Annotated in this window: 58 protein-coding genes (2 of these 58 running past the window's edge); 27 read left to right on the top strand and 31 right to left on the bottom strand. The window is 69.9% G+C overall.

Translation table 11 applies throughout. From position 1 onward, the window contains the following. Together PUT80_RS07775 and PUT80_RS07780 are read left to right on the top strand one after the other, a co-directional pair. Positions 1–1,092: the 3' portion of an alpha/beta hydrolase gene (locus tag PUT80_RS07775; RefSeq protein ID WP_275291530.1), read on the top strand. It extends 186 nt beyond the left edge of the window; only the last 1,092 of its 1,278 coding nucleotides appear in the window; its start codon lies beyond the left edge, outside the window; it ends in the stop codon at positions 1,090–1,092. Then, entirely contained in the window at positions 1,089–1,466 is a 378-nt protein-coding gene (locus PUT80_RS07780; RefSeq protein ID WP_275291531.1) for a hypothetical protein, read from the top strand. The genes PUT80_RS07775 and PUT80_RS07780 overlap by 4 nt, the downstream gene beginning before the upstream one ends. 61 nt (positions 1,467–1,527) lie before the next feature. Here the strand turns inward: PUT80_RS07780 and PUT80_RS07785 are convergent, their stop codons facing one another. The 4 genes from PUT80_RS07785 to nadA form a co-directional block, all read right to left on the bottom strand. Continuing rightward, positions 1,528–2,700 carry a S8 family serine peptidase gene (locus PUT80_RS07785; protein ID WP_275291532.1) on the bottom strand — a complete coding sequence of 391 codons (1,173 nt, stop codon included), beginning with the start codon at positions 2,698–2,700 and terminating at the stop codon, positions 1,528–1,530. A gap of 62 nt (positions 2,701–2,762) precedes the next feature. After that, complete coding sequence (gene nadC / locus PUT80_RS07790; protein ID WP_043828856.1) at positions 2,763–3,656, bottom strand: carboxylating nicotinate-nucleotide diphosphorylase; 894 nt, start codon at positions 3,654–3,656, stop codon at positions 2,763–2,765. Further along, positions 3,653–5,302, bottom strand: a complete 1,650-nt coding sequence (locus PUT80_RS07795; RefSeq protein ID WP_275291533.1) for an L-aspartate oxidase — start codon at positions 5,300–5,302, stop codon at positions 3,653–3,655. Before PUT80_RS07795 ends, nadC begins: the two co-directional genes overlap by 4 nt. Beyond that, positions 5,299–6,309, bottom strand: coding sequence for a quinolinate synthase NadA (gene nadA / locus PUT80_RS07800; RefSeq protein ID WP_037809568.1), 1,011 nt, complete (start codon positions 6,307–6,309; stop codon positions 5,299–5,301). The genes PUT80_RS07795 and nadA overlap by 4 nt, the downstream gene beginning before the upstream one ends. A gap of 134 nt (positions 6,310–6,443) precedes the next feature. On the opposite strand from nadA, the gene PUT80_RS07805 reads away from it, so the two are divergent. Further along, positions 6,444–7,097, top strand: a complete 654-nt coding sequence (locus PUT80_RS07805) for an NUDIX domain-containing protein (RefSeq protein WP_240015912.1) — start codon at positions 6,444–6,446, stop codon at positions 7,095–7,097. Between the two features lie 43 nt (positions 7,098–7,140). Then, positions 7,141–7,857: an LON peptidase substrate-binding domain-containing protein gene (locus tag PUT80_RS07810; RefSeq protein ID WP_275291534.1), complete on the top strand. Its 717-nt coding sequence runs from the start codon at positions 7,141–7,143 to the stop codon at positions 7,855–7,857. 554 nt (positions 7,858–8,411) lie between these two features. On the opposite strand, the gene PUT80_RS07815 is transcribed toward PUT80_RS07810, so the two are convergent. The 6 genes from PUT80_RS07815 to PUT80_RS07840 form a co-directional block, all read right to left on the bottom strand. Then, entirely contained in the window at positions 8,412–9,026 is a 615-nt protein-coding gene (locus PUT80_RS07815; RefSeq protein WP_134665739.1) for a DUF2567 domain-containing protein, read from the bottom strand. 152 nt (positions 9,027–9,178) lie between these two features. Next, the gene (bioD, locus tag PUT80_RS07820; protein WP_134733525.1) at positions 9,179–9,904 is read right to left on the bottom strand and encodes a dethiobiotin synthase; all 726 of its coding nucleotides are present in this window, start codon (positions 9,902–9,904) and stop codon (positions 9,179–9,181) included. Positions 9,905–9,989: 85 nt separating this feature from the next. Further along, positions 9,990–12,164 (bottom strand): bifunctional SulP family inorganic anion transporter/carbonic anhydrase, encoded by a 2,175-nt coding sequence (locus PUT80_RS07825; protein ID WP_275291536.1) that lies wholly within the window; start codon positions 12,162–12,164, stop codon positions 9,990–9,992. Between the two features lie 140 nt (positions 12,165–12,304). Next, positions 12,305–13,591 (bottom strand): adenosylmethionine--8-amino-7-oxononanoate transaminase, encoded by a 1,287-nt coding sequence (locus PUT80_RS07830; RefSeq protein WP_275291537.1) that lies wholly within the window; start codon positions 13,589–13,591, stop codon positions 12,305–12,307. 45 nt (positions 13,592–13,636) lie between these two features. After that, positions 13,637–14,866: a cytochrome P450 gene (locus tag PUT80_RS07835; RefSeq protein ID WP_134733529.1), complete on the bottom strand. Its 1,230-nt coding sequence runs from the start codon at positions 14,864–14,866 to the stop codon at positions 13,637–13,639. A gap of 25 nt (positions 14,867–14,891) precedes the next feature. Continuing rightward, positions 14,892–15,299 carry an SRPBCC domain-containing protein gene (locus PUT80_RS07840; protein WP_078870303.1) on the bottom strand — a complete coding sequence of 136 codons (408 nt, stop codon included), beginning with the start codon at positions 15,297–15,299 and terminating at the stop codon, positions 14,892–14,894. Positions 15,300–15,352: 53 nt separating this feature from the next. On the opposite strand from PUT80_RS07840, the gene PUT80_RS07845 reads away from it, so the two are divergent. After that, on the top strand, positions 15,353–15,967 hold the full coding sequence (locus PUT80_RS07845) for a uridine kinase (RefSeq protein WP_037810047.1): 615 nt from the start codon (positions 15,353–15,355) through the stop codon (positions 15,965–15,967). Between the two features lie 7 nt (positions 15,968–15,974). On the opposite strand, the gene PUT80_RS07850 is transcribed toward PUT80_RS07845, so the two are convergent. The 4 genes from PUT80_RS07850 to PUT80_RS07865 all read right to left on the bottom strand — a co-directional run bounded on the left by PUT80_RS07850 (position 15,975) and on the right by PUT80_RS07865 (position 21,403). Beyond that, complete coding sequence (locus tag PUT80_RS07850; RefSeq protein WP_275291539.1) at positions 15,975–17,132, bottom strand: glycosyltransferase family 4 protein; 1,158 nt, start codon at positions 17,130–17,132, stop codon at positions 15,975–15,977. Positions 17,133–17,425: 293 nt separating this feature from the next. Next, a complete protein-coding gene (locus PUT80_RS07855) occupies positions 17,426–18,487 on the bottom strand; it encodes a C40 family peptidase (RefSeq protein ID WP_037809557.1) in 1,062 nt (353 codons plus the stop codon). A 429-nt stretch (positions 18,488–18,916) separates the two neighbouring features. Beyond that, positions 18,917–19,138 (bottom strand): hypothetical protein, encoded by a 222-nt coding sequence (locus tag PUT80_RS07860; RefSeq protein ID WP_037358162.1) that lies wholly within the window; start codon positions 19,136–19,138, stop codon positions 18,917–18,919. Between the two features lie 867 nt (positions 19,139–20,005). Continuing rightward, positions 20,006–21,403, bottom strand: a complete 1,398-nt coding sequence (locus tag PUT80_RS07865; RefSeq protein ID WP_037809553.1) for an NYN domain-containing protein — start codon at positions 21,401–21,403, stop codon at positions 20,006–20,008. Positions 21,404–21,523: 120 nt separating this feature from the next. On the opposite strand from PUT80_RS07865, the gene PUT80_RS07870 reads away from it, so the two are divergent. The 4 genes from PUT80_RS07870 (at position 21,524) to PUT80_RS07885 (ending at position 24,577) form a co-directional block, all read left to right on the top strand. Continuing rightward, positions 21,524–23,242 (top strand): DEDD exonuclease domain-containing protein, encoded by a 1,719-nt coding sequence (locus PUT80_RS07870; protein ID WP_275291541.1) that lies wholly within the window; start codon positions 21,524–21,526, stop codon positions 23,240–23,242. A gap of 82 nt (positions 23,243–23,324) precedes the next feature. Next, the gene (locus tag PUT80_RS07875; RefSeq protein ID WP_009074830.1) at positions 23,325–23,609 is read left to right on the top strand and encodes an Lrp/AsnC ligand binding domain-containing protein; all 285 of its coding nucleotides are present in this window, start codon (positions 23,325–23,327) and stop codon (positions 23,607–23,609) included. A gap of 33 nt (positions 23,610–23,642) precedes the next feature. Then, positions 23,643–24,095, top strand: coding sequence for a GNAT family N-acetyltransferase (locus tag PUT80_RS07880; RefSeq protein WP_275291542.1), 453 nt, complete (start codon positions 23,643–23,645; stop codon positions 24,093–24,095). Between the two features lie 29 nt (positions 24,096–24,124). Then, complete coding sequence (locus tag PUT80_RS07885; RefSeq protein ID WP_037809548.1) at positions 24,125–24,577, top strand: GNAT family N-acetyltransferase; 453 nt, start codon at positions 24,125–24,127, stop codon at positions 24,575–24,577. A 58-nt stretch (positions 24,578–24,635) separates the two neighbouring features. On the opposite strand, the gene PUT80_RS07890 is transcribed toward PUT80_RS07885, so the two are convergent. Genes PUT80_RS07890 through PUT80_RS07905 form a run of 4 tightly spaced genes read right to left on the bottom strand, consistent with a single transcriptional unit; the run spans position 24,636 to position 28,939 of the window. Beyond that, on the bottom strand, positions 24,636–26,294 hold the full coding sequence (locus tag PUT80_RS07890; RefSeq protein WP_275291543.1) for a cytochrome bc complex cytochrome b subunit: 1,659 nt from the start codon (positions 26,292–26,294) through the stop codon (positions 24,636–24,638). Then, positions 26,291–27,442, bottom strand: a complete 1,152-nt coding sequence (locus tag PUT80_RS07895; protein ID WP_134665720.1) for a ubiquinol-cytochrome c reductase iron-sulfur subunit — start codon at positions 27,440–27,442, stop codon at positions 26,291–26,293. The genes PUT80_RS07890 and PUT80_RS07895 overlap by 4 nt, the downstream gene beginning before the upstream one ends. Further along, positions 27,439–28,257, bottom strand: coding sequence for a c-type cytochrome (locus PUT80_RS07900; protein ID WP_037809539.1), 819 nt, complete (start codon positions 28,255–28,257; stop codon positions 27,439–27,441). Before PUT80_RS07900 ends, PUT80_RS07895 begins: the two co-directional genes overlap by 4 nt. A gap of 55 nt (positions 28,258–28,312) precedes the next feature. Next, positions 28,313–28,939 (bottom strand): heme-copper oxidase subunit III, encoded by a 627-nt coding sequence (locus PUT80_RS07905; protein WP_009074819.1) that lies wholly within the window; start codon positions 28,937–28,939, stop codon positions 28,313–28,315. A gap of 107 nt (positions 28,940–29,046) precedes the next feature. Between PUT80_RS07905 and PUT80_RS07910 the strand changes: the two genes are divergently transcribed. The 3 genes from PUT80_RS07910 (at position 29,047) to trpD (ending at position 30,996) form a co-directional block, all read left to right on the top strand. Beyond that, positions 29,047–29,472: a ribonuclease E inhibitor RraB gene (locus PUT80_RS07910; protein WP_037809537.1), complete on the top strand. Its 426-nt coding sequence runs from the start codon at positions 29,047–29,049 to the stop codon at positions 29,470–29,472. Between the two features lie 61 nt (positions 29,473–29,533). Beyond that, positions 29,534–29,947 (top strand): hypothetical protein, encoded by a 414-nt coding sequence (locus PUT80_RS07915; RefSeq protein ID WP_009074814.1) that lies wholly within the window; start codon positions 29,534–29,536, stop codon positions 29,945–29,947. A 5-nt stretch (positions 29,948–29,952) separates the two neighbouring features. Beyond that, positions 29,953–30,996 carry an anthranilate phosphoribosyltransferase gene (trpD, locus tag PUT80_RS07920; protein ID WP_199817463.1) on the top strand — a complete coding sequence of 348 codons (1,044 nt, stop codon included), beginning with the start codon at positions 29,953–29,955 and terminating at the stop codon, positions 30,994–30,996. A gap of 159 nt (positions 30,997–31,155) precedes the next feature. On the opposite strand, the gene PUT80_RS07925 is transcribed toward trpD, so the two are convergent. Beyond that, positions 31,156–32,115, bottom strand: coding sequence for a helix-turn-helix domain-containing protein (locus tag PUT80_RS07925; RefSeq protein WP_037810044.1), 960 nt, complete (start codon positions 32,113–32,115; stop codon positions 31,156–31,158). Positions 32,116–32,198: 83 nt separating this feature from the next. Here PUT80_RS07925 and PUT80_RS07930 point away from each other — a divergent pair, with 83 nt between their 5' ends. Next, positions 32,199–33,107 (top strand): DMT family transporter, encoded by a 909-nt coding sequence (locus PUT80_RS07930; protein ID WP_275291546.1) that lies wholly within the window; start codon positions 32,199–32,201, stop codon positions 33,105–33,107. An 11-nt stretch (positions 33,108–33,118) separates the two neighbouring features. On the opposite strand, the gene PUT80_RS07935 is transcribed toward PUT80_RS07930, so the two are convergent. Then, complete coding sequence (locus PUT80_RS07935) at positions 33,119–33,541, bottom strand: cytochrome c oxidase subunit 4 (RefSeq protein WP_037809532.1); 423 nt, start codon at positions 33,539–33,541, stop codon at positions 33,119–33,121. A 32-nt stretch (positions 33,542–33,573) separates the two neighbouring features. Continuing rightward, positions 33,574–34,521, bottom strand: a complete 948-nt coding sequence (locus PUT80_RS07940; protein ID WP_051728682.1) for a cytochrome c oxidase subunit II — start codon at positions 34,519–34,521, stop codon at positions 33,574–33,576. A 212-nt stretch (positions 34,522–34,733) separates the two neighbouring features. Between PUT80_RS07940 and asnB the strand changes: the two genes are divergently transcribed. After that, complete coding sequence (gene asnB, locus PUT80_RS07945; protein WP_134665713.1) at positions 34,734–36,668, top strand: asparagine synthase (glutamine-hydrolyzing); 1,935 nt, start codon at positions 34,734–34,736, stop codon at positions 36,666–36,668. Between the two features lie 264 nt (positions 36,669–36,932). Here asnB and PUT80_RS07950 read toward each other — a convergent pair whose 3' ends face one another. Then, complete coding sequence (locus PUT80_RS07950) at positions 36,933–37,922, bottom strand: carbohydrate kinase family protein (RefSeq protein WP_037809531.1); 990 nt, start codon at positions 37,920–37,922, stop codon at positions 36,933–36,935. A gap of 155 nt (positions 37,923–38,077) precedes the next feature. On the opposite strand from PUT80_RS07950, the gene PUT80_RS07955 reads away from it, so the two are divergent. Next, positions 38,078–38,263 (top strand): hypothetical protein, encoded by a 186-nt coding sequence (locus tag PUT80_RS07955; RefSeq protein WP_037810040.1) that lies wholly within the window; start codon positions 38,078–38,080, stop codon positions 38,261–38,263. 73 nt (positions 38,264–38,336) lie between these two features. Here the strand turns inward: PUT80_RS07955 and PUT80_RS07960 are convergent, their stop codons facing one another. Next, positions 38,337–38,714, bottom strand: a complete 378-nt coding sequence (locus PUT80_RS07960) for an iron-sulfur cluster assembly accessory protein (RefSeq protein WP_037809530.1) — start codon at positions 38,712–38,714, stop codon at positions 38,337–38,339. Between the two features lie 143 nt (positions 38,715–38,857). On the opposite strand from PUT80_RS07960, the gene PUT80_RS07965 reads away from it, so the two are divergent. Continuing rightward, positions 38,858–39,517: a DUF3043 domain-containing protein gene (locus tag PUT80_RS07965; RefSeq protein ID WP_037809528.1), complete on the top strand. Its 660-nt coding sequence runs from the start codon at positions 38,858–38,860 to the stop codon at positions 39,515–39,517. A 54-nt stretch (positions 39,518–39,571) separates the two neighbouring features. Then, a complete protein-coding gene (locus PUT80_RS07970; protein ID WP_037809525.1) occupies positions 39,572–40,561 on the top strand; it encodes an aldo/keto reductase family protein in 990 nt (329 codons plus the stop codon). Here the strand turns inward: PUT80_RS07970 and PUT80_RS07975 are convergent, their stop codons facing one another. After that, entirely contained in the window at positions 40,562–41,254 is a 693-nt protein-coding gene (locus PUT80_RS07975; RefSeq protein ID WP_037809523.1) for an IspD/TarI family cytidylyltransferase, read from the bottom strand. Positions 41,255–41,333: 79 nt separating this feature from the next. Here PUT80_RS07975 and cobT point away from each other — a divergent pair, with 79 nt between their 5' ends. Continuing rightward, complete coding sequence (cobT, locus tag PUT80_RS07980) at positions 41,334–42,404, top strand: nicotinate-nucleotide--dimethylbenzimidazole phosphoribosyltransferase (RefSeq protein WP_037809521.1); 1,071 nt, start codon at positions 41,334–41,336, stop codon at positions 42,402–42,404. 66 nt (positions 42,405–42,470) lie between these two features. Here the strand turns inward: cobT and PUT80_RS07985 are convergent, their stop codons facing one another. Further along, the gene (locus PUT80_RS07985) at positions 42,471–43,574 is read right to left on the bottom strand and encodes a branched-chain amino acid aminotransferase (RefSeq protein WP_037809520.1); all 1,104 of its coding nucleotides are present in this window, start codon (positions 43,572–43,574) and stop codon (positions 42,471–42,473) included. A gap of 96 nt (positions 43,575–43,670) precedes the next feature. Between PUT80_RS07985 and PUT80_RS07990 the strand changes: the two genes are divergently transcribed. Then, positions 43,671–43,973, top strand: coding sequence for a hypothetical protein (locus tag PUT80_RS07990; RefSeq protein ID WP_037809519.1), 303 nt, complete (start codon positions 43,671–43,673; stop codon positions 43,971–43,973). A 10-nt stretch (positions 43,974–43,983) separates the two neighbouring features. Here the strand turns inward: PUT80_RS07990 and PUT80_RS07995 are convergent, their stop codons facing one another. Both PUT80_RS07995 and PUT80_RS08000 read right to left on the bottom strand, forming a co-directional pair. Further along, complete coding sequence (locus tag PUT80_RS07995) at positions 43,984–44,610, bottom strand: DUF402 domain-containing protein (RefSeq protein ID WP_134733547.1); 627 nt, start codon at positions 44,608–44,610, stop codon at positions 43,984–43,986. Next, a complete protein-coding gene (locus PUT80_RS08000) occupies positions 44,603–45,460 on the bottom strand; it encodes a sulfatase (protein WP_134733549.1) in 858 nt (285 codons plus the stop codon). Before PUT80_RS08000 ends, PUT80_RS07995 begins: the two co-directional genes overlap by 8 nt. Positions 45,461–45,562: 102 nt before the next feature. Between PUT80_RS08000 and PUT80_RS08005 the strand changes: the two genes are divergently transcribed. Together PUT80_RS08005 and PUT80_RS08010 are read left to right on the top strand one after the other, a co-directional pair. Beyond that, complete coding sequence (locus PUT80_RS08005) at positions 45,563–47,065, top strand: leucyl aminopeptidase (RefSeq protein ID WP_275291547.1); 1,503 nt, start codon at positions 45,563–45,565, stop codon at positions 47,063–47,065. 85 nt (positions 47,066–47,150) lie between these two features. Beyond that, a complete protein-coding gene (locus PUT80_RS08010; RefSeq protein WP_275291548.1) occupies positions 47,151–48,134 on the top strand; it encodes an SMI1/KNR4 family protein in 984 nt (327 codons plus the stop codon). A gap of 490 nt (positions 48,135–48,624) precedes the next feature. Here the strand turns inward: PUT80_RS08010 and PUT80_RS08015 are convergent, their stop codons facing one another. Beyond that, on the bottom strand, positions 48,625–49,221 hold the full coding sequence (locus PUT80_RS08015; protein WP_043839820.1) for a TetR/AcrR family transcriptional regulator: 597 nt from the start codon (positions 49,219–49,221) through the stop codon (positions 48,625–48,627). 9 nt (positions 49,222–49,230) lie between these two features. Beyond that, a complete protein-coding gene (locus tag PUT80_RS08020) occupies positions 49,231–49,989 on the bottom strand; it encodes a creatininase family protein (protein ID WP_275291549.1) in 759 nt (252 codons plus the stop codon). A 117-nt stretch (positions 49,990–50,106) separates the two neighbouring features. On the opposite strand from PUT80_RS08020, the gene PUT80_RS08025 reads away from it, so the two are divergent. From PUT80_RS08025 to PUT80_RS08045, 5 genes are read left to right on the top strand one after another with little or no spacing between them, the layout of a single operon-like run. Next, positions 50,107–51,279 carry an LLM class flavin-dependent oxidoreductase gene (locus PUT80_RS08025; protein WP_275291550.1) on the top strand — a complete coding sequence of 391 codons (1,173 nt, stop codon included), beginning with the start codon at positions 50,107–50,109 and terminating at the stop codon, positions 51,277–51,279. Then, positions 51,276–52,088, top strand: coding sequence for an enoyl-CoA hydratase/isomerase family protein (locus PUT80_RS08030; protein ID WP_134669284.1), 813 nt, complete (start codon positions 51,276–51,278; stop codon positions 52,086–52,088). The genes PUT80_RS08025 and PUT80_RS08030 overlap by 4 nt, the downstream gene beginning before the upstream one ends. Beyond that, positions 52,085–52,852, top strand: a complete 768-nt coding sequence (locus PUT80_RS08035; RefSeq protein WP_275291551.1) for an enoyl-CoA hydratase/isomerase family protein — start codon at positions 52,085–52,087, stop codon at positions 52,850–52,852. Before PUT80_RS08030 ends, PUT80_RS08035 begins: the two co-directional genes overlap by 4 nt. After that, positions 52,845–53,345, top strand: coding sequence for a flavin reductase family protein (locus PUT80_RS08040; RefSeq protein ID WP_275291552.1), 501 nt, complete (start codon positions 52,845–52,847; stop codon positions 53,343–53,345). The genes PUT80_RS08035 and PUT80_RS08040 overlap by 8 nt, the downstream gene beginning before the upstream one ends. Further along, positions 53,311–55,185 (top strand): AMP-binding protein, encoded by a 1,875-nt coding sequence (locus PUT80_RS08045; protein WP_275291553.1) that lies wholly within the window; start codon positions 53,311–53,313, stop codon positions 55,183–55,185. Before PUT80_RS08040 ends, PUT80_RS08045 begins: the two co-directional genes overlap by 35 nt. Before the next feature lie 37 nt (positions 55,186–55,222). On the opposite strand, the gene PUT80_RS08050 is transcribed toward PUT80_RS08045, so the two are convergent. Continuing rightward, complete coding sequence (locus PUT80_RS08050) at positions 55,223–55,582, bottom strand: VOC family protein (protein WP_051173257.1); 360 nt, start codon at positions 55,580–55,582, stop codon at positions 55,223–55,225. Between the two features lie 18 nt (positions 55,583–55,600). Here PUT80_RS08050 and PUT80_RS08055 point away from each other — a divergent pair, with 18 nt between their 5' ends. After that, positions 55,601–55,846, top strand: a complete 246-nt coding sequence (locus tag PUT80_RS08055) for a DUF2795 domain-containing protein (protein WP_275291554.1) — start codon at positions 55,601–55,603, stop codon at positions 55,844–55,846. 8 nt (positions 55,847–55,854) lie between these two features. Here PUT80_RS08055 and PUT80_RS08060 read toward each other — a convergent pair whose 3' ends face one another. Further along, positions 55,855–55,931, bottom strand: partial view of a hypothetical protein gene (locus PUT80_RS08060; protein WP_275291555.1) — the 3' end only. Its footprint extends 94 nt past the window's final position; 77 of the gene's 171 nt are visible here — the last part of the coding sequence; its start codon lies off the right edge, out of view — the gene reads right to left on this strand; its stop codon occupies positions 55,855–55,857.

Genomic DNA, 55,931 nt, shown 5'->3' on the forward strand with positions numbered 1-55,931 from the left:
CTCGCCGCGGACGTCGACCAGCGCGTCGTCCGCGCCCAGGTCCTTCGCGACGGCCTCACGGCTTCGTCCGCGGGCTACCGGCGCGCCGACGAGCAGGTGGCGGCGATGTACCGTTCGCTGCTGCCCGAAGACCCGGTGCCGGCAGCCGGGAAATCGGCCGCGAGCGGCGGCTGGGCCGGGACCATCGCGGCCAACCGGATGAAGGTGTCCGACGCGCTCGCCGCCGAACGGACCCGCCTGGCCGGACTGTCCGATCCGGACGCCATCGCCCGCTCGAAGCGGCGGATCGCGTTGTACCAAAGCATTATCGACGACCACCGGCAGATCCTGCGGTTCGATCCGTCCGGCAACGGCCGGATCGCCGAACTGGTCGGCACGATCCAGCCGGGCACGCGCAACGTCGGGCTGTTCGTGCCCGGCGTGCACACCCGGATGGACACCTTCCAGTCCTACGCCGACCTCGGCCGCAGCCTCGTCGCCGCCGACCCGAGCGGCCGGACCGCGATGGTCGTCTGGGCCGACGGCGTGTTCCCGCAGAACGTGACCACCGAGGGCGCCGAAGCCAGTTACGCACAGACAATGGCCCCGAACCTCAAGGCGTTCGGCGACGAACTGCGCGGCCAGGTCGACTCCCGGACCGGCGGCGCGGCCACGATCACCGCGATCGGCCACAGCTACGGCGGCGCCACCGTCGGGCTCGCTGACCAGCAAGGCTTGCCAGTGGACCGGGTGCTGCACGTAGAGTCGGCGGGCATGGGACACGGCGTATGGAGCCCAGCAGACCTGCCGCCGAGCCAAGCCGGCGTGCAGCGGTACTCGATGACCGCCCCGCTGGACCCGATCATCCTCGCCCAGGGCAACGCCGGGGCACTGGAATGGACCGGCATCGGCCACGGCGCCGACCCGGATACCTTCCCTGGCGTCACTGATCTGACCACCGGCCGCGACGCCGCCGGAAACGTGCAGTGGGGCCTGTCCTCGCACAGCGGCGTGCTCAAGCCGGGTTCGGATTCGTGGGAGAACATCTACGGCGTGCTGACCGGCGACCACGTCACCGAAGCGCCCGTGCCGGTTCCGGCGGTGCTGCCGTGATCACGCGCGAGTTGAAGGATCTGGCTGCTGAGCTGACGAACGTCATCGACAGCGTCGCCGCCGCGTTCGGCTCGCGCGCACTGCCCACAGTGGACGGTGAGCTGGACTGCGATCCCGCGCAGCCGGGGCATTTGGTGTGCTGGCAATACGGGGTTCGATTGGAGGACAGCCCCGCCGCTCTGCGAGTGCTGACCGAAGCGGTGCGGCCGACGCTGGAAAAGGCGGGCTGGGAATCCTACGACCGCAGCACCTATCGGGAAGTCATCGCACGGTTTTCCCGGGACGGTGCGGATTTCAGCGTGCACATCGCCCGCGACGGACGCGGGGTGGCGATCATCGGCTCGACGCGTCTCGTGACTGTCGATCCCGATTAGAACCGCGACCCCGCCCAACCGCCTCGTGAGTGCCTATGCCGGTTAGAACCGGCACCGCCGCTCACGACGCCCGAAACCGCGACGGCCGCCACCCACGCCGCCGCCCCCGCCGGAACGCCGCCACACCAATCCCCGCCCCAGCAGCCACCACAACCCCACCCACCGCAACAACTCCAGCCGCCACATCAGACCTCGGCCGAACCTGCGCCGCAGCCGGAACCACCGCAGGCAATTCAGACCGCACCGCAGCCGCACTCGGACCAGGCGCGTTGGCGGGCAACGTGGAAGACACCGCAGCGTAAGCGTCGAGCATTCCCCAACCGCGGCGCGGATCGTGCGCCCCGGACGGCGGACGGGAAGCGGTGAGCATCAACCGGTTCACCACTTCCTCGCCTTTCAGCTCCGGATGCGCCGAACGAACCAGCGCCGCCACCCCGGCGACATACGCCGCGGCGAGGCTCGGGTCGGTGATCGGCCAGCGATGCGCGACCGCGCCCCCGCCGCCGGCCGACGTGCTCACCAAATTCGCGCCAGGCGCGGCGATTCCGAGGTAATCCCCGGCTTCGGACTGCACCGGCGCGCCGGATTCGTCCGTCGAACCGACCGCGAGGACGCCCTTCGAAGCAGTCGGATAAGTGTGCGCCCCTTGCTGAGTCGCCGCCGCGGCCGAAATCACCACGGCCCCGCGCGACTTCGCGTGGTCGAGCGCCGCACCGAGCGCTGGGCTGTCCGAACCCGCCGGGACCGCCACGAGAATCACTCCCGCGCCGCGGTCGACCGCCGTGTCGATCGCGCCCGCCAAAGCACCCGGATCACCGCCGCCGTCCGACGATGAACCGTTGCTTTCGGTGTAGCGCAAGGGAAGCAGCTTCACCCCCGGTGCGACACCGGTGAAAGTGGTCTCGTTCGCCGGCTGCGCACCGACGATGCCCGCGGCGATCGTGCCCCGACCGTCGCAATCGGAATCCGCGGTGCCGGCGCCGCCGAGCACCTGTCCGGGCCCGAATTGCGCGTTCTGCTTGTCGACCCCGGTGCCGATCACCGCGACGGTCTGGCCCTCACCCCTGGTCAGCGCCCACAGCCGCGGCGGGTTGACCAGCCGCTGCCCCCAGGACACCGCCCCGGTGTACGGACCGGACGGATTCGCGCACGAAGCCGCTCCGGCCGAGGCGGCCGTGACGGGCAGGCCGAGCGCCACGAGCGCGGCCACCGCTCCGGCGGCAATTCCCCGCACCGCGGCCCCCTCCCCTTGTCGGACAAGGAGATTCTAGTGGAGAGCGGGCCGCGGCGACAGGGTTACCGCAGGTCCATCCCGAGGTCGAGAGCCGGCGAGGAATGCGTGAGCCCGCCGACGGACAGGTAGTCCACTCCGGACTCGGCGTACGGTCGCGCACGGTCGAGCGTCAGCCCGCCGGAGGACTCCAGCCGCGTCTTCGGCGACACTTCATTCCGCCGCGCGACCGCCTTCACGCACTCCTCCGGCGTGAAGTTGTCGAGCAGCACCTCGTCCGCCTCGGCGGCCAATGCCTCGTCCAACTGGGCCAGATCGTCCACCTCGACCTCGCACGCCAGCTGCGGCGCGAGTTCCCGGGCCGCCGCCAGCGCCGCGGTGACCGAACCGGCCGCGACCACGTGGTTGTCCTTGATCAGCACCGCGTCGCCGAGACCCATCCGGTGGTTCACGCCGCCGCCGCATCGCACCGCGTACTTCTGCAGCAGCCGCAACCCCGGGATCGTCTTGCGCGAATCCCTTACCGCAGCACCGGTTCCCTCGATCGCGGACACCCATGCCGCGGTCGCCGTCGCCACTCCGGACAGCAGGCACAACAGGTTCAGCGCCGTGCGCTCCGCCGTCAGCAGCCCGCGCACCGGACCGCGCAGCACGAGCACCGGCTCCCCCGCGACGGCGGGCGAACCGTCCTCGCGGATCGAGACCACCTCGTAGTCGGAGCCGAGCACCTCGTCGAAAACCGCCAGCGCCACCGGAATCCCGGCCACGACCCCGGCGACGCGCGGCGTCAGCTCGGCCACCGCGCGGGCGTCCGCCGGGACCGTGGACGCCGTCGTCGCGTCCGGCCCGTACCGCAAATCCTCTTCCAGCGCGGTGGTCACGACCCGCCGGACGTCGGCGACGTCCAGCCCGTCCACCACCAATGCCCGCACGACTGCTTCCGAGAATTCCCCGCTCATGCCACCCCTTCCAACGACGCCGCCTCGACCAGCACCGGCTGTCCCGACGGGCTCAGCCGGATCAGCTGGCTCCGCCGCAACCCTTCGACCCGCTCCGGGAAGTCCGTCCGCACGTGACATCCCCGCGATTCCGTCCGCCGCTCCGCCGCCGCGAGCAACGCCTGTGCCGCCACGGTGAGCGCCGCGTCCTCCACTGCGGAATGCGTCCACAGCGGACTGTCCTTTGTCGACAAGTCGAGCGCCGAGCCCGCCGCGGCGAGGCCGTCCGCGTCCCGGCCGATCGCCGCGTACCGGCTCATCACCCGTTGCAGCACATCGCGTTCCGCCGCCGGCGCGGTGGTCCGTTCCGGAATCCGGCCGCGTGAAGGATCCGGCAGCAGCCCAGCGGCCAGATCCGCAGCAACCGCCTCCGCCGCCCGCTGCCCGACGACCAACCCTTCGAGAAGACTGTTGGACGCCAACCGGTTCGCCCCGTGCAGCCCGGTGCGAGCCACCTCGCCCGCCGCGTACAGCCCGCGCACCGTCGATCGTCCGTCCACAGTGGCCACCACGCCGCCGCACGCGAAGTGCGCCGCGGGGGTCACCGGAATCGCGTCCACCGCCGGGTCGATTCCCAGCACCGCGCACGCCGCGTGCACCGTCGGGAACCGCTTCGCGAACCCGGGAATGCCGGTGGCGTCAAGGAAAACGTGATCGTCGATGCCGCCGGGAGCCAACGCCTGCCGCCGGGTGATCGCCGCCGCCACGACGTCGCGCGGAGCCAGATCGCCGAGCGGATGCACCCCGGCCATCACCGACGCGCCCGCGCCGTCCACGAGCGTCGCCCCCTCGCCGCGCACTGCCTCCGTGACGAGCGGACACCGCCCGCGCGCACCCGGCGTGTACAGCACCGTCGGGTGGAACTGCACGAACTCGATGTCGGCCACCGCCGCACCGGCGCGCAATGCGAGCGCCAGCCCGTCACCGGTCGCGATTTCGGGATTGGAGGTCGCCTGGTACAGCTGCCCGTACCCGCCGCTGGCCAGCACGACCGCGGACGCGCGCACCACCCCGGGCACGCCGTTGCGGTCGAGCACCGTCACCCCGGCCACCTCACCCGCGGACGTGCGCAGCGCGTCGACCGCGATGTGGTGCTCCAGCACCGGAATCCGCCGTTCGCCGGCCTGCACGACGAGCGCGCGCTCGACCTCCGCACCGGTCGCGTCGCCACCCGCGTGGATGACCCGGAACGCGCTGTGCCCACCCTCGCGTGCCCTTGCCAGTGCACCCGCGCTGTGGTCGAACACCGCGCCGTTCTGCCGCAACTCGGTGACCGCCGCCGGACCACCGCCGACGATCGACCGCACCGCGTCCTCGTCGCAGAGCCCGGCTCCAGCGGTGAGCGTGTCCGCCGTGTGCTTCTCGACCGTGTCGCCCTCGTCGCGCTCGCCGTCCAGCACCACGGCCACGCCGCCCTGCGCCCACCGGGTGTTGCCGTCGGCGACCGCCGCCTTCGTCACGATCAGTACGTGCAGCCCGAGTTCGCGGGCCCGCAGCGCCGCCGACAACCCGGCGACGCCGCTGCCGATCACGACTACATCGGCCCGGGCTTCCCACCGCGGATTTGGTGAGGTTTTCGCCTCATCGGCGTTAACTAGGCCGCTCATTCCCCACCGCCAGGCTGCCCGATTTCGATCATCCGCTGCACCGAGGCGCGGGCCCGCGAGGCCGTCTCCGGGTCGACGTGGACCTCGTCCGCGCCCTCGGTGAGGCTCCGCAGCAGCGCGGCCGGGGTGATCATCTTCATGTACCGGCACGACGCCCGGTCGTTCACCGCGCGGAAGTCGATCTCCGGCGCGGCCTTGCGCAGCTGGTGGATCATGCCGATCTCGGTGGCCACGAGCACCGAGGTCGCCTTGGTGTCGCGCGCCGCGTGCACCATGTCGCCGGTGGACAGGATCTTGACCCGCTCCGGGGCCACCGCACCCTCTCCGGCCAGGTAAAGCGCCGAGGTCGCGCAGCCGCATTCGGGGTGGATGAACAGGTCGGCGTCCGGGTTCTCCTCGGCGCGCGCGGCCAGCTCGGCCCCGTTGATGCCGGCGTGCACGTGGCATTCCCCAGCCCAGACGTGCATGTTCTCGCGCCCGGTCACGCGCTTGACGTGCGCGCCGAGGAACTGGTCCGGCAGGAAGAGAACTTCCTGGTCAGCCGGGATGGAAGCGACCACGTCGACCGCGTTCGACGACGTGCAGCAGATGTCCGTCTCGGCCTTGACCTCGGCCGTCGTGTTCACGTACGACACGACCACCGCGCCCGGGTGCTCGGCCTTCCATTCGCGCAGCTGAGCGCCGGTGATGGAGTCGGCGAGCGAGCAGCCTGCCCGCGCGTCCGGGATCAGCACCGTCTTCTCCGGGGCCAGGATCTTCGCGGTCTCGGCCATGAAGTGCACGCCGCAGAAGACGATCGTGGACGCGTCGCTGCTGGCCGCGATGCGGCTGAGCGCCAGAGAGTCGCCGGTGAAGTCCGCGATGTCCTGGATCTCCGGGACCTGGTAGTTGTGCGCGAGCAGCACCGCGTCGCGCTTGCGGGCGAGCTCCCGCACGCGGGCGGCCCAGTCGGCGTCCGCCTCGACCCCGCCGTAAGGGGTCAGATCCTGGTCAAGCGTGGTGGTCATGTGTTCGGCCCTCTCGAGAATCGCCGGCCTCGGAACCGGATCGACCCCGGTTCCTCCCCAACCCGGTTTTCGCCTTATAATCGAAAACCGTGCGAAGCCATCTTAACACCCGAGCCCCCCTCGCCCACGAGGTTCTGGCGGCAGTCCTTCAAGTGCGCTCGGACACACTGCGCGTGCTTCTGTGGCGCCGAGCGCTCGATCCGCACCTGGGCCGCTGGTCGCTCCCCGGCGGCCGATTGCGCCCCGACGAGGACGTCGAAACCTCCATCCGGCGGCAGCTCGCGGAGAAGGTGGACGTCCGCCAGCTGAAGCACGTCGAGCAGCTCGCCGTGTTCAGCGCCCCCGACCGCGTCCCCGGCCCCCGCGTCGTAGCCACCGCGTTTCTCGGGCTGGTCCCCTCCGACGTCGACCCGGCCGTCCCCGAAGACACCGAGTGGCACGACGTGAACGCCCTGCCCCGCACCGCCTTCGACCACGAGGCGATCGTCCTGCGCGCCCGCGACCGCCTGCGCTCGAAACTGAGCTACACCAACCTCGGTTTCGCGCTGGCCCCAGAGGAATTCACCATCTCGGCGCTACGAGGCCTGTACTCCGCCGCACTCGGCTACAAAGTGTCCGCGACGAACCTGCAACGCGTGCTCCAACGGCGTGGCCTGCTGGTCCCCACGGGCCACACCGCGGCCCCCGGCCGGACCGGCGGACGACCTGCGGCGCTGTTCTCTTTTGCCGCGAAAGACATGCACATCACCGACCCTTTCGCGGTCCTGAAGCCCCCGCCGCGACGGTAAACACGAACTGCGGCGGGGCTCCGCAGCCCGTACCGTGGACGCCGTGACCGAGTCTGAGCAGTGCCCCAGCGGAACGGCGACCCTGCCGTTGTTCCCGCTGCAGACCGTGCTGCTCCCCGGGACGCACCTGCCGCTGCACATCTTCGAACCGCGCTACCGGCAGCTCACCGCGGACCTCGTCACGGGCAACGTCCCGGAACACGAGTTCGGCGTGGTCGCCCTGCGCGCCCCGCTCGTCCGCGAGGTCAGTGGTTTGGACCACGTGTACAGCGTGGGCTGCAGCACGATCCTCCGCGAAGCGAAACGCCTCCCCGACGGCCGCTACGACGTAGTCACCCGCGCAGCCCGCCGCTTCCGCCTGCGCGAACTGCACCGAGCGTCCGCGCCGTACCTGATGGCCGTGGTCGACTGGCTCCCCGACGACCCAGTACCCGCCACCGCGGAGTCAACGGCCCGCCAACTGGCCGACGTAGCGAGAGGCGCCCACCAGCGATACTGCGAAGCCGCCTGGCACGCAGACGACTGGCGCCCACCCCACGACGACGCCGACCTGGGCGAACTCGCCTACCAGCTAGCCGCCGACTGCCTCCTCCCGCTGGAAGACCGGCAGCTGCTGCTGGAGGAAACGCACCCGCTGCGCCGCCTGCGCATCGCCTGCCGCCTGCTAACCCGAGAAGCCGGTTTCCTGGAAACCCTGGGCACCGTACCGCTGCCGCCGACCGAACTGGCGACCTTCACCAAACCCGCAGACCTGAACTAGCTCTCCCCCGGGGTTGCGCCTGCCGTGAGGGCCACCCTCATTGCCCCTGATTCCCACAGGGTTCCCCTCACGCCCTCCCGCGCGCCGTGAAGGACCCCTTCACGTACCTAGATTCCCTCAAGGAGCCCTTCACGGCCCGCCCCACCCGCCGCCGCAATTGCGCCCCAATGTGGCATTCGGTGCATCCCACGCACCCAATGCGGCATTCGGTGCATCCCACGCACCCAATGTGGCATTCGGTGCGTCACATGCACCCAATGTGGCATTCGGTGCGTCACATGCACCCAATGCCACATTGGGGCGCTAAACCGCCACCGCGAACCCCACCGCAACCCACCACCCAAGCCGCGCACCTACCGCAGCCGATGCACCCAACGAAGAAAGGCACCCACGCCCCCCACAACCCCGATACGAAGCCAAAAACACGGGCGGCGGGTGCTTGTCAAGGCATCTTTCCCGCCTTGACAAGCACCCGCCGCCCGTAGTCACAATCAAGCTGAGGGGTGGTGGGCCCACCTAGAAACGCAATGTCGCCGCCAGGCGACGAGCCGAGGTCACCCCAACCGCCGCCCAAGATCCTCCCGCCCATTCCACGCCGTCATCAACGCATAAACCAAACACGTCACCAACGGCGCAGCCAGCACCACCCACCCAGTCTCCAGCCGAGGCGCCTGCTCGATCACCGCCCCCAACGCAGGCGGCGCGTCCACCGAATACTTCGAATTGGCGAACGCAGGCCCCATCTGCGTCCCCAGCCAAGCCGCGACCAACGCCCCGCCAGCAGCAGCCACCAAAACAACGGGCCCCCGCCGCTCCCGCAGGAACCACACCACCAGCCCGATCAACAACCCAGCAGCCATCGCCAGAAACCCGAACACCGCCAGATCGTCGAACCGATGCCAGCTCTCCAACTCCAGGGGCGCCAGCTGACCGTTGGTCCCGATCACCCGCACCTTCTCCGCCGGAGCCAGCAGCGACCACAACCACCCCAGCGGAATCCCCAGCAACGCAGCAGTCGAGAGAACGCTCACCGCGGGAAGCAGATCAGCCTTCACCACCACCCGCGGCCGCTGCGGCGGAAACAACACCGGCACCGACCACCCCTCGGCCACCGCCGAAGACCGGTGTGCCGAAGACCGATGCGCCGCCTTGCCCGCGGAATCGACCACCCGAGGCTCCCTTCCCTGCGCGTGTGCGGAACTGAGGGTAACCGGTTGCCTCGCGTCCGACCGCCGCGACTCGTGTCTGATTGCCCCGAGTCCGCGAAGAAATCGCCTTCACCCGGCCCGCGAGCCGATGAGATCGCTCAATCCGCGCGGCGCTAGTTCTGCGCGGAAGCAGCAGCCGTGAACGCCTCGGGATCGAACTCCCCGCCGAACCACGGCGACAACCCCTGCCGAGCCTGCTCGGCGAAGGTCTCCCGGTCCGCCGCGCCCAGCCCAGCCGGAAGAACCCCCAGCAAGGGCGCGCCGCCAGCGACCGGCAGATCCCGAAGATTCTCCAAAGCCGCCAGATCCGGATCCGCCGGCCAGGACCCGATGATGACCCCCACGACATTCAGCCCACGCCGAGTAGCCACCTCGGCGGTCAACGCAGTCGTGTTGAGCGTCCCCAGCCCGGCTTGCGCGACGAGAACCACCGGCGCTCCCAGTGACCACGCGACATCCGCCAGCGTGCTCCCCTGCGAGTCGAACCGGACCAGCAGCCCGCCCGCGCCCTCGACCAGGGTCAGGTCGTGCGCCGCGTCCAGGTCGCTGGCCGCGGCGGCGATCTCCCCTGGCCCGACAGTCGGGAGCCCGGAGCGCCGGGAAGCGGCTTCCGGGGACAACGGATCCGGATACCGCCGCAGCTCCCGGATCGTCAGGTCCTTGCCTGCCAGCCGCACCACCTCGGCGAGGTCTCCCGCCTCGCCGGGGAGCACGCCGGTCTGCGCGGGTTTCAGCACCGCGACGCGTTGTCCCTGCGCGAGGGCCAGCGCCGCGATCGCCGCGGTGGCGACCGTTTTGCCGACGTCGGTCCCGGTTCCGGTCATCACGAGCGTCGTCACGAGCCATCAAGATATTGCCGTGCTCCCCGATGTCAACACTCGGGGCTCCCTCGCGCGCACCCGGGGGCACGCGCGAGGGCCCGGGTCAGCCGGCCGGGGCCGCCGCGGGCGCTCCCGCGGCCACGAACTCGCCCTTCGCCGGATCGGCCAGGTACACCTGCGCCTCGCCCACGTCGAAGTACAGCCCGGTCAGCGCCAGCTCGCCGCGCGCTTCGGCCTCGGCCACCAGCGGGTACTGCCGCAGGTGCGTCAGTTGCTGCAGGACGTTGTGCAACGCCAGCCGGTCCGGTTCGCGCTCCGGCCGTTCCCCGTCGAGGGTCACCGCGCCCGCCCGCTTCCGGCTCGGTTCGGCGTGCACCAGCCAGGACGCGAGCGCCGTGTCCGCGGGCGGACCGCTGGCCAGTGCGCCCATCGCACCGCACGAGGAGTGCCCGCACACCACGATTTCCCGCACTCCCAGCACCCCGACCGCGAATTCGATCGCCGCGTTGGTGGACGGATCCGCCTGACCCGGCGGCACCAGGTTGCCGATGTTGCGGATGGTGAACAGGTCGCCCGGACCGGACGTGGTGATCAGGTTCGGCACGATCCGCGAATCACCGCACGTGATGAACAGCGTGTGCGGTTCTTGCGCGTGCGCGAGCCCGCTGAGGACGTCCTTGAGCAGCGGTGCGGCCCGGCGCTGGAATTCGGTCGCGCCCCGGTGCGTGCGCTGCCCGGGGACCCGCACGTCCGCGGCCTGCCAAGCCGACCACGGTGCCAGCCACCTCGGCATCGCACCGGCCGCCGCGGTGCGCCGGAGCGTCGGACGGCCTTCCTTGCCCTTCGCGAACCACGGATGCCCGATCTCGTCGACGACCACCGTGCCGCCGGTCCGTTCGTGCGCCTGCTGCCAGGCGGAAAGGCTCTCGAACGCCGCGTGGTCGAGGTAATCGGCGACCAGCTCCAGCGTCACCTTCGAGCCCGCCGGGATCGTGCCGAGCACCTTCGTCAGCCGCGGCACGGACAGAAACGTCAGCACGCCTTCGACAATCACGCGCCATTCGCCGCCGTGATGCTCGGCGTGCACGCCCGACCACACGGTGCGGCGCAGCATCAGCAGCACCGCCAGCACGATCCCGGCGAGCACGCCGGTCAGCAGGTCGAACACGACCACTCCGGCGACGGTCACCAGGTAGAGCGGCAGATCGCCGTGGCGCAGCACCTGCCGCAGATGACCGGGGTTCACCAGCTTCGCGCCGACGTGCACGAGCAGCCCGGCCAACGCGGCCAGCGGAATGGACTTCAGCACCCCGGCGAGCGCGACCACGAACACCAGCACCCACACGCCGTGCAGGATCGCCGACGCCCGCGTGCGCGCCCCGGCCGCGACGTTGGTGGAACTGCGCACGATCACGCCGGTCACCGGCAGACCGCCGAGCGAGCCGGACACCATGTTCGCCGCGCCCTGACCGATCAGCTCGCGGTTCAGGTTGGCGCGCGGACCGTTCTGCAGTTTGTCGACCGCGACCGCCGACAGCAGGCTTTCGACGCTGGCGATCAGCGCGATCGTGATCACCGCGACCGCGACCTGGCCCCATCCGCCGTCCGGCAGTTGCGGCGCGAAGCGGATCTGCAGCAGGTCGCCGGACAGTTCGACGCGCGGCAGCGTCATCCCGGCGACCAGGGACACCGCCGTCGCGACCGCGATGGCCGCCAGCGGTCCGGGGATTTTCCTTACCGCAGCGGGAAGTTTGGGCCAGGCCAGCAGGATGGCGAGGGTCAGGATGCCGATCAGGGCGGCGGCGTCGTGGTGCGCGGCGATCTGCGCGGGCAGCTGGGCGATGTTCTCCAGCGCCGAACTCTGCGCCTTCCCGCCGAACAGCACGTGCAGTTGGCCGAGCACGATCGTGATGCCGATCCCGGCGAGCATCCCGTGCACGATCGCCGGCGAGATCGCCAGCGCCGCCCGCGCGACCCAGCTCAGGCCGAACAGGATCTGCAGTGCCCCGGCGAGGACGGTGATCAGGCAGGTGACCGCCCAGCCGAAGGTCGAGATCGTCTCGGCCATCAGCACGGTCAGCCCGGCGGCGGGCCCGCTGACCTGCAGCGGAGAGCCGCCGAGGGCACCGGCGACCACGCCGCCCACCACGGCGGCGATCAGCCCGGCAACGATCGGCGCGCCGGACGCGAGGGCGATCCCGAGCGAAAGCGGGACCGCGACGAGGAAAACCACGAGCGAGGCGGGCACGTCGTGGCGAAGCACGGCAAGTCGTCTCATGATCACCAGGAAACCGGGATCCCTGTGAAATGTCCGCTATGTACCACTCTATGGAGTGGATCTTTATCGAATTACCCACGATCGGGTTGCGCGACCCGGCAAGATCCACTACAGGCAGCCACGCCAAACCCGAAGTAACCTCAGGCCTTCGCCGCGGCGGCCCGCATCGCCGACGTGATCACCGCGAGGTCCGCGTCCGTGCTGAGGTACGGCGGCATCGCGTAGATCAGATCCCGGAACGGCCGCAGCCACGCCCCTTCGGCGGTCACCACTTCCGTCGCGACACCCATGTCCACCTCGTGGTCCAGCTGCAGCACGCCGATCGCGCCCAGCGCCCGCACGTCCACGACGTGCGGCAGCTCCCGAGCCGGCTCGAGCCCTTGGCGCAGCGCGGTTTCGATCCGCTCGACGTCGGCCTGCCAGCGGCCTTCGGCCAGCAAACCGAGCGACGCGTTGGCGACCGCGGAAGCCAGCGGATTCCCCATGAACGTCGGGCCGTGCGCGAGCACCGGAAGCTCGCCGCGCGTGATGCCGTCGGCGATTTCGGGCGTGCACAACGCGGCGGCCATCGTGAGGTAGCCGCCGGTGAGCGCCTTGCCGACGCACAGCACGTCGGGCGTCACGCCGGCGTGCTCGGCCGCGAAAAGCCTTCCAGTGCGGCCGAATCCGGTCGCGATCTCGTCGAACACCAGCAATACGTCGTGTTCCCGAGTCAGCTCGCGCAGCGCGCGCAGGTAACCGGGATGGTGAAACCGCATGCCGCCCGCGCCCTGCACCACCGGTTCCACGATCACCGCGGCCAGTTCGTCCGCGTGCTGCTCGAGAGCCTTCGCCAGTTCGTCCACATAGGACTCATCGACCGGCACGTCGAACCCGGACGGCGGCGCGGGCACGAAAACCTGTTCCGGCAGCACTCCCCGCCACAGCGAATGCATGCCGCCGTCGGGATCGCAGACGCTCATCGGCGTGAACGTGTCGCCGTGGTAGCCGCCGCGCCAGGTCAGCAGCCGGTGTTTGCCGGGCAGCCCGCGGGAACGCTGGTACTGCAGGCACATTTTCACCGCGACCTCGACCGAAACCGAGCCCGAATCGCACAGGAACACGTGCTCGAGCCCGTCCGGGGTCATCTCGACGAGCGTCTTCGCGAGCGTGATCGCCGGTTCGTGGGTGAGCCCGCCGAACATCACGTGGCTCATCCGCCCGGCCTGCTCGGCCAATGCCGCGTCGAGCACCGGGTTCCGGTAGCCGTGCACCGCCGCCCACCAGGACGACATGCCGTCGACCAGTTCCCGTCCGTCGGCGAGCTTCAGCCGCACCCCGCTCGCCTCTTCCACGAGCAGGGGCGGCACGCGGCCCGGCATCGGCGCGTAGGGATGCCACACGTGGGCGGCGTCGAGGGCGAGGAGGTCGGCAGCACTGGGTTCCACCCGCCGACCCTAACCGGGCGGCGGGCGGCTCCGCAGTGACAGCCGCTACGCCCCGTTCAGCCGCACCGGCAGCGACAGCACGCCGTGCACCAGCGAACTCGGCCGGTAGACGATGTTCTCGGCGGGCACGGCCAGGCTCAGCTCCGGGAACCGCGCCAGCAGCGAGCCCAGCGCGATCTGCGCCTCCAGCCGGGCCAGCGGCGCGCCGACGCAGTAGTGGATGCCGTGCCCGAACGCGAGGTGCCCGCCGGGCGCGCGCGTGACGTCGAGCGTGTCCGGGTCGGGGAACTTCTCCGGGTCGCGGTTGGCCGACAGCAGCGAGATCTGCACGAACTCGTCGCGCGGGACGGTGACGCCGCCCGCCTCGATCTCGTCGACCGTGTAGCGCAGGGTCGCGAAGTTGATCGGCCCGTCGTACCGGAGGAACTCCTCGACCGCACCCGGCAGCAAGCTCGGGTCGGCGCGCAGTTTCTCCGCTTGGTCCGGCGCGCGCAGCAACGCGAACGTGGCGTTGGCGATCAGGTTGACCGTGGTCTCGTGCCCGGCGACCAGCAGCAGGAACGCCATCGAGATCAGTTCGTCCTCGTCGAGCGAATCGCCTTCGTCGCTGGCGTGCACGAGGTCCGACAACAGGTCTTCGGCCGGTTCGGCGCGCTTGCTCTCGACCAGTTGCTGCAGGTAGTCGTGCATGTCGCGCGCCGCCGCGGCCTGTGCCTCGTGGTCCTCGGAGAACGACAGCAGCAGGTGCGACCAGGCGGTGAACTGGCCGCGGTCCTCGACGCGCACGCCGAGCAATTCGCAGATGACGGTGATCGGCAGCGGCTCGGCGAACGCCTGCACCAGGTCGACCTGCTCGTGCCGGGCCATCTCGTCCAGCAGCGTGTCGGCGATCTCCTGGATCCGCGGCCGCAGCCGCGCGACGGTGCGCGCGGTGAACGCCTTGTTCACCAGCTTGCGCAGCCGGGTGTGGACCGGCGGATCGCTGTTGAGCATGTGCCGGGTGAGCAGGTTGCCGAACTCCGGCACCTCGACGTCCTGGCCGATTTTCGCCGCGTACACCCGGTGCACGTCGGCGCTGTCCTTGCTGATCCGGGGATCGTTGAGCAGCTCGCGCGCCTGCTCGTATCCGCCGACCAGATACGACGGGATTCCGCGGCGGGCGGTGATCGGGCAGACCGCGCCGGATTCGCGCCGCTGGGCGAGCCATTCGTGCGGGCGCTGCCAGAATTCCGCGTCCGCGTAAGGGATTTCCTCGGTGTGTTCGTCGACGCTCACTGCTGGAACCCCCTGGGCAGTTCGGTCAGCGTTCGGCCAATGCCGCCTCGACGCGCTCGACCACTTGTTTCCAATATGCCCGCTGCTCGGCCTTTTCCGCCACGTCCGCGAGCTGTTCCTGGCGGATCTTCAGCGTGCTGCGCTTGCCGAGATCCGCGACCTCGAGCTCCAGCAAGGAATCGTGGTCCCAGTCCGTCGGACGCCACGTGAGCCGCAGCCGGTCATCGGAATAGCTGCGGATTTCGCCGGTCGTGCCGTGTTCGGTCTCGTAGCCCGCCCCGCGTTCGCGAGGCAGGTCGACGCCGGGGCCGAGCCAGATCTCCACCCCGTCCCCCACCAGGAACTCCCACACCCGGCTGCCCGGGTACGGCATCGTGCGGGAAACGGCTGTCTCCCAACCACTCCGCCCGGTCTTGCCCTCCTCGTTGGCCATGCCGCCATCATGGCATCGGGGACCGACGGAAACCGGTGCGGGATCATGCGATCGTGCGCTACCGCCCCATCTCCCCCGACGCCCTCGCCGCCGAGCTGACCGAGCGCGTCGACGCGCTCACCCACCGCAGGCGAATCGCCGTCGCCGTCGACGGAGCGGCCGGGACCGGCCCGCTCGCGGAGGCGTTGACCGACCCGCTGAAGCTGCTCGGCCGGGCCGCGCTGCACGTGCCCGCCCGCGGTTTTTTGCGACCAGCGTCACTCCGTTTCGAGCACGGGAAACAGAATCCGGACGCGCGGTATACCGATTGGCTCGATTTAGGCGGTCTGCGCCGGGAAGTTCTGGACCCGCTCGCCGACGACGGAAGCGGCGAAGTCCTGCCCGCGCTGTGGGACGCCGAACGCGACCGGGCGACCAGATTGCCGCGCGTCCCGGTCCCGGACCGAGGCGTCGTCCTGGTCGACGGAGAGTTCTTGCTGGGCGCGGGATTGGCGTTCGATTTCGTGGTGCATTTGTGGCTTTCGCCGGGTGCGCTGCGCCGCCGCGTGTCCGACGAATGGGCGCTGCCCGCCTACGAACGCTACGAAAACGAAGTCGACCCGAGCGCCCTCGCGGACGTCGTGGTCCGCATGGACGACCCGCGCCATCCGGCTATCTACGAGCCCTGAACCTGGGTCAGCGCACCGCCGCCACCGGATCGCCGTCCAGGAGCGTCGAGAGGCGCTGCGCCATCGTGTCCCAGCGCCAGCTCTCGGCGACCCACGAACGGCCCGCCTCGCCCATCCTGCGGGCGCGGACCGGGTCGGACAGGAGGGCCGCGAGGGTCTCCGCGAGCTGGCCCGGGTCGCGGCCGTCGACGACGTGCCCGGTCACCTCGTCCAGCACCGCCTCCGGCGCCCCGCCGGACGTGCCCGCGACCACCGGCAGCCCGGTCGCGGACGCCTCCAGGTAGACGATGCCGAGCCCTTCCACGTCGAGCCCCTTGCCGCGCGTGCGGGCAGGCATCGCGAAGACGTCGCCCGCGTTGTAGTGCGCGGGCAGTTCCTCCCACGGCACCGAGCCGGTGAAGACCACGTCGTCGGCCACCCCCAGCGCGCCAGCCAGCTGGTTGAGCCGCTTGCGATACGGCCCGCCACCGACGAGCAGCAAAGCCGCGCCAGGCACGCGCTCCCGGATCGCGGGCAGCGCAGAGATCAGCATGTCCTGGCCCTTGCGCGGAACCAGCCGCGAAACGCACACGACGGTCGGCCGGTCGCCAAGCCCGTGCCGAGCCCGGATTTCCTCGCGACCAGCCGGGTCCGGCGCGAAAACCGTGGTGTCGACCCCGCTCGGCAGCATTTCGAGCCCAGCATGCCGCCCGAACGCAGCAGCGAACCGGTTGCGCGTGTACTTGCTGACATACGTGACGACGTCCACCGTCTCGCCGATGCGCCGCAGCGCTTGCCGGGAGCCAGGAAGCATCGACCAGCCGACTTCATGCCCGTGCGTGGACGCGACGATCCGGCGCGCACCGGCCTGCCGCAACGGATGCCCGAGCAGCGCGAGCGGAGCGGCCGCACCGAACCAGACGGCCTCACAGTCGCGAGCGCGCATGATCTGCTTCGCGCGCCGCAGGACGTCGGGGGTGGGCAGCATCAGCGACGTCGGATGCCGCACGACTTCGAACGGAGCGGCCGCGTCGAACTCGACGTGCGAGCCGCTGCTGCGCTCCCAGGAGGGCGCGTAAACGACGAGGTCGTCCGCGGGCAGCCGGGTGGCCAGCGAATTGAGGTAATTCTGGATACCCCCGGGGCGCGGCGGGAAGTCGTTCGTCACGAGCAGGGTCCTCAGCACCCCCGCAGGCTACCGACGAGCGATTGCGCGGGCCCGTCGCGGTGAAGCGGGAACGTGCGGCAGCCTGCCCTGCTCGGGCTGGATCTTGGCCGCTTTCTCCGGTTGGCGGGCGCAGTCTCGGCGACGAAACCGACGCGCGGCTCGGCTTGATCCGCCACTCGCCCGCGCACCGGCCCATCACCGGGTAGTCGGCGCAGAGTCCCAAGCACGAAACCCCTGAACCGTCCCCACAAAAAACACCGGGGCGGCACCGCGCAATGCGGCACCGCCCCGGTGGGAGCGAGAGCGTCCGGTCAGGCGACCCGGCGGGCGCCCACGTACTGGCTCTGCAGCGGCGAGATCTTGACGACGTCGCCGGTGGTCGGCGCGTGCACCATCATCCCGTTGCCGATGTACATGCCCACGTGCGAGACCGGCGTGTAGTAGAACACCAGGTCGCCGGGCTGCAGCTGGCTGCGCGGGACCGGCGTGCCGGTCTGGCTCTGCTGCTGGCTCGAGCGCGGCAGCGAGATGCCGGCCTGCCGGTAGGCCCACTGCATGAGGCCCGAGCAGTCGTACGAGCTCGGCCCGGTGGCGCCCCACTCGTAGGGCTTGCCCCGCTGGCTCAGCGCGGCCTGGACGGCAGCCGCCGCGGCCGGGCCCGCGTTCGCGAGGTCCACCGAGATGTCGCCGCCGGTGTCCTTCTGCGCGTTGCGGTCGGCCGCGCTCAGCGCCGACGAGGTCTTCTTCAGCTCGGCGACCTGGTCGTCGAGCGACTTCTTCTTGGCCGTGATGTCCTCGGTCAGCTTCGCCGCCGCGTCGCGCGCCGCGGTGGCCCGCTGTGCGGCGTCGGCGGCCAGCTTCTCGGCGGACTTGGCCTGGTCGACCGCGCCCTGGAGCTTCTCCAGCGCGACGGCCTTCTGCGAGGCGATCTGGTCCAGCGCCGACGAACGGTCGAGGAACTCCTGCGTCGACGTGCCCGCCAGCAGCGCGGACAGCTTGTTCATCTGCACGCCGGACAGGAACGACGCGTTCGCGAACTTGTCGACGTCGACCTTGTACTTCTTCTCGTTCTCGGCGGCCTGCGCGGAGAGGTTGTGGGCGTTGCCCACGTCCGCGTTGGCCTTGTCGAGGTCGCCCTGGCGGGCAGTGAGGTCGTCCTTGGCTTTCAGGAGGTCCTCGTTCGCCTTCTCCGCCTGCGCCGCGAGGTCGCGGTACTTGGCGAGAGCGTCCGAACCGGAGTCCGGCGGGGCCTGGAGGACGGGGAGGGGGGAAGCGGCTGCGGTGCCCGCTGGCTGCGCCACGGCGACGACTGCGATCACCGAGGCGGCCGCGAGGGCGCCTGACACCACGCGCTTGACTGGATGCGACTGCACGGCCGCGCGGGTCTCCTTTGCTCGTCGGGCCGCCGTGGCCGGAACCCCGGCGCGGAAGAGGTCGGGGGCCCTCTTCGCGCACGCTGCCCGTCCGCGTTCCGGCCGTCGTGTGCCACAACAGCTTTTCCCGCGCACGGTGATTGGTTCCGGTCCTGACTCCCCGACAAAGCCGAACCGGCGGCGATCCCGCGTCGCCGTCGTCCGACAGCTGACTGGCGCGAGATCTCGGCCAGGTTACGAAAAGACCGTCGGCGCGTCCACCGGGCCCCCCGTAAAAACTCTCCGTAGTCCGGCGAAACACCATCGGACCAGCACAGCAGCTACGCGTGACTTAAGTCACACGCTCTGGCAGCACAAACGACCCCTTCGACTACTTACCGTTCACCGCACCGAGGCGACCGCTCGGCGAGCCAGTGTCACCCACTGGTGTCACGCCGACCTACTGTCGGTCTCCGGAACCAGGCGCAGCCGCGGCACCATCCCCGCCTCGGCGAGCGCGTCGACAGCCCGCCGCTCGTCCGCGTCCCAGACGAGGCCGACCGGCGGCCCGAGCAGCACGCTGACCACGCAATCGGCACACGCCGCCCCGCGCACCGCACACCGGTCGCAGTCGACGACGAACGTGTCGATGTCCTCGACCGCGACGTCCACCGCACCGGCCGGACGCCGCTCTTCCTGGCGGGAGGCAACGGGTTTCGCCCGCTTCGCGCTTCGTGCCGCGCCCGGGTGCTGTCGCGCTGAGCGCCGTTGACTGACAGGCTCCGCGCACTCGCTTTCGCCGGACGAAGCCGCAGCAGCAGCGCTTCCGCCAGAAGCCGACGAAACGGTGGTTTCCCGGCGCGCCTCCAGGTCCCGGTCCCGCGCTTGGCCCGTGGCCGGACTCACCCCAGTGGCAAGACTCACCGCCGGACCCTCCCCGCCCGGGTGACCGCTCCGGTCCGGCGGCCGGGACCGTTCAGCCGCCTCGCCATGCCGACGGTGCGGCAGCCGGGAGTGGTCAGCCTCCCCGCCAAGCTCGTGACCCGGCGGCCGGAACAGCTCGGCAGCCCCACCCTCCCGATCATCCGGCGGCTGATAGCGCTCAGGCTCGCCTCCGCCCCCATGGTCCGGTTGGCGGGAGCGCTCAGCAGCCACGCCAGCCCCACGACCAAGCGGCCGGGACCGTTCAACCGCTCCGTCAGCCTGATGGTCCGGCGGCCGAGAGCCCTCAGCCCCAACGTCCGGCGGCCGCGACCGCTCAGCAGCCCCATGATCCAACGGCCGAGAGCGCTCAAGAGCCCCGCCACCAACCCCGGCGTTCCGATCCCCCGGCCCCGCCGCGAACCGAACTCCCCCGCTAACCCCAGCCGACTCCGCCGCACGCATGCCGGAACCGACTCCGAACCGCTCCTGCTTGTTCTCGCCCATTGCCGGGCCTCCGTTCGTCCGCGAGGCCCCGGACCGGTTCCGGGAATCGCCTCGGGAACAAACGGTAGGAAGCACCACCGACAATTTCCGGAGCCGCGAGGGCGGCCAGGATCAGACACGACCCAATCGGCTGACGAGAACCGCCGACGCCACCGGGTGCGCGCCGCCCGCGCGGACCGAGTCTGCGACCGCCCGGTCGGAGGTCGCGACGACCATCGGACGGCCCTTCGGCTCGGCCGCGACCAGCGACCGGATCACGTCGTCGGCAAGCACGCCACGCTCGGAAAACAGCACTCGCACCCCGCGCGGCACCGCGGCGGGCACCGACAGCACGCCGGCCCCGTCGAACACCACCGTGACCTCCGCCGAGGTGCGTGCCGCCAGTGCCGAGAGCTGATGCACCAGCCGGTCCCGCTGATCGGCCAGCGCGAGTTCCGGGTAACCCGTTTTGGTGACGTTGTAGCCGTCCACGATGAGGTGGACGTTCGGCAACGCCAGATGCCGGTCGAGCGCCGTGACGTCCTGGATCCGCCCGCCCGGGCCGAGTCCGGACCGCGCGCCGCTCACCATGTCGGCAGGGCGCGCGCCGCGGTCGCCCAAAGCCAGTTCGCGGCGCAGGCCGTGCACCGCGCCGTCGATCGTGTCTACCAGCAACGCCAGCCGGACCTCGTCGGCCTCCCTGGCCTCGCGCGCCGACTGCCGGGCCATCTCCGCGTCCGCGACCGCCCGTTCGGCTCGAGTGCGTTCCGCGGCGACCCGGCGGCGTTCCCGGTCGAGCTGCACGTTCAGCATCTCGATCTCGCGTTCCCGCGTCGCGCCCCCGTCGGCCAGTTCGGCGCGCGCCGCCTCGGCCGCGTCCTTGGCCTGCCGCAGCAGCACGCCCTGTTCACGCAGCCGGCGCAGCAGCTTCTCGACCTCGGCCTCGCGTTCGCCGCGCGCGCTCTCGACCGCTCCGCGCGCCTCTTCCAGCTCGGCGCGCAGCTCGGCGATCTCGACTTCCAGCCGCTGGTTCCGGGCCAGCGCCGCGTCCCGCTCAGCGCGCAGCGCGGTTTCCTCGGCGTTCTTCGCGACCAGCCGCACGCGTCCGGCCGCGCCGGATTCGCCGAGCAGCACGGCGGCGGCAGCGGCCGAGACGGAGTCCGAAACGTTCGGGTCCAGCGCGTCGGTCCGGTGCTCGCGCAGCCATTCCAGGACCGCGGTCCGGAACTGCGCCGAATCCCCTAACGCCGTGAGCAGCGCGGTGCCGCCAAGCTTCGCGCGCTTGGCGGGGGCGAATTTCGCGACCGGCCGCAGCTGCCGCGGCACGTCGGCGACCGGCAGTTTCGCGACCGCGGCCGCGGCCAGTTCGGCGATCCGCTCGCGCACCGCCTCCGGCAGGCTCGTCCACGTCGCCGGTTCCGGACACGTCCCCGGTTCGGCGGCCTCGGCGTCCTCTCCCGCCCGCGCCGGAACCGCCGAGGGGCCGACGGCCTCCGCGGCTTCTTCCGGTTCGACGGGCTGAGGGTGCATTGGTCCAGGGTAGGCCCCGCCGCCGGATCCCGCGCCGCACCGGCCCGTTCCGCTGGTCACCATCGGGCCACGGGCGGCGCGCGCGAAGATTGTCGGTGGTCGGCCCTACTGTGCGCGATCATGGAGACCCGACCGAGGCCGGACCAGGCTCAGCTGGCGTTCGACGAGCTCGGCACCCCGCTGCGGGACACCACGTTCGTCGTGTTCGACCTCGAGACCACCGGCACCAAACCGGGGCCGGACGGGATCACCGAGATCGGCGCGGTCAAGGTCCGCGCCGGCCAGGTGCTGGGCGAGTTCGCGACGCTGGTCAACCCGGGCACGCCGATTCCGCCGCAGATCGTCGAGCTGACCGGGATCACGCAGGCGATGGTCTACGACGCGCCGCGGATCGAACGCGTGCTGCCCGCGTTCCTGGAGTTCATCGCGGGCACCGTGCTGGTCGCGCACAACTCCGGCTTCGACACCAGCTTCATGAAGGCCGCTTGCGAAGGACACGGCTACGTCTGGCCGCGTCCCACCGTCGTCTGCACGGTGAAGCTGGCGCGCCGCGTGATCCCGAGAGAAGAAGCGCGCAGCTACCGGTTGTCGTCGCTGTCCATGCTGCTCGGCGCGCGCACCCGCCCGACGCACCGCGCGCTCGACGACGCCCGCGCCACCACCGACGTCCTGCACGCATTGCTGGAGCGCGTCGGCAACCTCGGCGTGCACACCGTCGAAGAGCTGATCGACTACCTCCCGGACGTCACGCCAGCCCAGCGGCGCAAGCGAAACCTCGCCGCCGACCTCCCGTCGCGGCCCGGCGTGTACCTCTTCAGGGGACCGCGGGACGAAGTCCTGTACGTAGGCACCGCGCGCGACCTGAGACGGCGCGTGCGCACGTATTTCACCGGTTCGGAGAGCCGGGGCCGGATCCGGGAAATGGTCGCGCTGGCGGAGCGGGTGGACGCCATCGAGTGCGCGCATTCCCTCGAAGCCGAGATCCGCGAACTGCGGCTGATCGCCGCGCACCGGCCTGCCTACAACCGGCGTTCGAAAAACCCGCACCACGGCTGGTGGATCAGCCTCACCGACGAGGCTTTCCCGCGGCTTTCCGTAGTCCGTCTGCCGCGTGCGGGCACGCTCGGGCCGTTCCGCAGCCAAGCCGACGCGCGCACGGCCGCCGAGACTCTCGCCGACGCTTCCGGATTGCGCACCTGCACCCAACGCATCTCCGCCACCGCCGCGTCCGGCACGCCGTGTGTCCTGGCGGAACTCGGCCGCTGCGGGGCCCCGTGCGCGGGCAGGCAGACCGTCGCCGACTACTCCCCCGCTGTCGAAGCTGCCCGCGGGCTCATCGCCGGTCACGACGGCCGTCCGCTGCACCTGGCGGCGGCGCGACTGGAGGAGATGGCCGAGCGAAGGCATTACGAACAGGCCGCGCGCCACCGCGACGAACTGGCCGGGCTGGTCCGCGCCGTCGGCCGCGCGCACCGGCAGGCCGCGCTCGCGTCGGTCGCGGAACTCATCGCGGCGGCCCCGGACGGCAACGGCGGCTGGGAACTGTCCGTCATCCGCTACGGCAGGCTCGCCTCCGCGGGAGTCGCCCGGCGCGGGGTGCCGCCGATGCCGGTGGTCGAATCCCTCGTCGCCGCTGGGGAAACCGTGCTGCCCGGCGACGGTCCGCTGCGTGGGGCTCCCGGCGAGGAGGTCGGAATCCTGCTGCGCTGGCTCGCCCGGCCGGGGACCCGGCTCGTCCGCACCACCCGGCCGTGGGCCGAGCCCGCCGCCGTCGCCGGATGGCAATCCTGGCTCGCCCGGGTCGCCGACGCCCGGTCGCTCGAACACGTCGCGGGCTGACAAGCCCCGCCGCACCATGCGCGGGCGTGTTCCCGGCTACGATCGCGCACGTCGGTTACCGCCAGGAAGTGGGAGGAACGCTGTGATCACGGCGATCGTGCTGATCAACGTAGAGGCCGAGGAAATCCCGCAGGCCGCGCAGGCGATCGCGGACCTCGACCAGGTGTCCGAGGTCTACTCGTGCGCCGGGGACGTCGACCTCATCGCCACCGTGCGCGTGCAGGCCCACGAAGACCTCGCCGACCTGATCCCCGGCCGCATCGGCAAGGTCCGCGGCGTCCTCGACACCGTCACCCACATCGCGTTCCGGTCCTACTCCCGCGCCGACACCGACTCCGCGTTCGAGATCGGCGTCGAAGGAGCCTGAGAATTGTCGTACCCCCGGGCTAACGTCCGGGGCATGACGACACTGCGGCTGGCCGAGGTCACCAGCGACAACGTGGGCGCGGCCTGCGATCTGTCGGTGGCGCCGCACCAGGAGCGCTACGTGGCACCGGTCGCCCGTTCGCTGGCCGAGGCCTACACCCAGCCGGGCGTCGCGTGGCCGAGGCTGGTCTACGACGGCGACGATCTCGTCGGCTTCGTCATGGCCGCCTTCGATCCGGGCTGTCCGATCGACTACTTCCGCTGCGGCATCTGGCGGCTGAACATCTCGGCCGAGCACCAGAAAAAGGGCTACGGGAAGTTCGCCGTCGAAGCGGTACTGGCCGAAGCGCGCCGCCGCGGACAGGAATCGGCGACAGTGCTTTGGGTGCCCGGCGAGCACAGTCCGGAGCCGTTTTATCTGCGGCTGGGATTCCAGCCCACCGGCCAGCAGCACGAGGGCGAGGTCGTGGCCCGCATCCAGCTCTGAACCCCGGCGACAGCGCTACCGTAATTCGCATGACGACCCCGAGACTGGTCGAAGTCACGGTCGACAATGTGGAAGACGCCTGCGATCTCAAAGTGGCGAAGCATCAACGCGACTACGTCGCCCCGGTCGCCTGCTCGCTCGCCGAAGCCTACGTCCAGCACGAAATCGCCTGGCCGAGGCTGATCTACGCCGGGAAGAAACTCGTCGGCTTCGTCATGGCCGCGTTCGACCCGGACAACCCGACCGACTACTACCGCCATTACCTGTGGCGGCTGAACATCGCCGCCAAACACCAGAAAAAAGGCTACGGACGGTTCGCCGTCGAGGCGGTGCTGGCCGAAGCGCGCCGCCGCGACGCCGAATTCGTCACGGTCAGCTGGATGCCGGGCAAGCACAGCCCCGGCCCCTTCTACCAGCAGCTGGGCTTCCGGCCGACCGGCGAAATGGACGACGACGAGATCGTCGCCCGCATCCAGCTCTGAAACACGAGAAGGCCCCTCCCTCGCGATGAGGAAGGGGCCTTCCGGCGTTCTGCGGGACTCAGTGCCCGGAACCGACCTCGGTCGATTCCTCGGTGCCCTCGAGCTTCCCGTGTCCGTTCCCGTGGCCGTTGCCGCGAGCGCGCTCGAGCGCCTTCGTCTCCTCCGCCGGGTCCGGCGTCCAGATCGAACCCGGGACAGCGGTGCCTGCGGTGCCGAGCTTGTTCATCTTCTTCGGCACCGCCGCGCCCTGGTACTCGAGCGGGATGGCGTGGCCGTGGCTGTCCGTGCCGGCCAGCGGCTGGTGGATCTCGATGAACTCGCCGTGCGGGAGCCGCTTGATGATGCCGGTCTCGACGCCGTGCTCCAGCACTTCCCGGTCGGACCGCTGCAGGCCGAGGCAGATCCGGTAGGTGACGTAGTACGCGATCGGCGGCACGATCAGCACGCCGATGCGCCCGGCCCACGTCGTCGCGTTCAGCGAGATGTCGAACTGGTCGGCGATGATGTCGTTGAAGCCGGACAGCTCGATCACCGCGAAGAACCCGAGCGCCATCATGCCCAGCGAGGTGCGGACCGGTGCGTCGCGCGGCCGCTGGAGCAGGTTGTGGTGCGCGGTGTCCTTGGACAGCTTCCGTTCCAGGAACGGATAGGTCAGCAGGAGCGCGAACAGGATCGGCATGCCGATCGCACCGGGGAAGAACACCGCCGGGATCGTGTAGTTCCCGAGGTAGACCTCCCAGGCGGGCCAGATCCGGAGCATGCCGTCCGCCCAGGCCATGTAGAAGTCCGGCTGGGATCCCGCGGACACCATCGACGGGTTGTACGGCCCGAAGTTCCACACCGGGTTGATCTGGAACAGGCCGGACATCAGCGCCAGCACGCCCACGACCAGGGTGAAGAACGCGCCGCCCTTGAGGGCGAAGTACGGCATGATCCGCACGCCGACGACGTTGGTCTCCTTGCGCCGCACGCCCGGGAACTGGGTGTGCTTCTGGTACCAGACCAGCGCGAGGTGCGCGCCGATCAGGGCCAGCATGATGCCCGGGATCAGCAGGATGTGCAGGGTGTAGAGCCGCGGGATGATCTGGTCGCCGGGGAACTCCCCGCCGAACAGCGCCCAGTGGATCCAGGTGCCGATCACCGGCACCGACAGCACGATGCCGGACAGGGTCGCGCGGATACCGGTGCCGGACAGCAGGTCGTCCGGAAGCGAGTAGCCGAAGAAGCCCTCGAACATGCCCAGGATCAGCAGCAGGCCGCCGATGACCCAGTTCGCTTCACGGGGCTTGCGGAACGCGCCGGTGAAGAAGATCCGGAGCATGTGCACCATCATCGACGCGACGAAGATCAGCGCCGCCCAGTGGTGCAGCTGCCGCACGAACAGGCCGCCGCGCACGTCGAACGAGATGTCCAGCGTGGTGCGGAACGCCTGGGACATTTGCATGCCCTGCATGTTCGTGAAGCTGCCGTTGTACGTGACCTCCTGCATGGAGGGGTCGAAGAACAGCGTCAGGTACACCCCGGACAGCAGGATGACGATGAAGCTGTACAGCGCGATCTCGCCCAGCAGGAAGGACCAGTGGGTCGGGAACACCTTGTTCATCTGGTGCCGCAGGCCCTTGGCCAGCTTGTACCGCTGGTCCGCGTTGTCCGCGGCCTCGCCCAGGTGCTTCTGGAGTGCGCTCGTGCCCTTGGTCGGCGTGGTGAGTGAACTCATGACTTACGCTCCCAGAAGGCCGGTCCGATGGCCTCGATGAAATCGCCCTTCGCGATCAAGTATCCCTCTTCGTCAACCGTGATCGGAAGCTGGGCGAGCGGACGGGTCGCCGGGCCGAAGATCGGCTTCGCGTAGTGCAGGGCGTCGAACTGCGACTGGTGGCACGGGCAGAGGATGCGGTTCGTGCGCTGTTCGTACAGGGAGGTCGGGCAGCCGACGTGGCTGCAGATCTTCGTGTACGCGTAGTAGTCGCCGAAGTTGAAGTCCTCCTGGCCCTTGCGCTTGACCACGCGCGCGGCGTCGGTCGGGCGCAGCCGGATGAGCATGACCGGGTTGTCGACCCGGAACAGCGCCTCGGACAGCTTCTTCTCGTCGCCCTTCTCCGACTCACGGTAGGGGAAGACCGTCTCCATCGCGCCCGCGTCCAGGTCCTCGGCCTTGACCAGCGCGACGCCGTGCTTGACGTCGGCTTCGAGGTCGCCGGTGTTGCGGCGCAGGTAGACCTTCTCGCCGGGGAAGTTCGGCAGCCAGCCGGTGTGCCAGAGGCCGTCCCGGTTCTCGGTGTCCTTCCACGGGTCCTTGATGAAGGACGCGAGCGGCAGCGCCGCCACCGCGAGTCCGAGCGCGCCCGCGCCCGCGCCCGCGGTGCGCTTGATCAGCGACCGGCGGGCGATGCCGTTGCGGGTCCCGGCGTCGGCCAGGTGGGCCAGGATGGTGGCCCGGTCGACCTCCGCGGACGGGCCGTCGCTGCGCTGCTGCACCGAGACCTCGTGCGGGACGAACTTCTTGGTGTAGAGGATCACGCCGATGCCGAGCGCCAGCACCGCGAGACCGAGCGTGACGCCGAGCGCCGGGGTGTAGAGGCTGTAGGTCGAGTGCCCGCTGGGGTCGCTCGGGTCCTTGTACTCCCACCACTTCGGCCAGGCCATCACGACCACGAACGCCAGGCCGGCGAGCGCCGACAGGGCGAACCAGAACGCGACGAGGCGCTGCGCGCGACGCTCCGCGCGGGTGCCCTCGACCGGCCACGGCTCCGGGTACTCGACGATTTCGACGCCGTCCAGCTGACCGCCGAGCTTGAGCAGCTCGTCGCGGTCCATCTCAGCCAGCTCCGCCTCCGAGGGCGGCTTGGGCCCTTCGGCACTCATGCCTTCGATCCAATCCACAGCGTAATGCCGACGAGCGCGGCGATTCCGACGACGAAGGCGATGACGCCTTCGGAGGCGGGGCCGACCCCGCCGAGACCGTTGCCGCCCGGGTCGTTGTTGCCGTCGGACACCGACTTGACGTAGGCGATGATGTCCTTCTTCTCCTCGGCGCTGAGCTGGCGGTCGGAGAACTTCGGCATGTTCTGCGGCCCGGTGAGCATCGCGTCGTAGATCTGCTCCTCGGTGGCCGGGTCGAGCGGCGGCGCGTACTTGCCCGCCGACAGCGCGCCCCCGCGCCCGGTGAAGTTGTGGCACGAGGCGCAGTTGAGCCGGAACAGCTCGCCGCCGCGCGCCGGGTCGTTGCCGCGCAGCGCCTCGCCGCGCTCCTCCGGACGCTGCGCGCCGCCGCCGTGCGCCTGCACGTAAGCGCCGACCGCGTCGATCTCGCTCGGGGTCAGCTTCGGCGGCTTGCGGGCGATCTGCGCCTCCTGGCGCGCCGCGGGCATCCGGCCGGAGGAAGTCTGGAAGTAGACGGCCGCGTCGCCGATGCCGATGAGGCTCGGACCGCGGTCCTTGACGCCCTCGAGGTTCGCGCCGTGGCACTCGATGCAGGTGTTGTTGTAGACCTGCTCGCCCTGGCGCAGCAGCGCCGGGTCGCCCTGCGCCTGCGCGGTCTGCGGCTCCGGGGCGAACACGGCGTACAGGGCGCCGGCCCCCACCAGGGCGACGCCGAGTGCGAGCACGCCCGCGAGGCGCCTGCGCATCTTCGAGCGCGCGCGGAACCGGCGCTCCGAGGATTTGGTGCTGGTGGTCATCTTGCGGCAACCCTTGCTGTCAGTTCAGGCCGTTTTGTGGTGGGCGGTGCGGAGATCAGGGAAGGATGTAGATCACCGCGAAGAGGCCTACCCACACGATGTCGACGAAGTGCCAGTAGTACGACACGACGATCGCCGAGGTGGCCTGCGCCGGAGTGAACTTGCTGAGCTTCGTGCGGACCAGCAGGAACACGAAGGCGATGAGCCCGCCGATCACGTGCAGGCCGTGGAAACCGGTCGCGAGGTAGAACACCGTGCCGAACGGGCCGGACGGGATCGTGAGCCCTTCCTCGACCAGGTTGTGGTACTCGTTCGCCTGCCCGAACACGAAGATCGCGCCCATGATCAGCGTCACGATGTACCAGCGCCGCAGGCCGTAGACGTCGCCCCGCTCCGCGGCGAACACGCCGAACTGGCAGGTCAGCGACGACAGCACGAGGATCACCGTGAACGGGATCGCGTACGCGACGTTGAGGTGGAACTCCTCGCCGTGCAACGGCGGCGGCCAGGACGCCCCGGCCGGGTTCTGCGCCTTGACGGTGAAGAACATGGCGAACAGTCCGGCGAAGAACATCAGTTCGCTGGACAGCCACACGACGGTGCCGACACTGACCATGTTCGGCCGGTTCAGCGAGTGGACCCGCTGGCTGATGGTGGGAGCTGCCGTTGTCACGGATCGCATTATGTCCTCTCGCGACCGCACCCCGCCCGCCGGGTCTGCGGCGGGTCGTGGGAGCTTCACGTCACACCCGCGCGCGAGACGCGGACCAGCGGCGGAAGGAGCTACTCGTGAGTTGGCTGGAGAAGCTCCGTGACCTGGTGAGAAAGCCGGGGAAAGCGGTTCTCGACCCGGACGCGCCCGGTCTGCGGACGGTCGTTTCGGCGTTCGATCCGGCCGTCGCGGATTCCGCGGTGCTCGCCGATTCACCCGGCTGGGCAAGCGAAGCGCCCGCGGTGCTCGTCCATCACCTCGTCCTCCCGGCGGACCGGATCGACGAGGCGGCGGCGATTCTCGCGCAGGACGGCTACGACCTGCGCGAACAAAGCCGCGACGGCGACCGGGTGCTGGCGCACGCCCGGCGGGTGCAGGTCCTGGACGCCCTACACTGCGCCCAGGAACGGTCCCGGATGGCCGGTCTGGCGCAGCGGCTCGGCGGCGACGCCCCGGGCTGGGAGGCGCGGCAACCGGGTGACTCGCCCACCGCGTCCGCGTGAGATGCGTCTCGGCCGATACGATCGCGGCTGTTCCACCCGTGACGAGACGGAGGCGTGCTCAATGAGCGAGCAGTCCCAGCGGATCCTGGTGTTCAGCCACAAGGCCGAGGTCCGCGAGGCGATCATGAACGCCGTCGGCAGGCGCCCGGCGGCCGACCTCGGCCGCGTCGAGTGGGTCGAGGCGGCCGGCATCGCCGACGTGCTCGCCGAGATGGACGCGGGCTCGGTCGACCTCGCGATCCTCGACGGCGAGGCGCAGCCGACCGGCGGCATCGGCCTGACCCGCCAGCTCAAGCACGAGATCGACGACTGCCCGCCGATCGTGGTGGCCGTCCGCCGCCGGGACGACCGATGGCTCGCCACCTGGGCGCTGGCCGACGCCGTGCTGGTGCACCCCCTCGACCCGCTGACCGCGGCGGAAACCGTCGCCGGCGTGCTGCGCGCCGGGCGGGTCCCCGCCGTCAACGGCGGCTGAGCCCGGTGGGCGCCACCCCGCACACCTGGCCCGCGCTGCTGACCCGGCTCATCGCCGGCGAGGACCTGTCCGCGGAGGACACGGCGTGGGCGATGGACCAGATCATGTCCGGCAGCGCCGGGCAGGCGCAGATCGGCGGCTTCGCGGTCGCGCTGCGCGCCAAGGGCGAAACGCCCGCGGAGATCGCCGGCATGGCCGACGCGATGCTGGCGCACGCCCGGCGGATCACGCTGAGCCGTCCCGCGGTGGACATCGTCGGCACCGGCGGCGACCGGTCGAACTCGGTGAACATCTCCACGATGGCGACGATCGTCACGGCGGCGGCGGGCGCGCCGGTGGCCAAGCACGGCAACCGGAGCGCGTCGTCGAAGTCCGGCGCGGCCGACGTGCTGGAAACCCTCGGCGTGAAGATCGACCTGCCGCCGGAAGCGGTGCTCGCGTCGCTCGAGGAGATCGGCATCGGGTTCTGCTTCGCCCCGGCGTTCCACCCGGCGTTCCGGCACACCGGCCCGCCGCGGCGCGAGCTGGGCGTGCCGACCACGTTCAACCTGCTCGGCCCGCTCACCAACCCGGCACAGCCGGAAAGCGCGCTGATCGGCTGCGCGTACGCGGACAAAACCCGTGCCCTGGCGGAGATTTTCGCCCAGCGCGGGATGTCGGTGCTGGTGGCCCGCGGCGACGACGGGCTGGACGAGATCACCACCACCACGACGACCTCGGTGCTGGTGGTCTCCGGCGGCATGGTGACGGAACGCACCTTCGACCCGCAGTCGCTCGGCATCCCGCGCGCCACGGCGGAGGACCTGCGCGGCGGCGACGCCGCGGCGAACGCGGAGGTGGTCCGGGAACTGGTCAGCGGCAAGACCGGCCCGGTGCGCGACGCGGTGGTGCTGAACGCCGCCGCCGCGCTGGCCGCCTTCGCGGGCTTCTCCGATTCGCTCGAGGACGACTTGGCGGCCGGACTGGACCGAGCACGCCAGGCCATCGACAACGGCGCGGCAGCGGCGCTGCTGGACCGGTGGATCGCGTTCTCCTCGGCTGAGCGCTGACCGTTCGCATCGGCTGGACGCCGCATCGGGCGCTTTTCCGCGCCCGGTGCGGCGTTCGTCGTTTTCAGCGAGTCGTTCGGGGCGCGCACCCCAATGCGGCGTTCGGTGCGTCACATGAGCCCAATGCCACAGCAGGATCGCGGCGAGCCGGAGCAAGGCTCACGAACGGAAGGCGGTCCGGTAAGCGCTCGGCGTAGTAGCGCGCAACCGCGAAAACTGGTGCCGCAACGCCGCCGCCGACGCGTATCCGCAAGCCACCGCGATGTCCTCCACCGAAAGCGAGCCCTCCTCCAGCAGCGCCTGCGCCCGGTCGAGGCGGCGTTCGGTCAGCCAGCGGTGCGGCGTCGTCCCGGTCGCGGCCGAGAACCGGCGCAGGAACGTCCGCTCCCCCAATCCGCTGCGGCGCGCCAATTCCGCGACCGTGAACGGCTGATCCAACCGTCGTTCCACCCATTCGAGCGCTTCGGCGACCACCGCGTCGTCCGGGGCGGCCGTCGCGGGCACCGGGGCCTGCACGAACTGCGCCTGCCCACCCGCGCGGTGCGGAGCGGCCACCATTCGCCGGGCCAGCGCCGTCGCCGCCGTGACTCCGCGCAGGCGGCGCACCAGGTGCAGGCAGAGGTCCACCGCCGCGACCGTCCCGGCGCTGGTGAACACGCCGTCGTCGTCCGCGTAGAGAGCTTGCGGGTCCACTTCCGCGGCGGGGAACAGGCGGCGGAATTCCGGTTCGTAGATCCAGTGCACGGTGCAGCGACGGCCGTCCAGGAGACCCGCGTAGCCGAGTGAAAAAACTCCCGCGCAGAACCCGGCCACCCACGCGCCGCGTTTCCGCGCGGCGCGCAAGGCGTCCAGCAGGGGCTCCGGCGGCGGCGCGGTCCGCGGCGCTTGGGTGGGCACAATCACCAAATCCGCCGACGCCGCGAAGTCGAGATCGCGCAGTCCGGCCAGGCCGAAGCCGGACCAGCTGGCCACGTCCGCGCCGCCTGGCGAGCACACGCCGAAGTCCCAGCCGGGCATGCCGTCCGCGCTGCGGTCGGTGCCGAACACCTCGCACGCGACCCCCAGCTCGAACGGCGAAACCCGGTCCGCGAGCAGCACGGCGACCCGTTCCACGTCCATGCGGCCCAGCATGTCACAAGTTTTGCGGTCATTGTCATCTCTGACACTGGTTGAGCGTCGCCGCGGAGACGAATCTGGGTCGCATGAAGAACCCCGAATCCCGCCCGGTCCTGCAGTGGTCCGCGGCGATGGCGTTGTCCGGCACGATCGGCGCGGTCGTGCTCGAAAGCGGCGCCGCCGCACCGGCGGTCGCGTTCGCCCGCTGCCTCGTCGGCGGCGTCCTGCTGGTCGTGTGGTCCCTCGCCAGGGGCTGGTTCCGCGACTGGCGGCCGACCCGCCGCGACCTGCTGCTCGCGATCGCCGGCGGGCTGCTGCTGGTCGGCAACTGGGTGCTGCTGTTCGCGTCCTACTCGCTGTCGTCCATCGGCGTCAGCACGGTCGTCTACCACACCCAGCCGCTGATCCTGGTCGGAATGGCGGCGGTGTTCCTCGGCGAGAAGGTCGGCCGTTCGCACCTCGCGCGGGCGGGCATCGCGTTCGCCGGAGTTGTGGTGATTTCCCTTTCCGCACAAGGAGATGACGGACAACCCGTGCGATTCGCCGGAATCGCGCTCGCGCTTGGCGCGGCCCTGCTCTACGCCGGTGCGTCCTTCATCGCGAAGCAGCTCAAGCACATCCGGCCGCATCTGCTCGCGGCGGTGCAGCTGACGGTCGGCGCGATCGTGCTCGCCCCCGCGCTGATGTTCACGCCGCTGCCGAGTTCGGCTCCGGGACTGCTGTGGCTGCTGCTCCTGGGCACGGTGCACACGGCGGTGATGTACGTGCTGATGTACGCCAGCATCGGCAAGCTGCCGACCACGACGGTCGCGCTGCTGTCCTACCTGTACCCGGTGGTCGCGGTCGTGGTGGACATGCTGGCGTTCGGGCACCGGCTCACCTGGCCGGAGGGCCTGGGCATGCTGGCGGTGCTCGCCGCGGCGCTGGCTCCGCAGCGCGCGAAGCCGGATACGCGAAACGCCCGGCCGGGGATTCCCAGCCGGGCGTCGCGGTGAAGCGGAAAAACTCAGTCGTGCTCGGGACCGGTGTGGTACTCGAACACCAGGCCGCCCACGGCGATGAGCAGCGCCACGATCGCCATCACGAGCAGCCAGATGTGGAAGAACGCGAGGGCGAGGCCGGCCAGCCCGGCTGCCGCGGCCAGCGCGACCGGCCAGTAGCTGCCCGGGCTGAAGAAGCCCAGCTCGCCGGCGCCGTCGCTGATCTCGGCGTCCTCGCGGTCCTCCGGGCGCTCTTCGATCCGGCGGGACACGAACTGCATGTAGCTGCCGGCGAGGAACGCGAGGCCGCCGGTCAGGAACAGCGCGACGATGCCGACCGGCTCAGCCTTCTGGTCGGTGGTGAAGAGCGCGGTCATGACCCAGTAGACGGCGGTCATGAGGACGGCAAACCCCGCCACCATGTAGAAAATCCGGGCTTCGACCTTCATGGGATTGGTCCCCTGCTCCTTCTGGTTCGCCGTCAGTTGGACGCGGTGCGCGCGGTGCGGTCGGTGTTGAACGGCTTCGTCGTCACCGCGTACGGGCTGCACAGCTCGCCGCAGTTCATCGAAGCCAGCGCCTCAGACGCGGTGTTCGGCTTGCCGGTCTTCGGGTTCGTCTCGGTGCGCAGCTTGAGGTACTGGTCGAACTTGTCCGGGGACAAGGCGCGCACCTCGAAGTTCATCACCGAATGGTACGTCCCGCACAGCTCGGCGCAGCGGCCGACGAACGAGCCTTCGCGGTCGATCGAGTTCTGGAACGAGCTGTCCTGGTTGTTCTTCTCCGGGTCCGGCATCACGTCGCGCTTGAAGTTGAACTCCGGGACCCAGAACGAGTGGATGACGTCCGTCGAGCGGAGCCGGTACTCGATGGTCTTGTTCGTCGGCAGCACGAGCAGCGGGATCTCGCCGGAGGAGCCGACGGTGCTCACCTGGGTGCCGTCGGCGCGCTTGGCGGCGTCGCCCTCGTACTTGAACTCCCAGTTCCACTGGAAGGCGATCACGTCGACCACGACGTCCGGGTTCGGCTTCTTGTCGAGGACCTTGCTCTCGGTCGTCGCCGTGAAGAAGAACAGCACGCAGACCATGATCGTCGGCAGGACGACCGTGAAGATCTCCAGCGGGATGTTGTACTGGAACTGCCGCGGGAGGTCCTCGGGGCCTTCGGCGGCCGCGCCCTTCTTCTTGCGGTGGAAGATCGCGGTCCAGAAGATCAGGGCCCACACGATCGCGCCGACGACGAGCGCGGCGACGACCGTCCACGTCCAGAGGGTGCGCATCTGGTCGGCCTGCGGCGTGACGCCCTTGGGCCAGCCGAAGCGGAGGATCTCGTCTCCCGAGCAGCCCGTCGCGGTCAGCGCCACCAGCACGGCCAGCGCGGCGACACGCCCGACCCGCTTACCCACCGGGGTGCGCTCTGGTTTTCCCACTGCGCCCTGCCCTTTCACCCAACAGGCCCTCTCACACCGGGCCTTCTTCGACCGATCTTCGTGACAGGCGGAGCCTAGCCGAGTTGGCCGCTCCCGCTGACCAAGGGGTGACCAGTTGCGCCACGCGTCACCCGCTTTCCGGGCGAGTCGCCCCGCACCGGCATACTGGGCCCTTCCCCGGACCGGCCCGACCCTGAGGTGTGTGAGTACACGTGTGCGGCCTGCTTGGACTGATCTGCGCGACCGAAAACGACGCCGCGGCGGCCCGTGCGAGCGTCGGCGCGGCGATGCGCTGCCAGCGTCACCGCGGCCCCGACGAGCAGGACACCTGGGCCGATGCCGAGGTCGTGTACGGCTTCAACCGGCTCGCCTTCATCGACGTGGACCACGCGCACCAGCCGCTGGTGTGGGGTCCGCCGGAGGCGCCCGGCCGCTACACGCTGAACTTCAACGGCGAGATCTACAACTACCGCGAGCTGCGCGACGAGCTCGCCGAAAAATTCGGTGCGAAATTCGCCACTGAAGGCGACGGCGAGGCGATCGTCGCGGCATATCACTACCTCGGGGACAAAGCGGTCGAAAAGCTGCGCGGCATGTTCGCGTTCCTGATCTGGGATTCGGCGGAAAAGACCGTTTTCGGCGCGCGCGACCCGTTCGGGATCAAGCCGCTCTACTACAGCGAGGGCCCGAAGGGCACGGCGTTCTCCAGCGAGAAGAAGAGCCTGCTGGAGCTGTCGGACACGCTCGGCGTCGCGCAGGAGCTGGACCGCAAGGCCCTGCAGCACTACCTGGTCCTGCAGTACGTGCCGGAGCCGGAGTCGCTGCACACCGCGATCCGCCGCGTCGAGTCCGGCACCTCGTTCCGGCTCTCGCCGGGCGGGAAGCCCGAGTTCACCCGCTACTTCCACCCGAAGTTCGCCGCGAAGCCGGTGAACGGCCCCGCCGAGGCCGAGGCGCTGTACGAGCGCATCGCCGATGTGATGCGCGACTCGGTCGGCAAGCACATGATCTCGGACCCGGACGTGACGGTCGGCGCGTTCCTCTCCGGCGGCATCGACTCCACCGCGACCGCGACGCTCGCCAAGGAGCACAACCCGAACCTCATCGCGTTCACCACCGGCTTCGAGCGCGAGGGCTACTCCGAGGTGGACGTGGCCGCGGAATCGGCCGCCGCGATCGGCGTGAAGCACGTGGTCCGCACGGTGTCGGCGGACGAGATGATGGAAGCGCTGCCGCTCATCGTCTGGTACCTGGACGACCCGGTCGCGGACCCGGCGCTGGTCCCGCTGTGGTTCATCGCCCGCGAAGCCCGCAAGCACGTGAAGGCGGTGCTGTCCGGCGAAGGCGCGGACGAACTGTTCGGCGGCTACACGATCTACGGCGAGCCGATTTCCCTGGCCCCGTTCGAGAAAATCCCCGGCAGCGTGCGAAAACTGCTGGGCAAGGTGTCCACGAAGATCCCGGAGGGCACCCGAGGCAAGGACCTCCTGCGCCGCGGCGCGCTCCCCCTGGAAGACCGCTACTACGGCAACGCCCGCAACTTCCGCGACGAGCAGCTGCGCGCCGTGCTGCGGACGTACCAGGAAGGCGTCGGCTTCAAGGACGTCACCGCCCCCTGGTACGACGTGTCCCGAGGCTGGGACCCGGTGGCCCGCATGCAGCACGTGGACCTGTACACCTGGCTGCGCGGCGACATCCTGGTCAAGGCGGACAAGGTGACCATGGCGAACTCGCTGGAGCTGCGCGTGCCGTTCCTGGACGCCGAGGTGTTCAAGGTCGCCGCCTCGATCCCGCTCGACCAGAAACTCGCGCACGGCACCACCAAGTACGCACTGCGCCAGGCCCTCGCGAAGATCATCCCCGGCCACGTTTTGAACCGGAAGAAACTGGGCTTCCCGGTCCCCATCCGCCTGTGGCTGCGCAACGAGATGTACGACTGGGCGCGCGGCATCATCAACGACTCGAAGACCGACGAGCTGCTGGACAAAACCGCAGTGCTGCGCCTGCTGGACGAACACAAGGAAGGCCAGCTGGACCGCAGCCGCCAGCTCTGGGCCCTGCTGGTCTTCATGCTGTGGCACGGCATCTTCGTGGAACACCGCATCAAGCCGGAAATCCCGGAACCGGCCTACCCAGTCAAGCTCTGACCGGACGTGAGGGGAACCCTCATTGACTCTGATTCCCTCAGGGTTCCCCTCACGGCCCTAAAACCGCACCGGCGCACCCAACGAGCGAGGCACCCAGCCCTCCCCCGCACCCCGATACGAAGCGCATCTGCGGTCGGTGGGTGCTTGTCAAGGCATCTTTCCCGCCTTGACAAGCACCCACCGACCGTCAGCACAATCAAGCTTCGGGGTGCCCCACGCAACCACCAAGCGATGTCGCCGCCAGGCGACGAGGCGGACCGAGACTCAAGCAGGCAAAACCGCCGCAATCTCCTCAGCAGCCTCAGGCCCGAACGCCTCCCGCAGCCGAGTCAACGCCTCGCCCCGCTCCAACCGCCACTCCTGCGTCCCCACAGTCTCCAGCACCAGCACAGCGATCAAACACCCCAACTGCGCCGCCCGCTCCAAACTCAACCCGCCATCCACCGCAGCAAGGAACCCAGCCCGGAACCCATCCCCGACCCCAGTGGGATCAGCCTTCCCCCGCTCCGGCACCGCTCCGATCTGCAACGCAGTCCCGTCCCGCCCGACAATCTCCACGCCCTTCTCCCCCAGCGTGGTGATCCGCAGCCCGACCCGCTCCAGCACGTCGGCCTCGGTCCAGCCGGTCTTCTGCAGCAGCAACTCCCACTCGTAGTCGTTGCTGAACAGGTACTTGGCCCCCTCGACGAACGACCGCACCTGCGCCCCGTCCATCCGGGCCAGCTGCTGCGACGGGTCGACCGCGAACGTGTACCCCCGCTGACGGCACTCCTGCGCGTGCCGGACCATCCCCTCGGGATCGTCCGGGCTGATCAGCACCAGCCCCAGCCCGCCGACGCGATCCGAAATCGGCCCCATCTCGATGTTGCGGGACTCCGCCATCGCGCCCGCGTAGAACGTCGCGATCTGGCACATGTCCTCGTCCGTGGTGCACACGAACCGCGCGGTGTGCGCGACCTCGGACACCAGCACGCCCGAGGTGTCCACGCCGTGCCGCTGCAGCCACGACTGATAGTCCGCCCAGTCCTGGCCGACGGCGCCGACGAGCACCGGCTCGACGCCGAGCACTCCGAGGCCGAACGCGATGTTCGCGCCGATGCCGCCGCGGCGCACGACGAGGTCGTCGGCGAGGAAGCTCAGCGACACCCGGTGCAATTGCTCGGCGACGAGCTGCTCGGCGAACCTCCCCGGGAAGTGCATCAGATGGTCCGTAGCGATGCTGCCGGACACGGCGATCCTGGGCTTGTCTGCCACCGGTTCTCCTCACGGGGTGGATGAGCTGTCGTTTTCGCGCCCTGACGCAAGTTACCCGCTGGTCATGACCCTTCCGGGTAGTTTCCGCGCCACGTTCCGACACTACCGGCCGGTACTCGTTTCCCGTTCAAGTCCGGCTGAATAGCGTGGCTGGAGTGAACCTCGCGACCGAACCGGAAACCCTCGGCGACCTGATCGCCGACTGCGCCCACCTGCCGTCCACGCTGCAGCCCGAACAGCCCGCCGACCAGGCCCGGCTGCCGCGCCCGAGGGCGGCGCGGCCGTGGACGGTCGACGACGCCTGCCACGCGCAGGTCGCCGATCTCGACGCCTACGTCTGAGCCGGCCGGGAACGCCGGAAACGAGAACGGGCCCCAGCGCGGATCGCGCGGGGCCCGTTTTCCGGCTCTGGGCTCAGTGGAAGCTGTCGCCGCAGGCGCAGGAACCCGTGGCGTTCGGGTTGTCGATCGTGAAGCCCTGCTTCTCGATGGTGTCGACGAAGTCGATCACGGCCTCGGACACGTAAGGCGCGCTCATCCGGTCCACGGCGACCTGGAGGCCGTCGAAGTCGCGGAACAGGTCGCCGTCGAGCGTGCGCTCGTCGAAGAACAGCTGGTAGCGCAAGCCAGCACAGCCGCCGGGCTGCACGGCGATGCGCAGGTGCATGTCGTCGCGGCCCTCCTGTTCGAGCAGCGCCTTCGCCTTGGCGGCCGCGGCGTCGGTCAACGTCACGCCGTGGGTCTCCTCGGCGGTCTCGGCCGCAGCCGCACCGGTCTGCTCAGCGGTCGTCATGGCACTCCCTCTTGGTCGAACTCGCTGCGGGTACATCTCGTGTCCTAGGCACAACACGGGACTCGCCCGATCTGTTCCCCTCCATCGTCGCATATGGAACGACCTGGTGAACAAAGCCGTGACGCCTGCAATACCCTGGTGAGGTGAGGTTCCTGCGCCGAAGCACCACTGACCCCGCCGCCGAAGACTCCGCGGCCGAGGCCGCCGCTGACGATTCCCCGGTCACGAGCAAGTCGTACACGCCGGGAAAGGGCAAGGCGACGCCCAAGCGCCGCGAGGCCGAGGGACGCAGGCGCGGGCCGGTCGCGGCGCCGCCCACCTCCATGCGCGAAGCGATGAAGCGCAACAAGGAGCTGCGCAAGGCCAACCCGGTCAGCAAGGAAGACCGCAAGGAAGCCGCCCGCGTGCGCCGCGAGCGGATGATGTCGGGCGACGACAAGTACCTGCCGCCGCGCGACAAGGGCCCGGTCAAGGCGTACGTGCGCGACCTGGTCGACTCCCGGCGCAACATCCTCGGCCTGTTCATGCCGCTGGCGATCCTGGTGTTCCTCGCGCTGCTGGTCCCGGCGCCGGCGGTGCAGCAGTACATCACCCTGGTCTGCATGGCGATGCTGCTGGTCATGGCCATCGAGGGCTTCGTGAACGGCCGCAAGATCTCGAAGCTGGTCCGCGAGCGCTTCCCGAAGGAGCCGGCGACCGCCACCCGCGGCGTCGGCTGGTACGCGTTCGTCCGGGCGAGCCAGATCCGCAAGCTGCGCGTGCCGAAGCCGCGGCTCAAGGCCGGGGACCCGATCCCGAACTGAGCCGTGCGGCACACAGGTCGTTAGCCTCGCGAACGAAACGTTTACGCTGTCGGCATGGAGTTTCGACGTCTCGGCCGCAGCGGCCTCAACATCAGTGAGATCTCCTACGGCAACTGGCTGACCCACGGGTCCCAGGTCGAGGAGGACCAGGCGCAAGCCTGCATCAAGGCGGCGCTCGACGCGGGCATCACGACCTTCGACACGGCTGACGTCTACGCCAACACCGCCGCGGAGTCGGTGCTCGGGCGCGGGCTGAAGGGGCAGCGCCGGGAGAGCCTGGAGATCTTCACCAAGGTCTTCTGGCCGACCGGCCCGAAGGGCCCGAACGACAAGGGTCTCTCGCGCAAGCACATCCTCGAGTCGGCCAACGCGTCGCTCAAGCGGCTCGGCACCGACTACGTCGACCTCTACCAGGCGCACCGGTTCGACCGCACGGTGCCGCTGGAAGAGACGATGCAGGCGTTCGCCGACCTGGTCCGCCAGGGCAAGGCGCTCTACATCGGCGTCTCGGAATGGAACGCCGAGCAGATCTCCCGCGGCGCGGCGCTCGCCCGCGAGCTGAAGATCCCGTTCGTGTCGAACCAGCCGCAGTACTCGATGCTGTGGCGCGTCATCGAATCGCAGGTCGTGCCCGCTTCCGAGCGCGAGGGCCTGAGCCAGATCGTCTGGTCGCCGGTGGCGCAGGGCGTGCTGACCGGCAAGTACAAGGTGGGCCAGCCGCTTCCCGCCGGTTCGCGCGCGACCGACGAGAACGGCGGCGCGAACATGGTCAAGCGCTTCCTCGACGAGAAGACCCTCGCCGCGGTCGCGAAGCTGGAGCCGCTGGCGGCCGACGCCGGACTGTCGATGGCGCAGCTGGCCGTCGCGTGGGTGCTGCAGAACCCGAACGTCGCGTCGGCGATCATCGGGGCCTCGCGGCCGGAGCAGGTGCACGACAACGTCAAGGCCGCCGGCGTGAAGCTGGAGCCGGAGCTGCTCACGGCGATCGACGAGGCGCTGGGCGACGTCGTGGTCACCGACCCGGCGCTCACCGTTTCCCCCTGATCAGCGCAGCAGGAACCGCTCCGCCACCGCGAGGTCGTGCGGATAGGTGATCTTCACGTTCTCCGCGCTGCCGGGCACCCACCGCACCGGCAGCGCGGAGAACCGCTCCATGCACGAAGCCGTGTCGGTGCCCAGAAACCCTTCCTCGGCGGCCTGTTCGTACGCCGCGAGCAGCGGTTGCGCCCGGAAGCCCTGCGGGGTCTGCACCCGGATCGCGCCGGGCAGCGGGCCCGCCACCGTGTCGGGTCCCGCCATCGAGACCACGTCGTCCGCGGCCAGTCCCGGCACCGCTCCCCCGTCTTCCCTGGTCCGTTCCAGCACCGCGGCGATCAGCTCCGGCGTCACCAACGGCCGGGCCCCGTCGTGCAGCAGCACGGAATCCACGGTCCCGTCGGCGATCCGCGGCGCGAGATGGCGCAGCGCGTTCAGCTCGGAGGCCTGCCGTGTCGGGCCGCCGGTCACGATCTCCACCGGAGCGCTCGTCCCGGCCAGCACCTCCTCGGCCAGCGGCGCGTCCTCGGGCCGGATCACCAGCACCAGCACGCCGATCCCGGCCACGGCGGCGAACGCGTCCAGCGACCACGCCACCACCCGCCTGCCCGCGACCGGCAGGTAGACCTTGTTCAGCGCGGCCCCGACCCGGGTCCCCGCACCACTCGCCAGCACGACCCCGGCCGCCGTCGATTCCCGCACGCCGACCGACCCTAAGGGCCCTGCCCGCGCGGCGGTAGGTTGGGCGCCGGGACGCCCAGCGGCGAAAGGAAACCTGGCTGTGGACACCGGCGAAACGGGCATCGAGTTCGGCGAGATCGAACCGCCGAGCGACCTGGCCCGGTCGGGCGCGATCGCGCTGCACGACAAGCTCGTCAAACCGGCGGGCTCGCTCGGCAGGCTGGAAGAGCTGGGCGTGTGGATCGCTTCGTGCCAGGGCCAGGCGCCGCCGCGGCCGTTCACCCGCCCGCGCGTCGTCGTGTTCGCCGGCGATCACGGCATCGCGAAGAAGGGCGTCTCGGCGTATCCGCGGGAGGTCACGTCGCAGCTCGTCGGGACCATGCTGACCGGCGGCGCGGCGATCAACGTGCTCGCCGCGGCGGCGGGCGCGGGCGTGCGCGTGGTCGACATGGCCGTGGACACCGAGGAATCCGCGATGCGGTCGATCGGCGAGTTCAAGGTGCGCCGCGGTTCCGGCTCGATCGACGTCGAGGACGCGCTCACCGACGCCGAGGTGCGCGCCGCGGTCGAAGCCGGCCGCAAGATCGCCGACGCGGAGGTCGACGGCGGCGCGGACCTGCTGATCGCGGGCGACCTGGGGATCGGGAACAGCACCCCGGCGTCGGTGCTGGTCGCGGCGCTGACCGGCAGCGAACCGGTCGCCGTGGTCGGCCGGGGTTCGGGCATCGACGACAACACCTGGATGCGCAAGGCCGCCGCGGTCCGCGACGCGCTGCGCCGGGCCCGCGCGGTGCTGGCCGACCCGCTCGCGCTGCTGCGGACGTCCTCGGGGGCCGATATCGCCGCGATGACGGGCTTTCTCGCGCAGGCAGCGGTTCGCCGCACGCCGGTGGTGCTCGACGGGCTCGTGGTCTGCTCCGCCGCGCTCGTCGCCGAAGAACTCGCGCCCGGCGCGCGCCGCTGGTGGATGTCCGGTCAGCTCACCGGCGAACCCGCGCACGCGCTCGCGCTGGAGCACCTGGACCTCGGGGCGCTGCTCGACCTCGACGTCCGCCTCGGCGAAGGCACCGGCGCGGTCACCGCGTTGCCGCTGCTGATGATGGCCAGCCGCGTGCTCGCCGAGATGACCACGCACGAGCAATCCGGCGTCTCCGGCCCGCTCACGTCCTGAAAGCCGTGAAGGGCTCCTTGCGGGAATCCGGTTCCCGCAAGGAGCCCTTCACGGACAGCTAGAACCTCAGGTGAGCGGGGTCATCCAGCCGGACGGGGCCGGGCGGGTGCCTTCCTGGATGCCGACGAGCTGCTCGCGCAGGGCCATGGTGACCGGGCCCGGCTGCCCGCCGGAGATCGAGAACTCGCCGCCGCCGTGCTTCACGTGGCCGACCGGCGTGATGACCGCCGCCGTGCCGCACGCGAACACCTCGGTCAGTTCGCCCGAGGCGGCCGCCTTCTCCCATTCGTCAGTGGAGATCCGGCGCTCCTCGACCTTGTGCCCGGCGTCCTTCGCCAGCTGCAGCAACGACTTCCGGGTGACGCCCGGCAGCAGCGAACCGGTGAGCTCCGGGGTGACCACGCGGACGTCGTCGCCCGAGCCGAAGACGAAGAACAGGTTCATCCCGCCCATCTCCTCGACCCAGCGGCGCTCGACCGCGTCCAGCCACACCACCTGGTCGCAGCCCTTTTCGACGGCCTGCGCCTGCGCCACGAAGGACGCCGCGTAGTTGCCGGCGCACTTCGCCGCGCCGGTGCCGCCGGGGGCCGCGCGCACGTACTCGGTGGACAGCCACACGCTGACCGGCTTGACGCCGCCGCTGAAGTACGAGCCGGCCGGCGAGGCGATCACCGCGAAGACGTACTCGTCGGCCGGGCTGTTCACGCCGAGGCCGGCCGAGGTGGAGATCATGAACGGGCGCAGGTACAGGGAGTCGCCCTGGCGGGTCGGCACCCAGCGCTCGTCGACGGCGATCAGCTCGCGCAGCGCGTCGACGAAGGTCTCCACCGGCAGCTGCGGCATCGCGAGCCGCTCGGCGGAATCGCGGAACCGCTGCGCGTTGGCGTCCGGCCGGAACGCGGCGATCGTGCCGTCCGGCTGGCGGTAGGCCTTGAGGCCCTCGAAGATCGCCTGCCCGTAGTGCAGCACGGACGTGGCCGGGTCGAGGGTGAACGGTTCGTACGGCCCGACCTTGGCGTCGTGCCAGCCCTTCTCGGTGCTGTAGCGCACGGTGACCATGTGGTCGGTGAAATGCGTGCCGAACCCCGGCTTGGCAAGTACCTCGGCGACGCGTTCAGGACTCGCGGGGCTCGGGTTCGGAACGTGGGTGAACTGCGTCGCTGTGGTCATGCGTAAACGATAGCGCTTGGTCGGAAGCACGTTAGTCGGAAGTCCTGTGGTTTTACTCGCCGCACTGTCCCGCGCTCGCAGCGTCACCCCACTACGATGGTCGGCGTGAGCACTCAACCAGCACGCCAAACCGGGCCCGGGGCCGGGCCGGACGTCAAGACCTTCGGCGCCGCCGCCCTGCTGACCTTCGGCGCGGGACTGCTCGGGATGGTCGGCTGGGGCCTGCTTTCGAGCGGGTTCGGCTTCTTCCTCGGACTGGTCGTCGCCGGATTCGGCATCTACTGGTGGAAGAACCTGCACGGCAAGGTGATCACCAAGAACCTGCCGACCAAATCCGTGGTGATCCTGCTCGTCGTCAACATCGTGCTGTTCATCGCGCTGGTCCTGCTGGCCCAGTAAGCGGCAGCGGTCAGCACGGCCCGGCGGGCAGCGCCGGAGCGGGCCAGTCCGGGTCCGGGCGGAAATCGGTGTGCGTGCCGTCGAACGGGTACGCGCCCCGCTCGGCCAGCGCGCCCATCCGTTCGCCTTCCGCACGCAACTGGTCGAGGTCGGCGATGGTCAACCGCCCCGCGTCGAGGGCCGCCTCCGCTTCGTCCTCGTCCTTCCATTCCCAGCCCGCGCCCGGCGTCACGACCAGGTCGAGGACGCCGTCGATCCGGTCCGGGCCGGTTTCGGTGCGCCCGCGCGGCAGTTCGAGGTTCACGTACCAGTCGCGGAACCGGCCGTCCGGCTCGAAAAACCACCACACCGACGACCACGCCCGCTCGGGGATCAGCCGCAGCGTCGAGGAGCCGTGCCAGATGTCCGGCACGCATACGCGCGGCTCGCGGAACCGTTGTTCCAGCGGCGCTTCCCGCAATGAGCGGCCGTCCGCGAGCCTGCTGCCGACGATCGGCGTGCCGACCGGGAGCCAGCCGAGCAGCGTCTCGCCGTCGTCGGAGAGCACGCGCAGCGGATGATGCTGGCCGATGCTGCCGTCCGGGCGGACGAAACGTTCGACGACTGTCTGTCCCGGCGCCCAGCGGTGCTCAGTCATGGACGCCACGGTAGCGGCGAACCCGCACCCGCAGCAGCAGTTCCGCCACCGCGCCGAGGCCCGCCACGAGCAGTACCGCCGGCAGCGGAACGAACGCCGCGGCTACCGCTGCCAGCACCGCGGCTATCGCGACCGGAGCCCCGCCAGACGGCGCAAACCGCTGTCGAGCACCGACGAAAGTCGTGAATGCCGAGGGAAGAGTCGCCAGCACTGCGATCACCGTGAGCAACGGCTGGAGCTGTCCGGCGTCCGCCGCGGAGAGCAGATCCCGCATCGCGGTCCCGGACAGTCCGAGCCGGACCGGACCCAGCTGCAGCAGGGTCACCGCCGTGACCGCCACCGCGACCAGACTCAGCACGAGCGCACGTCCGGTGCTCCGCTCCCCTGGTTCCGGAACGAGGAACGGCAGCAGGAACAACGCCGCGACCACGATCCCGGCCACCGGCGGCGTGCCGATTCCGCCCGTTTGCGCAACCGGAGCGACCGCCAGGCACATCGCCACGAGCACCGCCGCGGCGGCCAGCAGCACCCCGAGCACCCACTTGACCAGCAGGTCCGGCAGCCGCAGCCCGGCGAAGTCCGCCGCCGCGACGAACACCACGAGCGCAGCGGCGGCGTATCCGGGCTGCACTGGGAACACGTACGCGCCGAAGGCCTGCGCGAGCACGACGATCTGGGCCAGCCGGGATAATCCGCCGGCGATCCGGGCGGCCGGATCATCGCCGAGCGCGGGCAGCCGGGAAGCCGCGACCGCGATCAGCGCGGCGAGCAAAACCCCGCCGAGCACCCAAAACCCGGCCCCGGCGGCGCCTGCCGCCAGCGTCACCAGGAGTGCTCCCGCGAGCCGCACCGCGATCCCCCTTCCCCCGTCCGGATGGCTTTGTCATTAGCATGGCTCACGATCGACCGGGCAGATCGCCCGGCGCCACCGCGACGTCGCGAGGAGCCAGAAGTGACCGTGCCGAAGCTTGCCCTCTCCGAGAACACGGGTGCGGCATTGGGCAAGACCCGCGCCGACGTCGTCGTGATCGGCACTCTCCAGGGCGAGGGCGGCCTCGAGCTCGCCGCCGGCGCGGAGGTCGCCGACGCGGCGTTCGACGGCAAGCTCGCCGAGGTGCTGGGCACGCTCGGCGCGACCGGCAAGGCCGAGGAGATCGTGAAGCTGCCGACGCTGGGCAAGCTGCCCGCGGGCGTCGTGCTGGCGGTCGGCCTCGGCAAGCCGCAGGACGGCGTAATCACCGCCGAGCAGGTGCGCCGCGCGGCCGGTGCCGCGGCCCGCGCGCTGAACGGCACCGAGCGCGCGTTCGTCACGCTGTCGGCGCTCGACCTGCACGCCGCCACCGAAGGCATCGCGCTGGGCGCGTACGTCTTCACCGAGTACCGCTCGGAGAAGGGCGAGGGCCCGCTGGCGAAGGCCGACCTGGTCAGCCCGGCCGAGGGCACCGCGCGCGAGCACAAGGCCACGCTGAAGGCGGCCGGGTTCATCGCCGAGTCGGTGATCATCGCCCGCGACCTGATCAACACCCCGCCGAACGACCTGTTCCCGGCGTCCTTCGCCGACCGCGCGAAGAAGCTCGCCGACGAGAACGGCCTCGACTTCGAGGTGCTCGACGAGAAGGCGCTCAAGCGCAAGGGCTTCGGCGGCATCCTCGGCGTGGGCGGCGGTTCGTCGCGGCCGCCGCGCCTGCTGCGGGTCAGCTGGAAGCCGGCCAAGGCGCGCAAGAAGGTCGCGCTGGTCGGCAAGGGCATCACCTTCGACTCGGGCGGCATCTCGCTGAAGCCCGCCGCGAACATGGACCACATGACCTCCGACATGTCGGGTGCGGCCGCCGTGCTCGCGTCGGTCGTGCTGGCCGCGAAGCTGAAGTACCCGCTCGAGGTCACCGCGCACATCCCGCTGGCGGAGAACCTGCCCTCGGCCACGTCCTACCGTCCCGGCGACGTGCTGACCATGTACGGCGGCAAGACCGTCGAGGTGCTCAACACCGACGCCGAGGGACGCCTCGTGCTGGCCGACGCGATCGTGCGGGCGGCCGAGGAGAACCCGGACTACCTGATCGAGACCGCCACGCTGACCGGCGCGCAGGTGGTCGCGCTGGGCAACCGGATCTCCGGCGTGATGGGCTCGGACGAGTTCCGCGACCGCGTCGCGGGCATCATGCAGGCCACCGGCGAGGGCGGCTGGGCCATGCCGCTGCCCGACGAACTGCGCGCCGACCTGGACTCGCGCCTGGCCGACATCGCGAACGTCACCGGCCAGCGCTGGGCAGGCATGCTCGTCGCGGGCGTGTTCCTGCGCGAGTTCGTGCCCGCGGACCTGCCGTGGGCACACCTCGACGTCGCAGGCCCGGCCTTCAACTCCGGCAGCCCGTGGGGCTACACCGGCAAGGGCGGCACCGGCATCCCGGTCCGCACCATCGCCGCGGTGCTGGCGGACATCGCCGACCAGGGCTGATCGACCTCTTTGACTCCGGAGGCCCCGCACCCACGCCCGGTGCGGGGCCTCCGTCGTGTCCGCGGCCGTGTGGCACGCTCGCGACATGCAGCGCGACGACTACCTCGAAACCGCCGTCCGCGACGTGCTCACCGCCGACGAGGCCGCCGCTGACCGCAGGATCGCCCACGCCGCACTCCTCCTGGCCACCGCAGGCGCGACCGACGCCTCCGACCGCCTTGTCACGCAATGGCACGCGGTAACCGGCCGCCCAACGTCCGCCCTCGCCGAGGACGCCGTGCACGCCCGCGCCTGGGCAATGCTCTTCGAAGCCCGCGGCGACCGTCCACAATGGGCAGACGCCCTCGTCCCGCTAGACCTGGACGCAGAAGAGCAAGCCCACCAAGCTTTCCTCGCCCGCCGAGTGTCCGATTTGGACGGTCTCTTCGACGGCTCACCAGTCGCAGGCGCAGTCTCCGCGATCGCCCCCAAGCGCCCCGACCCGATACGCGACGCACTCGCCGCCGCCGACCTCGACGCATGGGCCACCCTCGTGGAAAACCACCCCACCCCAGACGTCGCCACCCTCGCCGCCACCCGCCCGCTAGCCACCCAACTGGTCAACGGCGCAGACCCACTCGCCCTCGGTTCCGAATGGCCGGACCAATGCGCAGGCGCACTGATCGCCGCCCTGCGCGAACGCCACCCGACCGGCCCGGCCAGCCTCGCAGAACTGATCGCAGCGATCCTCCGCCTGCGCGGACAACGCGCCCCCGCCCCGACGCCACCCGCAGACCTAGCCGCCGCCGAACAACGCCTCGGCCTCCGCCTGCCCGACGACTACCGCGAGTTCCTGACACTCGCAGACGGCTTACCCGCGGACGTAGTGTTCCCCCGCCTGCTGCCCGCCCGAGACTTGCGCGCCGACGGATCCGTCGTGATCATCTCCGACCCCGCGACAATCCTGCTCACCCACACCGGTGACAGCTGGCGAACAGTCGAAGTGGACCTCACCTACGGCAGCACCGCGCACGCATCGTTTCGCGCACTGCTGGAACACCACCACCGGCTGCTGGAAGCGAGCGCTTGACTCACCCAGCCACCAAAGTTCGTGAGGGCCACCCTCACGAACCCAGATTCCCCCAGGGTCCCCCTCACGACCAGCCACCGGTCCGTGAAGGGCTCCTTCACGGACCTAGATTCCCTCAAGGAGCCCTTCACGGACCGCGACGCACCCAATGCGGCATTCGGTGCATCCCACGCACCCAATGCGGCATTCGGTGCATCTAACGCACCCAATGCCACATTGGGGCGCTACCCACCCACCGAACCGCAGCCGACGCACCCAACAAACGAGACACCCAGCCCCTCTACCGCAACCGATGCACCCAACAAGCGAGACACCCAGCCCTCCCCCGCACCCCGATACGAAGCTCCCCTGCGGTTCGGGGGTGCTTGTCAAGGCATCTTTCCCGCCTTGACAAGCACCCCCGAACCGTCAGCACAATCAAACTTCGGGGTGCCCCACGCAACCAACGCCCGATGTCGCCGCCAGGCGACGAGCCGAGACCCCCAGGAGATCAGACACCCCCAGCAGGAACAAGCAACGCATTAACCGCCGCAGTACGAATCGTAGACGCCACACTCTCCACATCCAGCCCGCTATTAAACTGCGGCACCGAATTAATCATAGAAAACACAGCATGTGTCAACACCCGATTCTGCGCATCCGACAAATCCGGCCGCAACCGCTCCACCAGCGCACTCCACTCCTCGGCATAGAGCCGCATCATCCGCCGCATCCGATGCCGTTCCTCCTCGGGCACGTTGTGCTCATTCTTCAAGAACACCAACGTAGAAGGCACGTTCTGCAGACTCCGCGTAACGTGATAGTCGATCATCGCCTCGAGCGCCTTACGCGGATCAGTAACCTCCGCCGCAGTCTCGCGCGCATTGGCCAGCAAATCCTTCAACGGATCCTCGAGCACCGCGATCAGCAACGCCTGCTTGCTGGGAAAATGCCGGTAAAGAGCAGGCCCGGTAACGCCGGCCCGCGCACCGATCATCTCGGTGGTGACCGCGTCGAAAGCCCGCTCGTGGAACAACTCGCCGGCGACCTTGATCAGCGTCTGCCTGCGCGAGGAACGCGGCGACGCGGCGCGAGATGAGCTCGTCATGACCCGAGTCTAGGTGAGAGGCCGATAACGAGCCGCCGCGTACTCCGCCAGCAGGTTCGCGACCGCGCTGAGGCAGGCAAAGCCCAGGTCGGAAGACATCCCGCGCGGATCGCCGAGCACCCCGTTCGGAGCAACCGCCTTGACGCCTCCGGTTAATACCCGAGCCAGCAGGGCATCGTCCATCGGCTCAGCAAGGCCAGGAGTGGCACGATCAGCGCGCACCGCCTCCGGCCGAAGTGCGAGCATGATCGAGCTTTCGGCGACATCGGCATGTCCGCCGACTTGGCTGGCTAGATCGGCGACGGCAGTGCGCCAGGCATCGAGCACCGCGGCCGAGTCGGCGAACGCGACCACATCCAGCTCAGCAGCCAGACGTGAGGAGAGCTTCGCCTCGATCTCGCTCAGCAGCGGATAGTTGCCGATGTGCGCGGAGAAGATCAACACCCGGCGAAAACCATGTACAGCAAGGCTTTCGCAGCAGTCGAAACAGATAGCTTCCAGTGTTTCTGGTCGCACCGACAGCGTCCCCGGGAAGCCGAGATGATGGGCGGAGCAGCCAAGGCGCACGGTCGGCAGGACGAGCGCATCACCAAGCCGCTCCGCCACGAGCACGCCTAGCCGGTCGGCATGGTCGCTGTCGACTGAGAGCGGCAGGTGCGCGCCGTGCTGTTCGGTAGCTCCCAGCGGGAGGATCGCGGTCCGCATGCCGCTCGCCAGAGCGTCGGCGACTTCCGGCGAGGTCAGGTGCTCGATCCGCAGCTCGCTCATGCCTTCCTCCAGGCAAAGTTAGTAGCAAGTAACACGTTTCCTCCACGGTAGAGCCTTGACCACGGGTTCGCTGCGTCTTATGTTATCGGGCAATAACATCGGCTGGAAGGGGCGATCATGGACTTCATCCTCATGTCGGAGGGGGACACCCCGGTCGGGCTCACCCACGAACACCGCTACCGAGAACTGGTCGAGGAGGTGCTGCTCGCCGAGCAGGTCGGCTTCGACGCGTTCGGGAGTTCCGAACAGCACGTCGCCATCGGGACGGCGACCGTGTCCGCGCCGGAGGTGCTCTACCCGTACCTGATGGCGCTCACGAGCCGGATCCGCTTCATCCACCTCGTGACGCTGCTGCCGACACGCATGAACCACGCGCTGCGCGTCGCGGAACGGATCGCGACCGAGGACATCCTGTCCAACGGCCGGATCGAACTCGGCACCGGCCGCGGCAACACGACGCTCGCGCTGCGGGCGTTCGAGGTGGACCCGACGGAGAACAAATCCCAGTGGCGCGAAGGGATCGAGCTGATTCGCCGGGCGTTCCTCGACGATCCGTTCTCCTTCGTGGGCGAGCATTACAAGATCCCGCCGCGCAGCCTGGTGCCGAAGCCGTTGCAGGCGCCGTATCCGCCGATCTCGGTCGCCGCGGGCAGCCCGAGTTCGGTCGAAACTGCCGCCGCGATGGGCATCGGCGCGATCATGGGCGGGTTCTACCTCGGCTACGACCTCGTCGAGAACATGCTGAAGCTCTACGACGAGACCCTCGCCGCCACCACCCACCCGTACCCGATCACGCCGCGCAAGATGGTGCTGGTCAGCGGCGGCATGCACTGCGCCGAAACGACCGCGCTGGCCCGCGAACAGGCCCGGCCGCTGTTCGAGATGTCCAAGCTTTCCACCGACGCGTACGGGCGGCTGGCGAAGCTTTCCCAGGACTACGCCTACATGGGCGCGATCAACGACGTCGATTTCAGCGACGAGGAGTACCTGTTCGAGCGCTCGCAGGGCTTCCTCGTCGGCGACCCGGAGCATTGCGCCGAGCACGTCCAGCGGTACGCGGACATGGGCGTGGAGTCGCTGGTGTTGCGAGTGGACAGTCTCCCGCACGACCAGTTGATGCGGTCGATCGAACTGTTCGGCAAGTACGTGATCCCGCGGTTCAAGCATCCGCGCAACGTGGTGCGCCCTGCCGACGACGTGCTGGCCGGCATCCGCGCCGCGCGTCCGGCGCACGAGGAAGCGCTGCGCCGGTTCCAGTCCGAGAACCAGACCGCGGAGGCAGTCCGATGAGCGACCTTTACCAGCACGGCAGCGGAAACGTGCTCGTCGAGCGCCCGGCCGACGGCGTCCTGCTGATCACGATCAACCGACCCGAGCGGTACAACGCGCTGCTCATGCCGATGTTCGACGAGCTGAGCGAGATCTGGGCCGACGTGGAGCGCGACGACGAGACGCGAGTCGTCGTGGTGACCGGGGCGGGCAAGGCGTTTTGCACCGGAATGGACGTGCGCGAACCCGATCCGACCCCGGAAGCGGCGCTCGCGATGCTGGAATCCGAGCGCCGGCGGATTTCGACGGTGCTCCGGATCGAAAAGCCGATCATTTCCGCGATCAACGGACCGGCCGTCGGCTACGGCCTGTCGACGGCGTTGCTCGCGGACATCAGCATCGCCGCCGAAGACGCGGTGCTGATCGAGGGCCACACCAAGGTCGGCGTGACCGCGGGCGACCACGCCGCGTTGATCTGGCCGCTGCTGGTCGGGATGGCCAAGACGAAGTATTACGTGCTGACCTCGGAAAAACTGACCGGAGCGGAAGCTGAACGGATCGGGCTCGTGAGCCTGGCCGTGCCTCGCGAACAAGTGCTCCCGCGTGCCTTGGAGGTCGCCACTCAGCTCGCGCAGGGGTCGCAGCAGGCGCTCCGGTTCACGAAACGCGCGCTCAACATGTGGCTCACGAATGCGTTGCCGCAGCACGAGTTGTCCGGTGCGCTGGAAATTCTCGACTTCGCCGGAGCAGATTACCGGGAAGCGCGCCAAGCGTTCCGGGAAAAGCGGGCGCCGGTCTTTCCGTCCGCTTCTGGCGTACCGGCGACATGACCACCGCTTCGCTCAGCGGCGTCCAGCTGTCCGGGGAAACGGACGGCGCGGTGGTCCTGACCCTGAGCCGTCCGCCCGCGAACGCGCTCAGCAACTCGCTGATCAGCCGGCTGACCACGACGCTGGAAGACCTCGCCCGTGGCCCGAACGCTCCCGCCGTCGTCCTGACCGGCGCGGGCGACCGGTTCTTCTGCGCGGGCGGCGACCTCAAGGAAGCGGTCGGTTACGACGCCGAGTCGATGGCCGAGCGGATGATCGCGTTCCACGCACTGCTCTGCGCACTGGAGAAGTATCCCCGGCCGCTGGTGTGCGCGGTGAACGGCTGGTGCGTCGGCGGCGGGATCGAGATGGCGTTGTTCTCCGATTTCGTTTACGCGTCATCGCGAGCGCGGTTCGTCTTCCCCGAGGTCGACCACGGAATGTTGCCTGCGGTGAAAGGGATCGTCCGGGTCCGCGAGGTGCTGGGCGACCGTGGCGCCCGGCGGCTGTTGTTGGGCGGCGAATCCGTCGACGCGTCCGAGGCGAAAGCGCTGGGCATCGTCGACGAAGTGGTGGAACCGGGGGAGTTGCTGGAGGCCGCGTCCGCACAGGCACGCGCGGCGGCGGCGAAACCGCCCGCGGTGTTCGCGGCCTTGAAACTGGCTCTCCTCCAGGAAACCGCCGGCTGGCCGGACGAGAAGCAACTGCGGGTCACGGCCGCCGACGCGCGAACAGTTTTCACTGACCCTGCCGCACGAGCTGCCCGGGAGGCATGGAATGGCTGACGTATCGCACGATCTGGACCCGGCCGTCTTCCGTTCGGCGTTGTCCCGTTTCCCGTCCGGCGTCACGATCGTGACGACCCGCGGCGAGGACGGCACGCTGCACGGATTCACCGCGAGTTCCTTCGCTTCGCTGTCGCTCGATCCGCCGCTGGTGCTCGTGTGCCTCGACCGGGGCGCGACGTGTTTCCCGGTGTTCATGGCGGCCGAGCGGTTCGTCGTGAATGTGGTGACTCCCGCGCACGCCGAGTTGGCGACGCGGTTCGCCACGAAGGGCGAGAACAAGTTCGCGTACGGGAGCTTCGAGTTCGACGACCAGGGCCATCCGCTCCTTCCGGACGCGGCGGCGATCCTCCACTGTGAACTGGAGCAGGCGGTGCCCGGCGGGGATCACGTGATCCTCATCGGCGGGGTGCGCGAGGCGCGGGTCGGCGGCGGGCGGCCCGTGACGTGGTACCGGGGTGACTTCCTCCACCTCGGCGAGCGTGCCGCGTGAGCGCCGCCGGAGCCGGGCTCGCGGCGGGAAGAAAGGGCTGGTCATGGAGCTGACCGAGTTCGAACCGGAGCGGACGCTGCCGGGCCTGCTGCTGGAGCGCGCCCGCCGCGAGCCGGACGCCGTCGCGCTGCGGTATTCGCGCGGCGGGGCGATGCGGGCGATCACCTGGCGGACCTACCTCGACCGGGTGCGCGAACTCGCGTTCGGCCTGGTCGCGCAGGGGGTCCGGCACGGCGACCGGGTCGCGGTGATGAGCAGCGCGCGTCCGGAATGGGTGTTCGCCGCGCTGGCGGTGCAGAGCGTCGGCGGCGTCGTGATCGGGGTGTATCCGACCAACTCGCCTGCCGAGATCGAGCAGGTGCTCGCGCACAGCGAGGCGGTCGCGTTCATCGGTGAGACGGAAACGGAGCTCGCCAAGGTCGCGAAGATCGCCGGGAACACTCCGGACCTGCGGCTGGTCGCCGGAATCGAGGCGGCCCCACCGGGCCTGCCAGCGGGGATCACCGGCGTGAGCTGGGACGACCTGCGCGCGGCCGGGGAGCCGGACGCGTTGGCCGAGCTGATCGCCGCCACGACGCTCGACGACCCGGCCGTCCTCTTCTACACGTCCGGCTCCACCGGGGTGCCCAAGGGCGTCACCCATTCCCACCGCACGCTCCAGCACGCGATCCAGAGCGTCATCGGCCTCTACCCGGAAAGCCGGACCGCGCGGCACGACGTCGTCGGGTTCCTGCCGCTGGCGCACGTCGCGCCCGCGGTGCTGCTCGTTTTCACCCCGTTGCACACGCGGTTGGTCGTGACCTTCTGCCGGATCGAGGACTACGGCGAGGTGCTGCGCGCGGTACGGCCGACGGTCGTGCTGTGGCCGCCTCGGTTTTACGAGAAGCTCGCCGCCGAGCTGATCGCCCTCGCTGAGTCCTGGACGGGAATCCGCCGCCTCGCGTACCGGGCCGCGATGCGGATCGGCCGCCGGATGGCTGAGCGGCGGTGGTCCGGCCGTCGTGCGCCGGTGCCGCTGAGGATTGCTTACGCCGTCGCGGTTCGGGCAGTTTTCGTTCCGCTGCGGGCAAGTCTCGGCATGGACCGGCTGCGCGTCGCGTGGACGGCTTCGGCGGCCATGCCGGAAAGCGTCGTGGCGCTGTGGCAGATCTGGGGCCTCGACCTGCGCGAGAACTACGGGCTCACCGAGACCGGCGGGTGCCCGATCGGGCAGTTCGGGCAGCCGTTCCCGCGCCCGGGGCGGATCGGCCGGGAGTTCGCGGACCCGCGCTACCAGGTGAAAATCGCCGGCGACCGGGAGATGCTGATCCGCGCGCCGTTGTTGTTCAGCGGGTACTGGCGGAACCCCGGGGAAACCGAAGCGGTCTTCGAGGACGGCTGGTTCCGCACCGGCGACCTGATGGAGCGGACCGCCGACGGGGACATCCGGCTGATCGGGCGGAAGAAGGACGTGATCATCACCCGGGGCGGCAAGACCGTCGACCCGCAGCCGATCGAGATCCGGCTGAAGGAGAGCGTGCTGATCGAGGAAGCGATCGTGGTCGGCGACGGGCGGAAGTACCTGACCGTCCTGATCGAACCGGGCGCGGCCGCGAGCGCGGAGCTGGACCGGCGCTTGCGGGCCGAGGTGGAGCGGGTCAACGCGGACCTCGCGCGGGCGGAGCAGCTGAAGGATTTCCGGGTGCTGCCGCGGCCGTTGGAAGCTGCGCGAGGCGAGCGGACGGCGAACGGGAAGGTCAAGCGCGCGGCGGTGGTGGGTTCGTTCGCGGGGTTGATCGACGAGATGTACGGCGCGGACGACGACGCGGCGATCGCGGACCACGTACGGAGGCCGCGGTAAGCGAACCGCAGCGGGACATGGTCCCGCTGCGGCTCTGTTATTGAGGTCCGTAGACGACGATGGTGTTGCCCCAGGGATCGCGGGCCACCGCGCGGACTTCGTGCGGGCCCTGTTCCGCTTGCCGGACAACGGTTCCACCACCGGCGACCAGCGCGGTCAGCGCGGCGGCGACGTCAGGCACCTTGAACGACGCGGCCGGAACCCCGTCGGTGACGTCCTCTTCCGGACCGGCGAGGGCGAGGGTCGTTCCGCCTGCGTCGAGGGCTGCGTAGCGGTCTCCGTCGACGAATTTCGCGGACAGGCCGAAGGTCGTGGCGTAGAACCGCACGGCTGAGCTGACGTCGGCGACGGGATGCAGCACGTTCCCGATCTTGGCCGGTTCCGGGGATTCGTTCACCAGTCGAGCCTAACCCGCATGATCCCGGAGCGGGCGGGTATGCCGGAGGGAGAACCCGAGGAAGGGAGCGCCATGTCTGACGTCCGGGAGTATTTAACGGAAGTCGAGTACCCGTGCGAGCGCGACGAGCTCCTCCGCCGGGCTGCCGCGAAGGGGGCGGGCGACGACGTCATCGGGCATCTCGGCAAGCTGCCCGAGCAGCGGTACGAGAACCTCGACGCGGTGCACCGGCTGCTCGGCGACGACATCGACCCGCACGGGTGAGGGCCGCCTCAGTCCGCGACGCCTTTCTTCTGGTCGATGAACGTCTGCCGCTCCGGGGTGACCTGGAGGATGACGCGCTCGGACT

It is taken from the genome of Amycolatopsis sp. La24 (assembly GCF_029087445.1).
GTDB lineage: Bacteria > Actinomycetota > Actinomycetes > Mycobacteriales > Pseudonocardiaceae > Amycolatopsis > Amycolatopsis nivea.

Excerpts from the sequence above, each read along its gene's own strand:
- PUT80_RS07795 (WP_275291533.1), bottom strand. The coding sequence starts at position 5,302 with ATGAGCGGCCTAGTTAACGCCGATGAGGCGAAAACCTCACCAAATCCG.
- PUT80_RS07870 (WP_275291541.1), top strand. The coding sequence starts at position 21,524 with ATGGAGACCCGACCGAGGCCGGACCAGGCTCAGCTGGCGTTCGACGAG.
- PUT80_RS07915 (WP_009074814.1), top strand. The coding sequence starts at position 29,534 with ATGAGCGAGCAGTCCCAGCGGATCCTGGTGTTCAGCCACAAGGCCGAG.
- PUT80_RS08010 (WP_275291548.1), top strand. The coding sequence starts at position 47,151 with ATGCAGCGCGACGACTACCTCGAAACCGCCGTCCGCGACGTGCTCACC.
- PUT80_RS07960 (WP_037809530.1), bottom strand. The coding sequence starts at position 38,714 with ATGACGACCGCTGAGCAGACCGGTGCGGCTGCGGCCGAGACCGCCGAG.
- PUT80_RS08040 (WP_275291552.1), top strand. The coding sequence starts at position 52,845 with ATGGCTGACGTATCGCACGATCTGGACCCGGCCGTCTTCCGTTCGGCG.
- PUT80_RS07885 (WP_037809548.1), top strand. The coding sequence starts at position 24,125 with ATGACGACCCCGAGACTGGTCGAAGTCACGGTCGACAATGTGGAAGAC.
- PUT80_RS07880 (WP_275291542.1), top strand. The coding sequence starts at position 23,643 with ATGACGACACTGCGGCTGGCCGAGGTCACCAGCGACAACGTGGGCGCG.
- PUT80_RS07825 (WP_275291536.1), bottom strand. The coding sequence starts at position 12,164 with ATGAGACGACTTGCCGTGCTTCGCCACGACGTGCCCGCCTCGCTCGTG.
- PUT80_RS07905 (WP_009074819.1), bottom strand. The coding sequence starts at position 28,939 with ATGCGATCCGTGACAACGGCAGCTCCCACCATCAGCCAGCGGGTCCAC.
- PUT80_RS07985 (WP_037809520.1), bottom strand. The coding sequence starts at position 43,574 with ATGACCACAGCGACGCAGTTCACCCACGTTCCGAACCCGAGCCCCGCG.
- PUT80_RS07930 (WP_275291546.1), top strand. The coding sequence starts at position 32,199 with ATGAAGAACCCCGAATCCCGCCCGGTCCTGCAGTGGTCCGCGGCGATG.
- PUT80_RS07890 (WP_275291543.1), bottom strand. The coding sequence starts at position 26,294 with ATGAGTTCACTCACCACGCCGACCAAGGGCACGAGCGCACTCCAGAAG.
- nadA (WP_037809568.1), bottom strand. The coding sequence starts at position 6,309 with ATGACCACCACGCTTGACCAGGATCTGACCCCTTACGGCGGGGTCGAG.
- nadC (WP_043828856.1), bottom strand. The coding sequence starts at position 3,656 with ATGAGCGGGGAATTCTCGGAAGCAGTCGTGCGGGCATTGGTGGTGGAC.
- PUT80_RS07970 (WP_037809525.1), top strand. The coding sequence starts at position 39,572 with ATGGAGTTTCGACGTCTCGGCCGCAGCGGCCTCAACATCAGTGAGATC.
- PUT80_RS07990 (WP_037809519.1), top strand. The coding sequence starts at position 43,671 with ATGGTCGGCGTGAGCACTCAACCAGCACGCCAAACCGGGCCCGGGGCC.
- PUT80_RS07925 (WP_037810044.1), bottom strand. The coding sequence starts at position 32,115 with ATGGACGTGGAACGGGTCGCCGTGCTGCTCGCGGACCGGGTTTCGCCG.
- PUT80_RS08025 (WP_275291550.1), top strand. The coding sequence starts at position 50,107 with ATGGACTTCATCCTCATGTCGGAGGGGGACACCCCGGTCGGGCTCACC.
- PUT80_RS07865 (WP_037809553.1), bottom strand. The coding sequence starts at position 21,403 with ATGCACCCTCAGCCCGTCGAACCGGAAGAAGCCGCGGAGGCCGTCGGC.
- PUT80_RS07995 (WP_134733547.1), bottom strand. The coding sequence starts at position 44,610 with ATGACTGAGCACCGCTGGGCGCCGGGACAGACAGTCGTCGAACGTTTC.
- PUT80_RS08020 (WP_275291549.1), bottom strand. The coding sequence starts at position 49,989 with ATGAGCGAGCTGCGGATCGAGCACCTGACCTCGCCGGAAGTCGCCGAC.
- PUT80_RS08055 (WP_275291554.1), top strand. The coding sequence starts at position 55,601 with ATGATCCCGGAGCGGGCGGGTATGCCGGAGGGAGAACCCGAGGAAGGG.
- PUT80_RS07935 (WP_037809532.1), bottom strand. The coding sequence starts at position 33,541 with ATGAAGGTCGAAGCCCGGATTTTCTACATGGTGGCGGGGTTTGCCGTC.
- PUT80_RS07840 (WP_078870303.1), bottom strand. The coding sequence starts at position 15,299 with ATGGCCAACGAGGAGGGCAAGACCGGGCGGAGTGGTTGGGAGACAGCC.
- PUT80_RS08035 (WP_275291551.1), top strand. The coding sequence starts at position 52,085 with ATGACCACCGCTTCGCTCAGCGGCGTCCAGCTGTCCGGGGAAACGGAC.
- PUT80_RS07895 (WP_134665720.1), bottom strand. The coding sequence starts at position 27,442 with ATGAGTGCCGAAGGGCCCAAGCCGCCCTCGGAGGCGGAGCTGGCTGAG.
- PUT80_RS08015 (WP_043839820.1), bottom strand. The coding sequence starts at position 49,221 with ATGACGAGCTCATCTCGCGCCGCGTCGCCGCGTTCCTCGCGCAGGCAG.
- PUT80_RS07900 (WP_037809539.1), bottom strand. The coding sequence starts at position 28,257 with ATGACCACCAGCACCAAATCCTCGGAGCGCCGGTTCCGCGCGCGCTCG.
- PUT80_RS08030 (WP_134669284.1), top strand. The coding sequence starts at position 51,276 with ATGAGCGACCTTTACCAGCACGGCAGCGGAAACGTGCTCGTCGAGCGC.